Here is a 46834-nt window from a genome sequence, read left to right as displayed (position 1 = left end):
GGGCCCCCCCCCCGAGCCCTGCCCCGGCCGCCGCTCCGGCGCCGGTGACCGTCCACCGGCTGCCGGGCGCCCGTGCCCCACCACCCGCCCACCGCTCCACCCCACCCGGCCGGGCGGCGACGCGACGCCGCCCGCCTCCACCTCCGCCGGGACCGCTCGTCAGCCGTCCCCGGGCTCCCCTCCCGACCCTCGCCGCCGCGCGAACCTCGCACCGGCGGCCTCGTGGGCCCCACGCAGCAACCCCACGACCGTCTCCCTCGTCCTGGCGCCAGGGTTCACGACGGATATCCACCCGAGCCCCCCGTACACGGGGTGCGGCATCACCTCGTCGGACGCCGTGTGGTCCCGAGGCGTCACCAGACCGCGCGGCTCCTCACCCGTCACCTCACGGAACACCGCCCGATCGACATGGACGTTCACCCGCCACCGACCCGGCGGATCAAGGGCGGACGCCGTGTCACCCGGGTAGTCCTTCGTGACGATCGTGCCGTAGGGCTGGACGGTGCGTGGCATCACACCGTCGGGGGCGTAGTAGAAGAACGCGTCCCCCCATGCCAGTTCCGGGAAGTCACCACCCGGCCCGGGGGCCACCACGAGCGCCCCCTCGAACCGCCGGACAGCGGCGATGATCTGCTCCATACTCATGGTTCAAGCGTCACCTTCAAGTGCTGATGGAGGGTTCGGTCATGAGCGGACCGGCCGATGGACCGGCGAACGCGCCGCTGCGGACCGCCGATGTCGCCAGGGAGTCGGGCTACTCGCTCCAGCAGGTCCGCGATCTCGAACTGCTGGACGTCATTCCCCCCGCCGCCCGCTCGGAGACCGGCTACCGCATCTACTCGCCACTCCATGTGCGCGCACTGCACGCGTACAGAGGAGTCGCGGGCGCCGTCGGCCCCGTGGAGGCGCGGCGGCTGCTCATCGGACTGCATGCCGCGCCGATCGAGGAAGCGGCGTCGGTGATCAACGGCGTCCACGTCCGGCTCGCCCGGGAGAGAGAAGAAGCCCTGCGCGCCCAGGAAGCCCTGCGCGCGATCCGCGCCGAGACGGACACGCCCGGCACCCCGCAGGACAGCGACACGATGACGATCACCGCGCTGGCCGGAGCGCTGGGGGTGCGCACCTCCACCCTGCGGTTCTGGGAGGACGAAGGGCTGGTCTTCCCCGAGCGGGTGACGTCCTTGCGGGCACGCCGCTACGGGCCCGCCGCCATCGGCGCCGCCCGTATCGTCGCCGCCCTCCGCGCGAGCGGATACGGCATCGCGGCGGCCCGTGAGGTGATGGGCTCCCTGGACCGGCTCGACGGGCTGGAGGAGGCGGAGCGCATCCTCCGGAAGCGCCTCGACCGGCTCGCCTCGCGGTCCGTGGCACTGCTGCGGGCGGGCGCCGACCTCGCGGCCGTCGTCACGTCCGGCCAGGGACCGGCCGACCGACCCCAGGGCGGCGGCCGCCCCGCCCCCCGCCCGTCAGGGACGGCCACCGGCCGCCCCCCTGCCACCGACGCCAACCCCAATGCCGACGTCAACGCCGAGGGCGACGCCGGGGCCAAGGAGGACGTCGATCCCGCCCCCGACCGCGACGTGGGTGGCCGGGGTGTCGGGCGGGCGGGAGGTGAACCCGGCGCCCGGTTTGGTGACTCAGAGTGAGTGTTCATGGGTTCACCGTAAGCGGTCGGTAGTCGTTTGGGTATCGCTCGTGCGGGTGAACCAGGCTGCTGGGGGCGAGGGGTCAGGGCGCCGGGACGGGATCGACGTCGAGGACGACCTTGCCCGCGACGCGACGCGCCAGCAGCGCGTCGGCGGCCTCGGCGACGTTCTCCCAGGAGTCACGCCGGTCCACCTCGGCCGACAGCCGCCCGGCCGCGACGAACCCCAGCAGGGTCGCCAGGTCGGGCCCGACCTCACGGGCGTCGCCGAACGTGCTCAGCGTCCTGGAGGCGCCCAGCGAGAACAGCGAGTGCGGCGGGAACTCGGCCGGTTCGCCGGAGGCCCAGCCGATGTGCTGGATGTCCCCGCCGGGCGCGAGAAGCCCCCAGAGCGCGACGAGCTGCGCGCCGCCGACCGTGTCGAGGACCAGATCGACCGGCCGGTCGATGCCCTCCAGGCCGATCACGACCTCGTCGGCGCCCAGCCCGGCCAGCCCCTCGGCGCGCGCCCGCGACCCCACGGACGCGACCACGTGCGCACCCCCCAGCGCCGCGAGCTGGACCGCGTAACGGCCCACGCCCCCGGCCGCCCCGGTGATCAGGACGCGCCGCCCCAGGATCGGACGCGTCCGCAGCGTCCGCAGCGCGGTGAACCCGGCCATCGGCAGGGCGGCGGCGTCCGCGAGACCGACACCGGCGGGCACCTCGGCCACCGCCCCGGTGTCCACGGCCATCCGCTGGGCCCACGCGGCGGCGCCGAAGGCCGCGACCCTCGCGCCCGCCGGCGGTCCGCTGCCGTCCGCCGCCGCCCGCGACACGACACCCGCCGCGTCGTAACCGTGCACGGTCCCTGGCGGGAGCTGCCCGGCGAACTCCACCTCCCCCCGGTTGAGCGAGATGTGTCGGACGTCCAGCACCAGCTGGTGCGCCGCCGGTTCCGGCTCCCGCACCGTCCCCAGGCGCAGCGAGGCAGGGGCGGCGGGATCGGCGACGAGCGCGCGGATGTCCATCAGCGGTTCCTCCGGGGCATGAGATATCCGGACCGGCGGTCCGTATGGCGGGCACGGTAGTATCCGGACCGACAGTCCGTCCAGCCCGGAGATGCCGATGCCCGAGCAGCGCGCCGAACGTGCGGAGCGCGCCGACGCCGTCCGCAACCGGGGCGCCGTGCTCCGCGCCGCCGAACGGCTCCTGGCCGAGGGCGGCGGCGACCACGTCTCGCTCGACCGCGTCGCCGCCCTCGCCGGGGTCGGCAAGGGCACCGTCTTCCGCCGCTTCGGCAGCCGCGCCGGACTCCTCCAGGCACTCCTGGAGGAACGGTCCCTCGCGCTGCGCGAGGCCATCGCGACCGGCCCGCCGCCGCTCGGCCCCGGCGCGCCCGCCCCGGAACGGCTGCTCGCCTTCCTCGACCGGCTCGGCGCCATCGCCGAGGGCAACGCCGCCCTGCTCTCCGCCCACGAGGCCGCCTGCGCCGAGGAGAAGTACGACGACCCGAGCTACCGGCTCTGGCACGGCCACCTCACGGCCCTCCTCGCCGAGGCACGCCCCGACCTCGACGCCGGATTCCTCGCCCACACCCTGCTCGCGGTCTTCGACGGCGACCTGATCCGCCACCTCACGCCGCCCGACGACCCCCGCCGCTTCACCCGCTCCGTGCAGCGCACGGCCATGGCACTGCTCGACGGCGAACCCGACCCCGACCCCGCCCACGACCCCGACCCCTGACCACGGACGGGCGCCGCGGCCCGCCGGTCACACGCCGCCCCCCCAACAGGCCCGGATCATCCGGTCATTAAGCTCACGTCCCATGGACGTGGTCATCAACATCGTGGTCGCCCTCCACATCATCGGGATTGCCGCCCTGCTCGGCGGCTTCCTGACCCAGGTGAAGGCCCTGCGTGCCGGCGGCGCCCGGATGACCCCGGGAATGCTGCACGGCGCCCTGACCATGCTCGTGACGGGCGTGGCGCTCGTCGGCCTCAACCAGGCCGACGACCAGGAGGTCAACAACCTCAAGATCGGCATCAAACTGGCGATCCTGGTGGTCGTCCTCGTGCCCGTCTACCTCAAGCGGGACGACGAGAAGGTCCCCACCGGCCTGTTCGGCATGGTCGGCGCCCTGACGACCGCCAACCTCTTCATCGCCACCGTCTGGACCTGAGCCCACCCCCCCCGCCACCGGGCGGCCCTCACCCCGCGCCCTCCTCCCGCAGCGACCGGACGAAGGCCCGCCACGCCCCCGGCGTGAACACCAGCGGGGCGACGGCCGCGTTCTTCGAGTCGCGGACGGGCACGGCCCCCGGCACCCCGACCGCCATCTCCACACAGTCCCCGTTCTCCGCCCCGCTGCGACTCGACCCACGCCAGACGGGACGCGCCCCCGCGCCGAGCCCGCCGCCGTCAGCCGTCATCGCCGTACTCCTTCAGATACCCGCGGATCAGCTCCAGCGAGTCACGCACCGGCGACGCCAGCGACCTGGCCGTGTCGAACCGCTGCGCCAGACCGAGGACCCGCTCGGCCGACTCCGCCTCCTCACCGGACGTGAAACTCTCCACCAGCGCGGTGGTCCTGCCGTCCCGCAACGTCAGGAGCGTCAGGCTCCCCCCGAGCATCGGATGCAGCCCCTGCCCGAACGGAAGCACCTGCACCGACACCCGAGGGCCGGACGCCAGACGCAGGATGTGCTCCAGCTGCCCGCGCATCACGCCCGCGTCCCGCGCGGGCCGCATGAGCGCCGCCTCGTCGATGATCGCCCAGTAGTACGGCGGGTCAGGCCGCTCGAAGATCCGCTGTCGCTCCAGACGGGCGTCCACCCGCGCCCTCACCTGCTGCGGCGACGGCGCCGACAACCCCGCGCGGAACAACTCCGTCGCATACTCACGCGTCTGCAACAGCCCGGGGACCAGGCTGCTCGTGAACACCTGGACCCGCACCGCCTCCCGCTCCCTGCGGACGAAATCACGGCTGTACCCGGCGATCAGCGCGTCATGCGCCAGCCCCCGCTGCTCCGCGAGCGCCCCGCCCGTCGCGAAGTACGCGTCCAACGTCGCCACGAGCGCGGCGGACGCGGGCTGCTTCCCCAGCTCCACCCGCCCGAGGTAGCTGTGCGAATAGCCCGTCACGGCCGCGGACAGCCCACGCAACGACAGCCCCCGCGCCGTGCGGAAGCTCCTGATACGTCGCCCGAGGCGCGCGTCCGGGGTCAGCTCCCCGTCCTCGCCGGTCGGCTTCACGGCAGTCACCCGATCCCTTCGTGAACCGATCGTCACCTAGAGTGATGCGGTGACATCCGCCATGCGTACCCCACCCGGCCGCCGCGTCATGCCTGGGACATGTGAGCGGACGCCGCCCGGCGCTGTCAGCGGTGCATGGCACCATCGGGAGGGTGAGCAGCAGAACCGCCGACGCCCAGCGCCTGCGCGACCTCGCCCGGCTGCGGCGCGTACGTGACCGCATCGACCGGGAGTACGCGCAGCCGCTCGACGTCGAGGCGCTCGCGCGCGGCGTGAACATGTCCGCCGGGCACCTCAGCCGCCAGTTCAGGACCGCCTACGGCGAGTCGCCGTACTCCTACCTCATGACCCGGCGCATCGAACGCGCCATGGCGCTGCTGCGGCGCGGCGACATGAGCGTCACCGAGGTCTGCTTCGCCGTCGGCTGCGCCTCCCTCGGCACCTTCAGCACACGCTTCACCGAACTGGTCGGCATGCCCCCCAGCACCTACCGGCGCGAGGCCGCGCGCTCCACCTCGGGGATACCGCCGTGCGTGGCGAAACAGGTCACCAGACCGGTCAGGAATCGAGAAGCACCAGGCACCGGCCACGATTAGCGTGGCGGTCATGAACCTCACCATCCACACCACCGTCCTCCCGCACGACGACCCCGACGCGTCCGTCGCCTTCTACCGCGACGCGCTCGGCTTCGAGGTCCGCTCCGACGTCGGCCAGGGCACCATGCGCTGGATCACCGTCGGCCCCGCAGGACAGCCCGACACGTCGATCCTCCTGGCACCCCCGGCCGCCGACCCCGGCGTCACCGAGGACGAACGCCGCGTCATCGCCGAGATGATGGCCAAGGGCACCTACGGCTGGCTCCTCCTCGCCACCGAGGACCTCGACGGCACCTTCGAGAAGGTGCAGGCCACCGACGCCGAGGTCATCCAGGAACCGGTCGAGCAGCCCTACGGCATGCGGGACTGCGCCTTCCGCGACCCCGCGGGCAACCAGATCCGCATCCGCGAGGTCAGCTGAGACGATCAGCCGCAACCCCCCGCCGCCGACCTGAAACCCCGAGCGGGAAAACTCTGTTGAGCACTCGGCCGGTGCCGCGCCGCTCCACCGTCAGGTGAACGGCCGCCCCGCCCCGCCCCCGAGGGCGGGACCCGCACGCCCGACAAGAGAACCAAGGAACCCCGGTGCTCCTCTCCCGCATCCTCGTCGCCTGCGGCTGCGCCCTCATCGTCGGCGCCCCGCTCCTCGCCGCCGCCTCCTGCGCGCTCGCCCGCTGAGCACCGGCTGCGGGCGAGGCGCGGGGCAGGCGGGGTACGGGTCAGCGCGGCGCGAGGACGTCCTCGCGGATCGCGGCCCACCGCAGCGAGTCCCTGATGCCCTCGGCCAGCGTGTACCTGGCCTCCCAGCCGAGGAGTTCACGCGCCCGGTCCGTCCGCGTCCAGGCGCCCACGACGTCGCCGGGGCGCGCCGGGCCCTCGACGGCCTTCACCGGCGTGTCCAGCAGCCCGTTGAACGCGGCGAGCAGCTCACGGACGGTGGTGCCCTCGCCCGTCCCCAGATTGACGACGAGGTACGGCCGCTCGTCCGTCAGGTGCTCGTCGAACCTGCGCAGCGCCGCCACGTGCGCCGTCGCCAGGTCCCAGACGTGCACGTAGTCGCGGATGCCGGAACCGTCACGGGTCGGCCAGCCGGTGCCCGTGATCTCGAACGGGACACCTTCGTCCGCCGCCTGGATCATCTTGCCCAGCGCGTGGCTCGGGCGCGGCAACTGGAGGCCCGTGCGCAGCTCCGGGTCCGCGCCGATCGGATTGAAATAGCGCAGGGACAGCACGCGGAGCGGCTGGGAGGCCGCGATGTCGGCGAACATGCCCTCGCAGACCGCCTTCGTCCGCGCGTACGGGCTCTGCGGCGCCAGCTCCGAGTCCTCGTCCACCGTCAGGTCGTCGTTCGCGCGGTAGATCGAGGCGGACGAGCTGAAGACGAGACGGCCGCAGCCGTTGCGCAGCAGGTGACCGACCAGGTCCAGGCTCTTCACCACGTTCGCCCGGTAGTAGCCCACCGGGTCCGCCACCGACTCCGGGACGACGATCAGCGCGGCGCAGTGGATCGTCGCCTCGATGTCCGGATGCTCCGCGAAGATCCGGTCGATGAGGGCGCCGTCCGCGATGTCGCCCTCGTAGAACTCCCGGCCCGCCGTGAACTCGCGGCGGCCCGTCGCGAGGTTGTCCAGCACGACCGGGGTGATGCCCGCGTCCAGGCACGCCTGCCCGACCGTGCTCCCGATGTACCCCGCGCCGCCCGTGATCAGGACCTTCATGCCGCTCCTCCCGCGTGACCGGTCTGGCAGCCTACCCGTCGGCCCCGGCGGCCCACGGGGCGGCGACGGCGACGCGGACCCTCCGCCCCGGCCGCGGAGCAGCAGATCCGTCCGGGCACCCACCGAGCCCTGCTGTCGGGCGTCCCCGTCGGCGCGACGGTCCGTCCCTGCGCATTCCTGCCCCACGACCCGAGACGCGGGCACGGATACGGCCCGGGCCGCAGTCCGCCCGTGCGCCCTTGGCCGTTCACCGCGCGACGACCGGGCTACACCTCCTCGTCCGCCGACCCGGACGCGTCGCGGAGCAGTTCGGCGCGCCAGTGCGGGGAGGGATGCGCGGTGAGGACGTGGTCGGCCGCCTGGCGTGGCGGGAGGGCGGCGAGCGCGAGGAGTGCCCGCGCCGTCTCCGCGCGCCGCAGCCATGTCCGCCGCTCCGGCCAGCTCGGTATCCGGGGCAGCGCCGCGTCACCGGCACGGCGCGGCGCCGCCTCCTCCGCCAGCACGGTCCGCAGCCGCAGGCCGAGAGGGGAGTCGTCGTCCACGGGAGCCGCACGCCCCGCCCGCAGGTCCGCGAGCGCGCCCGCCACCACCGGGTCGGCGGCCAGACCCGTCGCCTCGGCCATCCGTGCGGTCGCCGCGACAAGTGCCGGGCCCAGCCGCTCGTCCGGTATGCCGACGACCACCTCGGCCACCGACTCCGACGGACGTGACCACGGAGGCACGTCGGGCAGCACCGGCAGCACCGGCACGAGCCGGGCCGCGCCCGCCACCCCGGCGACCTCCTCGGGCGTCAGCCCCACACCCACCGCGACGGACAGCCGCTCGCACACCTCGACAAGCTCAGGCGGCACACGGGGCTCCACCGGCTCCACCGGCTCGGCAACCGGGGCCGAGCCACCGATGCGCAGCGCGACGCCCTGCGCCGGGACGTCCTTCGGCCCGGCGGGTATCACCACGCCCGGCATCGAGCCGAGACCGCGCCCCTCCGCTCCGCCCCCAGCACCGGTACCTGCCCCGGCCGCCGGTATCCGGCGCGGCTCCCACCGCACGCCGTCCCGGTAGACCAGGACCGGCACCGGCCCCGTGAGCGTCGCCGTCGCCGCCACCGTGCCCCGGGACAGGCGCCGTAGCGCCTCGGGGCGCCCCGCCTCGTGCTGATCCCTCTCGACCACGAACGCCCACTCCCCGCTCCGGCCCACCCGCACGGACGGCAACGCCGCGTTCGGCTCGCGAGCGGCCCCCGGCGCGACCGGCGGCGCGCCCAGCCGCGTCAGCACCTCCTCCTGGCCCAGCCCCCGCACCACGGTCACGAAGAACCGGCCACCAGGCCACTCACGCGGTGGGACGCCCGCCCCCAGGGCCACCGACGACTCGGCATCCGCGCAGTGCTCCGGCACGGGCTCCCACAGCAGCCGCCCGGCGAACGTCACCGGCACCTCCGGCGGGAAACCGCCCGGCGCGTGGCCCTCCTCCAGCCCGTCGGCGACCGCCGTCAGCAGCGCCGTGAACGAAGGCCACCCGCCGAGGCGCGGCCCGACGCCCTTCGTATGGCTGCCGACCCTCCCGTGGCCCGCGCCGGGACGGCAGTCCAGCAGCAGCCCGTCCCCCGCGACGGTCAGCGTGAACCGCACGAACGACAGGTGCCAGTACGAGCCGTCCCTGAGATGTTCGCCGTCCTCCCCCTCCCGCCGCGCGAACGAACGCCACCCCTCGGCATGCCGCGCCATCCCGGCCACGTCCAGCAGCCGATGGCCACCCGGCAGCGGGAGACCCGCCCGCCCCCCGTCCGCCTGACCGTCGTGCCGCAGCAGCGACGCGACCAGGTCGGCGGGCAGCGCCACACCCACCTCCCGCTCCAGCGCCTCGACGTCCGCCCGCGCCGCGGGCGGCGGGAGCGCCGCCAGCGTCAGCGGCGCGTACGCCGCGAGCCACGCCTCCATCCGATCCCAGGCCCGCCCGACCCCGGCCGCCACCTCGGCCCCGACGCCGCCCCCGTTCCCACCCTCGTCCGCCTTCTCGACCATGCCCCCCAGTGGAGCAGACACCACTGACAGTCACACCCGACATGCCCCACGGCCCCCACCGTCAGGGGCGCCCGGCCTCCGCCAGCCACTCCGTCCACTCGTCCAACAACCCCAGCGCCGACCGCAGTTCCGACAGGAACTCCCGCACGTGCGCATACGCAGCCACCCGCTCCGCCGCCGTCACCCGCCGGTGCCCCAACGCCCGCCACAACATCCACGCCGCCCCACCCACCCGCTGGTTCAGCTCCCCGGCGAACGCCCCACCCGACGGCGCCACCGTCGCCCCGCCCGCCGCCCGGTACGCCCGCATCACCTCCACGAACCCGGCACGCCCCGGCCCCTCCGCCGTCCGCCCGAACGCCAACGCCGCCCGCACGGCCTCCCACGCCGCCAGATCCGCCCCCGCCCCGTCCCAGTCGAGCAGCACAGGCCCCGCCGCCGTCACCAGCACGTTGTCCGGCTTCACGTCCGCGTGCGTGAACACCGGCGCGACGCCCGGCCGGTCGAGCACCGCACCGATCAACCCGAGCGCCCGCCCCACGTCCGGCAGGAACTCCCGCACCTCCCCGACGAAGCCCCCCGGCACGTCACCCGGCGCCGAGTCCAGGCCCTCCCGCCACTCGGCGAGCGTGTGAGGCCGCCGCAACACCCCCGGCCCGCCGATCCCCGGCGGCGGGGGCAGCCCGTGGAGCCTCGCCACCGTCCGCCCCGCCCACCGCCGCACCTCCGGCGCCACATCCGTCTCCGGCACGCGCCCGCCCTCGCACCACTCGTGCACGAGGAAGCTGTACATCCCCCCGGACGCGTCGTCCCCGACGTCCGCCAACAGCGGCTCCGCCCCCGGCCGCAGCGGCGGCACCGGCCGCGGCATCGGCACACCGTGCGCGAACGCCCACTCCTGCACGGCCGCCGCCACCCCGTACTCGGCCGACCACCACGCCTCACGCGACCGGTTCAGGCGCTTGACCGCCCAGGTCCCCCCGTCCGTCCGCAGCCGCCACACCAGATGCGCCCGGCCGCCCGCCACCGGCACCGGCTCCTCCCGCACCCGGCCGAGACCGAAGACGGCGGCCACCTCCGCGCCGTCGATGCGCGGAGGTGGCCGCCGTCCGCCCGTCTCCCGTGTGGTGTTCGTCATAGCCGCACGGTAAGGCGGGGGTGCCCGTTCAGTCGCGCGGGATCTTGGCCGCCATGTCCAGGTAGAACGCGTCGATGCTGCGCACCGCGTCGGTGAAGTCGTCCAGGTTGACCGGCTTCGTGACGTACGCGTTCGCGTGCCGCCGGTACGCCGCCGACACGTCGTCCGGCGCCGCGGACGTCGTCAGGACCACGACGGGGATCATCTTCAGGTCGTCCTCCTGCTTGAGGACGGTCAGCAGCTCCCGGCCGTTCATCCGCGGCATGTTCAGATCGAGAACGATCAGATCAGGCCGCGGATTGGCCGGATTCTGGAGGTAGTCGAGGGCCGCGACGCCGTCCTCGACCTGTGCCAGCGCCCGCTCAGGGCCGCGCTGACGCAGCGCGTCCTCGATCAGCATGGCGTCGGCCGGGTCGTCCTCCACGAGCAGGATGTCGTACGGGGGCGCCGGTGAGGCGGCCATGGAAGCGGTCATACGGGATCAACTCCGGTTCCTGACGGGTCGATGTGGTGCGGGCCCGTGGGGTGTGCCCACGGGCTGCGGGGGGTCGCACACAACGGGCTCGCGCCGGAGTCCGCCGGACGCGGACGCGTGCGCGCTCGCCGCGCGCCCGTCCCGTCCGCCGTCCGGTCCACCGCGCACCGGGGCTGTGCCGGGTGTGCCGGCCCGTCGGTCATCGCACCCGTGCCGACCCCGCCGTCCCGCGAGGGAAGACGTGAGGCCGAACGGATACCGGGCATGGGTACGAGGTTAAGGTTCCCGGTCACGGACTGACAACCGCCGTCCCTACTTCCCCTGTATCGTGACCGGACGCGCCGGAACCGGAGGGTCGCTCCCGACTCCCGGACCGGCGCAGTGTCGTGGGGGGACAGGAGGACTCTCATGCCGGTCGTTGCCGGGAAACGGTCGGGCCGGTGGACCACCCGCCGCTGGCTCGCCGTCGGCGTCACCACCACCCTCGCGGTCTTCGCCGTCCTCGGCGCCATCGGCGCCTGGACCCTGGCGCGGACCTCGGAATCGACCCGGCAGCTCGCCGAGATCTCCTCGCCGTCGCTGGTCTCCGCCGTCTGGCTGGAGCGCGCCCTCATCGACCAGGAGACCGGGGTCCGCGGCTACGCGCTCTCCCGCCGCGACGACTTCCTCGACCCCTACCGCGAGGGCCGCGCCGACGAGGAGGCCGCCGCCCGCCGCCTCGGCGAACTCGTCGTCGGCGACGAACAGGCCCAGGAGGACCTGCGCACCGTCCTCGCCCGGGCCGACGACTGGCGCGAACAGCTCGCCGAGCCCATCGTCAACGCCCCGCAGGACGAGTTGGCCCAGCTGACCGCCGACTACACCGAGCGCGGCAAGACCACGTTCGACGCCGTCCGCGCCGCCGTCACCGAGCAGCAACGCCACCTCGCCGACGTCCGCGACACCGCCCGCGACAACCTGCGCGAGACCCAGGTCGTCCGCAACGTCGTCTTCACCGTGATCGCCGTCCTCATCGTGACCGTCACCCTCCTCGCCTACGCCGCCACCCGGCGCAGCGTCACACGCCCCCTCGAAGTCCTCTCCCGGGACGCCCGCCGCGTCGCCGAGGGTGATTTCGCCCACCCCATCACCGCCCCCACCGGGCCCGCCGACCTCGCGCAGCTCGGCGGGGACGTCGAGGACATGCGCCGCCGCCTGTCCGACGAGCTGGGCTTCGCCGAACGGGCCAGGGCGCGCCTGGACGAGCAGGCCATGGAGCTGCGCCGCTCCAACGACGAGCTGGAACAGTTCGCGTACGTCGCCTCGCACGACCTCCAGGAGCCGCTGCGGAAGGTCGCCAGCTTCTGCCAGCTGCTCCAGCGCCGCTACGGCGGGCAGCTCGACGACCGCGCCGACCAGTACATCGGCTTCGCCGTGGACGGCGCCAACCGCATGCAGGTCCTCATCAACGACCTGCTGCTCTTCTCCCGCGTCGGCCGCATGAACGCCGAATCGCGCCCCATCGACCTCGACGCGACGCTCACCTCCGTCCTGGACGCGCTCAGCGTCAGCGTCGAGGAGACCGGCACCGAGGTCACGCACGACCCGCTGCCCCACGTCACCGGCGACGCCAGCCAGCTCGTCATGCTCTTCCAGAACCTCGTCTCCAACGCCGTGAAGTTCCGCGCCCCCGACCGCGCCCCCCGCATCCACGTCGGCGCCGAACGCGACGGCGACCTGTGGCGCCTCTCCGTCACGGACAACGGCATAGGCATCGAACCCGAGTACGCCGAGCGCGTCTTCGTCATCTTCCAGCGCCTCCACACCCGCGACGCCTATCCAGGCAGCGGCATCGGCCTGGCGATGTGCAAGAAGATCGTCGAATACCTCGGCGGAACCATCTCCGTGGACCCCACGCACGGTGACGGCACCCGCATCGTCTTCACCCTGCCCGCCGCCCCGGGACACGACGCCCCCCCGGACTCCGCGCCCGCCGACGCCACGGCCGACCAGGCCGACGACGACCGGACGGCACCGGGCGGCGGCGCGGAACCTGGAAAGGTCTCTGTGAGATGACGACCCCCGGGCAGAGCGGCCCCGTGCCGCCCCCCGAGAACGCCGCCCCCCTGCGCCTCCTCCTCGTGGAGGACGACGACGGCGACGCCCTCCTCGTCGAGGAGATGCTGTACGACACCGGCCTGACCTACGACCTGCGCCGCAGCAAGACGCTGGCCGAGGCCCTGGACGACCTGGGCACGGGCGGCCCCCTCGCCCGCGACCGCGGCCCCGACTGCGTCCTCCTCGACCTGCACCTGCCGGACGCCTCCGGCGTGGACGCCGTCCGCTCGCTGCGCCAGGCCAGCCCGGGGACCGCCGTCATCGTCCTCACCGGCCTCGCCGAGTCCGACGCGGGCGCCGAGGCCGTCGCCGCCGGTGCGCAGGACTACCTCGTCAAGGGCAAGGTCGAGGCCGAGCTGCTGCGCCGCGCGCTGCGCTACGCCATCCACCGCAAGCAGGCCGAGCGCGCCAACGCCGAACTGCGCGAGAACCGCATCCTCGCCGCCGAGAACGCCCGCCTCGAACACAGCCTGCTGCCCACGCCGCTGCTTGAGGCCCCGTCCGTGGGCGTCCTCAGCCGCTACGTGCCCGGCCGGGAGCGCGCCCTCCTCAGCGGCGACTTCCTCGACGTCGTGCAGACCGGCGACGGCCTCATCCACGCCGTCATCGGCGACGTCAGCGGCCACGGCCCCGACCAGGCCGCCCTCGGCGTGTGCCTGCGCATCACCTGGCGCGCCCTCACCCTCGCCGGGCACGGCGGCATCGGCCTCCTCGACCTGCTGGAACGCATGCTCGTCGCCGAACGCACCGGCGGCGACCTCTTCGCCACCTGCACGCTCCTCACCGTGGACCCGGCCGCCCGCCGCGCCACGCTCCACCTCGCCGGACACCACGAGCCGCTGCTCCTCACCGGCGCAGGCCCCACCGAGGCCATCCGCGAGGTCAGCGGACAGCACGGCCTCGCGCTCGGCATCGTCCCCGGCCTCAGACGCTGGTACCCGACGACGTTCGAGCTGCCGGACGAGGGCACCCTGCTGCTCTACACCGACGGCCTCATCGAGGGCCACCGCGACGCGGGCGGCGACCGGCTCGGCACCGACGGCCTGATCGAGCTGATCCACGCCACGGGGACGGGCGACCCCGACGCCCGGCTGGACGCCCTGCTGACGACCGTCCGCCGCATGGACGCCGGGCGGCACACCGACGACATCGCCATCCTCCAGCTCAGCTGGCCGCACGGCGCGCCCCAGGCGATGACACCCACCGGAGTCATCGGGTCGCAGCGGGTCGTCGGCCCCGGGAGCCGCTGACCGGCGCGCGGCGCATGCCTCGCGCCGTCGGGGGTACTCCGAAAGGTCCGCGCCCGCATCCCGGCGGGCCGGGAACGGAGGAGGGCACCGGTGAGTCACGCGGCCAGGACCGGCACCCCTGACACGACGAGGGCGGCGGGCGCGGCACACGCCGTGGACGCCGGGACGACCGCCGACGTCTTCGTCATCGGCATGGACGAGGCGAACGAGGCGGCCCTGCGCGACGTGCCCGACGCGGCGGCCCACCGGCTGCACCCGCTGCTGACCCTCGCCGAACTCCAGCACGGCGAGGTGGACTTCCCCGCGCTCGTCCGCTCGGCGGAACGGCAGCTCGACGCCTTCGACGGCACGATCGACGCCATCGTCGGCTACTGGGACTTCCCGGTCTCCACCCTGGTGCCGATCCTCGCCCGCCGCTACGGGCTGCGCAGCACGAGCCTGGAGTCCGTCGCCAAGTGCGAGCACAAGTACTGGAGCCGCCTCGAACAGGCGGCGGTGACGGACGCCGTGCCGCGCTTCGGCCTGGTGGACCTGTCGGCGGACGACCCGGCGCCGCCGGAGGGGGTGCGGTTCCCCATGTGGCTGAAGCCCGTGACCGCCTACTCCTCCGAGCTGGCCTTCGGCGTGCACGACCGCAACGAGTTCCGCGCGGCCGTCGCCGAGATCCGCGCGGGAGTCGGCCGCGTCGGTCACCCGTTCGAGTTCGTGCTGGACCGGCTTGAGCTGCCGCCCGAGATCGCCGAGGCGGGCGGCGCGGCCTGCCTCGCGGAGGAGGCGATACGCGGCGAGCAGGTCGCCGTGGAGGGCTACGTCCGCGACGGCGAGGTGACGGTGTACGGGGCGCTCGACTCGCTGACGTACCCCGACAGCCCCTGCTTCCTGCGGCACCAGTACCCGTCCCGGCTGCCCGACGGCGTCGTGGCACGGCTGGAGGACATCGCCCGGCGGGTGATCACGCGGATCGGGATGAACGACGCCACGTTCAGCATCGAGTACTTCTACGACCAGGAAACCGACAGGATCAATCTCCTGGAGGTCAATCCGCGTCATTCCCAGTCGCACGCGGAACTCTTCGCCGCCGTGGACGGCGCCTCGAACCACCACGCCATGCTCGCCCTCGCCCTCGGCCGCGAGCCCGGCCTCCCGCACCGCGAGGGCGCCCACGCCGTCGCCGCCAAGTGGTACCACCGCCGCTTCACCGACGCCGTCGTCACCCGCGCGCCCACCGACGCCGCCCTGGCCGACCTCGCCCGCCGCGTCCCCGGCACGCTCGTCAACCACGTCCCGCCCGCGGGGACGCGCCTGTCGGAACTGCCCGAGCAGGACAGCTACAGCTTCGAGCTGGCCCACGTCTTCACCGCGGCCGACAGCGAGGAGGAGATGGTCGCCAAGTACGAGGAGTGCGTACGCTCCCTCGACTTCGCGTTCACCGTCCCCGACGGCGGCCCCGACGACGGCGACGGCGGCGGGCGCCCCGAGGAGGGCCCCGCCTGATGCGCGTCACGGACGACCTCCCGCACCCCGTCCTCCGCGAGGACCACGTCACCGTCCCCGTCTCGGACGGCATCCGCCTCTCCGCCCGCGTCTGGCGCCCGGAGAACTCCGGCACCGAGCCGGTCCCCGCCGTCCTGGAGTACATCCCCTACCGCAAGGGCGACCTCACGTCCGTCCGCGACTCGGTCCACCACCCCTACATCGCCGGGCACGGCTACGCCTGCGTCCGCGTCGATCTGCGCGGCACCGGCGAGTCCGAGGGCGTCCTGCTGGACGAGTACCTGGAGCGCGAGCAGACCGACGCCGAGGACGTCCTCGCCTGGCTCGCGACCCGCCCGTGGTGCGACGGACGCACCGGCATGATGGGCCTGTCCTGGGGCGCGTTCAGCGCCCTCCAGGTCGCCGCGCGCCGCCCGCCCAGCCTGCGCGCCATCGCCATCGCGTCCTTCACCGACGACCGGTACGCCGACGACATGCACTACATGAACGGCTGCATGCTCTCCGACAACCTGGCCGAGGCGGGCACCATGTTCGCCTACGCCACCTGCCCGCCCGACCCCCTGCTCGTCGGCGACGCCTGGCGCGCCATGTGGTTCGAACGCCTCGCCGCCGCCCGCCCCTGGGTCGAACGCTGGCTGCGCCACCAGCGCCGCGACGCCTACTGGCAGCACGCCTCCGTCTGCGAGGACTACGCCGCCGTCCGCGTCCCCGTCCTCGCCTCCAGTGGCTGGGCCGACGGCTACTCGAACGCCGTCACGCGCCTGCTCGAACACCTGGACGTGCCCCGCAAGGGCCTCATCGGCCCCTGGTCCCACAAGTTCCCCCACCAGGGCGAGCCGGGACCTGCCATCGGCTACCTCCAGGAGATCGTCCGCTGGTGGGACCACTGGCTGAAGGACGCCGACAACGGCGTCATGGACGGCCCCATGCTGCGCGCCTGGATGCAGGAGAGCGTCCCGCCCTCCACCGCCTACGAGGAACGCCCCGGCCGCTGGGTCGGCGAACCCTCCTGGCCGTCCCCGCACATCGAGGAGACCGCCTACCCGCTGCTCGGCCCGCGCCTCGGCAGCCCCGAGGAGAAACCGCTGCGCGCCTACCCCGAGGCGACGGTCCGCTCGCCCCTGTCGGTCGGCCAGTTCGCCGGGAAGTGGGCCTCCTACAACGCGCCGCCCGACCTGCCCTACGACCAGCGCGAGGAGGACGGCGGCTCGATCGTCCACGACAGCGACCCCCTGGCCGAACGGCTGGAGATCCTCGGCTCGCCCACGGTCGAGCTCGAAGTCTCCGTCAACCGGCCCGTCGCCATGATCGCCGCGCGCCTGTCCGACGTCGCCGAGGACGGCAGCGCCACCCGCGTCACCTACGGCCTGCTCAACCTCACCCGCCGCGACAGCCACGACGCGCCGCAGCCCCTGGAACCTGGCCGCCGCTACCGCGTCACCCTGCGGCTGAACGGCGTGGCGCAGGCGTTCCCGCCGGGCCACCGCGTCCGCCTGTCCCTGTCCACCTCCTACTGGCCGCTGGCCTGGCCCCCGCCCGAGCCCGTGCTGATGACGGTGCACGGCGGCGGCAGCCTCGTCCTGCCCGTGCGCCCGGCAGGGGAGCCGGACAACGTCGGTGCCCACCCCTTCGCCGAGCCCGAGGGCGCCCGCCCCCTCACGACGACCCGGCTCGAACCCGGCGAGCAGCGCTGGGAGGTCTCCCGCGACCTGGTGCACTACCGGTCGGCGCTGGAGATCGTGAAGGACATGGGCGTCGAGCGCTTCGAGGACAACGCCATGGAGGTGCGCCGCCGCGCCTACGAGCGCTACGACTCCGTCGCCGACCGCTTCTGCTCGGTGCGCGGCGAGTCGGCGTGGACCATGGGCTTCCGGCGCGGCGCCTTCGACACGCGCACGGAGACCAGGACCGTCCTGGAGTGCACGCCCACGGAATTCCTCATGCACGCGACCCTCGACGCGTACGAGGGCCCGCACCGCGTGTTCTCCCGCACCTGGACGGAGAACGTCCCCCGCGACCTGCTCTGACGCCGCCCGCGCTCAGGAGAAGTCGAGGACGAACCGGCCCCGCACCCCGCCCGCCTCCAACGTCGCGTGCGCCCGCGCCGCCTCCCCGGGCGGCACGACCTCGGCGACGCGCGGCGTGAGCCGTCCCGCCGCCAGCGCCCTCGCGATCTCGTCCATCAGATCGGCCCGCCCGAACCACTCGTGCACCCCGAACGTCCGGTACGAGATCCCGCGCGGCGCCGGTGAGGGCAGCAGCTGCGTACCGGCCTCGCCGAGCTTGCGCAGGCTCGCGTAGCGGCCCCCGTCCCGCACGGCGGGCAGCACGCGCGGGCCCAGCAGCGCGCCGTCCACGAGGGCGTCCACCCCCTGCGGCACCACCTCCCGCATCCGCTCCGCGACGTCCGCACCGCGCCGCACCACCCAGGTGGCGCCCAGCTCACGCAGCAGCGCGTCGTCCTTCGGCGCGGCGTCCGCGACGGTACGGATGCCGCGCACGGCGGCCAACTGCACGAAGGCGCCGCCGAACGCCCCGGCCGCGCCCGTGACCCCGGCGGTCTCGCCCCCGGCCAGGTCCATCGCCTCGAAGGCGCTCAGCACGGTCAGCGCGTTCATGGGCACGGTCGCGGCCTCGTGCGGCGAGATCCCCTCGGGCACGGCCACCGCCCACCCGGCCGGTACGACGACCCGCTCCGCGTACCCGCCGCCCTCCGGCCGCACCGGGAGCACGACCGCCATCACCCGATCGCCCAGGGAGAGCGACGTCTCCGTGCCGGGGCCGATCCCGTCCACGACGCCCGCGACGTCCATGCCGAGGACGTGCGGGCCCGGGAACGCCGTCACGGCGCTGCCCTCCGCCCGCAGCAGGGTGTCCGCCGGGTTCACGCCCGCGCCGTGCACCCGCACGCGGATCTCGCCAGGACCCGGCGTCGGCTCCGGCAGCTCCACGACGGTCAGCACCTCGGGTGCGCCGCCACGCTCGAAGGCCACGGCTCGCATGCGTCACTCCTCGTCTCCCCGGCCCCTCGGCCCGGGGGACAGGGAACAACCACGGTGGGCCCTCTCTTCCCCCGGCCGTCAGTCCCCGGGGGAGCCGAACCCTTCGGCGGCCGTACGGAACACCGCGCGCGCCAGCTCCGCCGGGTCCCGCCCGTCCTCGGCCGACTCGGCCAGCGCGCCGTCCAGCCACAGCCCGGCGAAGCCGTGCGCCAGCGACCAGGCGGCCAGCATCACCAGCCGCTCCCGCTCCGGCCGCCCCGCGGCGCCCCGCGCGCCGCTCACCAGGACCGCACGGGAACGGGCGCGCGCCGCCGCGACCGCCGGATCGTCCGCCCGGTACAGCTCGGGCCGGAACATCACCGTCCAGTACGCGGGCCGCGTCACGGCGAACCGCACGTAGGCCGCGCCCACCTCGCCGAAGTCCCCGTCCGCGCGCTCCAGTTCGTCGGAGAGCGCCGCGTACCCCTCGGCCGCCACGGCGGTCAGCAGCCCCGCCTTGTCGCCGAAGTGGTGCGCGGGCGCGGCGTGCGAGACACCGGCGCGGCGCGCCAGCTCGCGCAGGCTCCAGCCGGACGGCCCCGTCTCCCCGATCGCCTCCAGCGCGGCGTCCATGACGGCGCGGCGCAGATTCCCGTGGTGATAGCCCTGCTGGCTGATCGTCCCCACCTCCAGGTCGCTCCTGCGCACCCCATCTTGCCACTGGCAGGATGCCCGGTCACGTCCGTCACGGGGCACGCCCCCCACGCAGCCGCAGCCGCAGCCGCAACCGGGCGCGGGCGCCCCACGGGCTCACCGGATTCCGGTACCACAGCCACGGGATGACGCCGTAGCACAGGACGGCGGGCAGCAGCAGGGGGTTCGCCGAGTCCACGGCCAGCACCGCGAACTGCGCCACGCATACGGACACCCACACCCCCAGCCGCATCCACGGGTGCTTCACGGGACTCCCCGGCGGCATGCTCCAGTCGCGGTGGTTGGCCCACGCCAGCGCGCCGACCGCCGCCGTGTAGCAGCCCCACGCGACGGCCCTGCCGGTGTACCCGGACACGACGAACAGCACCGTCACGCCCAGCGACCAGGCCGTCCACAGGCCGGGGAGGACGAAGACGCGCGTCAGCGCGCGCCGGTCGAGCCGCGCGGGCGAGACCGGCGGCGGCTCCGGGACGTCGGACGGCCCGCCGTCCAGCCCGGCGCGCAGCTCCGCCCACTCCTCCCGCACCCGGTCGGCCTCCTCCGCGCGCTCCTGGAAGCGCAGCAGCTGGTACCGCGCGTCCAGCAGCGCCAGCCGCTCGTCCGGCATGGGGTGGGACCGCGTCAGGTCCAGCGCCTCGTCCAGCAGCGCGTCCACCCGCGCCGTCGCGCCCTCGTCGGCGCAGACGAACGCCTCCGCCGTGAGCGCGTACACGAGGCGCCGCACGTCCCCCGACCGCCTGGCCAGGTCGAGCCCGGCGCGCGCCGGCGGCCCGGCCCGCTCGGTGTCGCCGACCTCGCTCCACAGCAGCGCCGACCTGGCCAGCGCCTCCGAGGCCCCTCCCAGGTCCCCGCAGCCCTCCGCGACCGCCACGGCGCGCTCCCACGCGTCCAGCGCCTCCGCGGGCTGGTCCAGTTCCGCGTGACTCCTGCCGAGCCCGAGGAGCGCGCTCACCAGCCGCGCGTCGTCACGGCGCTGCGTCGCCTCCCGCGCGGCCCACCGGTAGTTCGTCACGGCCCCGGCCCACTCCTCCGACCGGAAGGCGATCGTGGCGTGCAGTTCCAGCGTGTGCAGCGGGAACGACCCCGCCCGCCGGTAGAGCGCCCCCGCGGAGTCGAGGCAGCGCACGGTGAACGCGGGGTGTTCGAGGTCGAGGTAGCGCGCGGCCAGGTCCACGAACAGCCCGGCCTCGCGCAGCCGTTCGCCCCGCTGCTGCGCGGCGGCGATCAGGTGGCGCAGCACCACGACCGACTCCCGCAGCCGCACCCGCCGGGTGAGATGCGCGTCCAGCGGCGGCCCCAGCGTCTCGACATGGCCGGTCGCGCCCGCCTCGGCCGCCGTCCCGAGGAGCGCGAGCAGCGTCCCCTCCTCCCGCGTGAGCCAGTCGGCGTCGCCCCGCGCGGCCAGCTCGCCCGCGCGGGTCAGCAGCCGGTCGAGGGCCGCGGCGCGTTCGTCCTCCCGCGTCCCGCCGAGAAGCTCCTCCGCGTACGCGCGCAGCAGGTCGTGCAGCCGGAACCGGCCCTCGCCGTCCGTCCGTTGCAGCAGCTCGGCACGGTGCAGACGGCGCAGCGCGTCGGCCGCGTCCGGCACGCCGAGCAGCGCGGCGGCCGACCAGCCGTCGATCGCGCCGCCCGGATGCAGGGCCAGCAGGCGGAACAGCCGGGCGTCCCGCTCGTCCAGCGCGCCGTACGTCGCCGCGTAGACCGCGCGCATGTCCAGCTCGGCCAGCCGCCCCCCGGGCTCCCGCAGGACGGTGAGCAGCGGCCCGGCGCCGTGCCCCGTGTCGTCCCGCAGCCGCCCGGCGGCGACGGCGAGCGCCAGCGGCAGGTCCTCGCACAGCGCGGCGATCTCGGCGAACTCCCCTTCGCTGATGCCCTCAAGCGGCACGCCGGTGCCGCGCAGCAGCTCGGCGAGCAGGGCGCGGGACTGCGCGCGCTCCAGCGGGCCGAGGCGCAGCAGCGGCAGCGTGGACCAGTCGCGTGCCGTCCGCGCGGTGAGCAGCAGCCGGTGCCGGGTGCCGCCGGGGAGGAACAGGCCCGCGGGGAAGTCGGGCGGCGCGTTGTCGAGCAGGACGAGCACGGGGCCGCGCGCGTCGCCGCGTTCGCGCAGCGCGTCGCGGAAGAGGGCCGCCAGGCCGTTGAGGTTGTACCGCTCCACGTCGCCGCCCGTGCCCGGCAGCAGGGCCCGCAGCAGCGTGCGCAGGATGGCCTCGGCCGTCAGCGCTCCCGGTCCTTGCGGGCGGTGCCCGAGCAGGTCGGCGTACAGGAATCCGCCGGGGAACCAGCCCTCGCGCCGCGCCACGGCCGCCGCCTGTGCGGCCAGCGACGTCTTGCCGACACCGGCCGGGCCCGTCACCGCCAGCGCGCGACCGCTCGGCACCGGGGCCGCCCCGGGCCGCAACGCGTCCAGCACGGCGGCCAGTTCGGCGTCCCGGTACCGGAACACGGCGGGCGGGGGCGGCGGGTCGGCGAGGGCGTCGGGCAGCGAGGGCGTCGCGGGCGTGCGGGCCAACCGGCCGCGTACGTCCGGCAGTCGGCCGGGCGCGAGGTCCGCGCCGAGGTGGGTGCCCAGCGTGGCGAGCGCCTCCGGCTCGGCGCGCAACCGGTCGGCCCAGCGGTCGATGCGGGTCGCCGTCAGGCGCTCCTCGCCGGGGGAGCGGTGCGCCGCGACGACCACGCCGATCAGCAGCCCGCGGCTGAACACGGGCGCGCCCGACATGCCCTCCCACGCGGAGCCGCCGCGCGCCAGGGCCTGCGCGACGGGCCTGGCCGCCAGGTCGAACGTGCCCTCGCGCCGGTTGGACAGCGGCAGGAAGGTGGCGGTGAGCTGATGCGTGTCGCGGTACCGGCCGCCGCCCGTGCCGTCCTCGCGCAGCGACAGCAGCGGGAATCCGAGCGTGGAGAACGGGACTTCGCCGTCGAACTCGCCGACCCGTCCGACGACGGCCGGGGCCACGCCGTCCTCCGCCCCGTCCGCGGGCCGGTACGTGAGGACGGCGATGTCGAGCGCCCGGTGCCGCCAGGCGACGGCGGCGGCGGCCGTCCGTTCGCCCGGCAGGTCGGCGTCGAACCGGACCGTGATCCCGGCCGCGTCCTCCGGGACGACGTGCGCGGCGGTCAGGACGCGGCCGGGCGCGATCAGGTAGCCGGAGCCCCGCGCAGAGCCGCCGCCCGCCCGCCGCGCGATGATCTCGGCGACACGCCCCGCGACCAGGCCGTTCCCCCCGCCGTCAGCGCTCGCCGTCAACGGAGTCGCCGCCGATCAGCGCCCTGTCGTAGGCCCCGTCGGGGCCGAGGACGCGGGGCTGGAGGGTGAGGGTGACGCGCTGGGTCTCCCCGTGCGCGGCGCGCGCGGCGCCGCCCGTCTCGACCACCCAGAAGCGGACCCTGCCGTCCGCCGTCGCCTCCCGGTCCACGGTCAGCGTCGCCTCCAGCTCGACGGAACCGATGTCGAACCGCAGGGGCTTGCCGTCGCCCTCGGCCACGGCGTCGGCCAGCTCGCGCCGCAACTGGGCGATCAGTTCGGACAGTTGAATCACGTTTCCCCCAGCCGCCGAGTCGTTCCGCGAGCGTATCAACGGCCCCGCGCGCCGGGCCTTCAGCGGAAGTCGGCCACGTGGTCGGCGGCCCACTGCGCGAACGTCCTGGCCGGGACGCCCGTGACGTCCCGCACGGTCGTCGTGATCTCCGGCGGCGTCCCGACCGACGCGCCGAGCGCGTCCAGCATCTCCTCGACGACCTGCGGCGGCATGTGCGCGTACAGCGCGGCGGCCTCGCGCCCGGAAAGCTCCGTGAAGCGCAGCGGGCGGCCGAGCGCCGCCCCGATGGTGAGGACCTGCTCGGCCGTCGTGACCGCCTCGGGGCCGGTGAGGCGGTGGGCACGGCCGTGGTGCCCGTCGTCCAGCAGCGCGCGGACGGCGACGGCGGCGATGTCCCGCTCGTGGACGGGCGCCTGCGCCGCGTCGCCGTGCGGGGCGCGGACCTCGTCCCCGGCGCGGATCTGCCCCGCGTACGCGAGGGTGTTGACGGCGAACATGTTCGGCCGCAGCATCGTCCACTCCACCCCGGCCGCCCGCACCGTCCGCTCGGCCGCGACGTGCCAGGTCGCGATCACGCCCCGGTCGTCCGCCTCGTCGTCGGTGACCGCGCCCGAGGAGAGCATCACGACGCGCGTCACGCCCGCTCGGACCGCCGCCGTCACGACCTCCTCGGTCGCGTCGCCGACCCCGGCGAGGTTGAGGAAGAGCGCGTCGGCCCCGGCGAACGCCGCCTTCAGCCCGGCGGGCCCGGAGAAGTCCGCCGGGGCGGCCTCCACCCCGGCGGGCAGCGTCGCGCGCGCCGGGTCGCGGGTCAGGCCGCGCACGGCGTGGCCCTCTGCCGCGAGCTGCGCCGCCAGCGCGTGCCCCACGTGTCCCGTCGCACCGGTGATGACGATCATCGAATCTCCCGATCCTTGCGCCGCTCGGGACCCGGACGGGCCCCGCGCCCCAGGCTGCGACCTCAACAGCGGTGGAAGTCAAACCCGGACGGGCGACGCCTCGCGGGGGCGCGGCTAGGGTGGACGCGTGACCACCCCGCAGGACCAGCCCACGCGACGGATCGGGGACGCCGACCGCGACGCCGCCGTCCGGCGCCTCCAGGACGCGTACGCCGAAGGGCTCCTCACCCACGAGGAGATGGACGAACGCGTCGGGCTGGCCCTCGCCGCAGCGACGCGCGGCGAGCTGGCGTCGGCCCTGGACGCCCTCCCCGACGAGGTGCCCGAGGCACCGTCCACCATCGCCGCGTACGGCGGGCGGATCGAACGGCGCGGCGCGTGGCGCGTGCCCCGGCACGTGAAGGTCGAGTCCGCGTTCGGACGCGTCCGCCTGGACCTGTCCCGCGCCGTCATCGAGCACCCGGTGGTGCACATCGAGCTGCACCTCGGCACCGGCAGGGCGAAGATCACCGTCCCGCGCGACGCGGTCGTGGACGTCGAAGGCCTGAACACCGGCTGGAAGGACTCCCGTTACACGCCCCGGGCGCGCCCAGGCCCCGCCGGTCCGACGATCCGGATCACCGGCACGATGGGCTTCGGCCGCCTCAAGATCCGCCACGCGCGCCGCTGACGCCCGGCCAGGCAAGGCAGGACACCCGACCCGTGGGCCACCCCCGGCACCCCGACCCCGCGCGCGTCCTGGCCTGGGCGACCGAGGACCACGACAGCGTCCTGCGGCTCACCCAGACCCTCGTCCGTATCCCCAGCCGCGGGGGCATCGACCCGTACGCGCCCGTCATCGAGGCCCTCACCGGCTGGATGAACACCCACGGCCTGACGCCCGCCGTGCTGCGCGACGCCACCGGCGCGCCGGTCGCCGTCACCGCCGACGTCCCCTGCGGGCGCCCCGGGCCGCGCCTCGTCCTCGACGCCTGCCTCGACACCGCGCCCTTCGGCGACGAGGCCGCCTGGACGCACCCGCCCACGTCCGGCCTGATCGAGGACGGCTGGCTGTGGGGCCGTGGCAGCTCCGACTCCAAGGCCGCCGTCGCCGTCTTCTGCCACCTCGCCGCCCGCCTCGCCACCCACGCCGACCAGCTGCGCGGCACCCTCACCCTGCTGTTCGACCTGGACGAGCACACCGGCGGATTCGGCGGCGCCACACGCTACTTCGAGGGCCAGGGCGCCCCCCGCGACGTCGCCGGGGTCATGATCGGCTACCCCGGCGCCGACGCCCTCGTCATCGGCGGCCGAGGCGTCCACCGCTCACGCCTCCGCGTGCACGGCGTCTCCTCCCACTCCGGCGGCAGACGGACCACCCCGGGCGCCATCGACAAGGCCGCCCACCTCGTCCGCGAACTCGGCGCCGCCGAACTCCCCGGCCCCTCGGCCGATTTCCCGCTGCCCGGGAAGCTGACCTTCACGGCCGTCACCGGCGGCGAGGGCTACTCCGTCACCCCCGACCTGTGCACGCTCCACATCGACATCCGCACCACCCCCACGTTCGACGGCACCGCCGCGGCCGAACTGCTCGCCGCCACCACCGCCCGCGTGGACCGCAGTTGGCCCGGCACCCCGCCCACCCACGTCCACACGCACACCCGCTGGCCCGCCTACGCCCTGCCCCCCGACGCGCCCCTGCGCCACGCCCTGCTCGACGCCGCCCGCCTCCACCGGCGGCACCTGGCGCCGAAGATCGCCGGACCGTCCAACATCGGCAACTACCTCGCCGGTCTCGGCATCCCCGCCACGGCCGGATTCGGCGTGGACCACCTCGGCCTGCACGCCACCGACGAACGCTTCCGCACCGACAGCGTCCCCACCGTGCAGGCCGTCCACCACACCGCCCTGCTCACGCTGCTGCGCTGAACCGTGCGGACCGGCCGCGCGCCGGTCAGGCCGGGTCCGCGTAGCGGGCGGCGAGGGCGGCGGCGCGCTCGCGCAGCGCGACGCGCAGCGACTGCGGGGCCAGCGCCTCCCCGTCCGTCCCGAGCTGCCACAGCGCCCAGGTGGCGTGGCGCCGGTCCTGGAACGTCACGTCGAGCCGCAGCCAGCCGTCGGCCTCCGGCTCCTCCGCGCGGACGGCCAGCGCGGTGTTCAGCAGCTCCTCCCGCCGCGTCGGGTTCAGCCGCAGCAGCACGGTCATGTGGTCGCCGCCCGCGAAGAACCGCGCCGAGCGTTCCCGCCAGATCCGGTCCAGGTCCACCTGGTCGGGGCGCTGGGCCGGTTCGGGAAGCTCCTCGGCAGCCAGGACGCGCGACAGCCGGTAGGTGCGGTCCTCGCCGGAGCGCGTGGCCAACAGATAGGCCCGGTCGCGCACGGTGACCAGACCGATCGGGTCCACCGTGCGCCAGCGCGGCGGCTGGCCCGTGGCGGCGTAGTGGAGGCGCAGCTTGTGCCCGGCGAGCACCGCGCGCCGCACCTCGACCATGGTGGAGCCGGGCACCTCCTCGGTCACCGTCCTGCGGGAGAGGAGATCGGTCTCCGGGTCGATGAGGAAGCGCTGAGCGGCGTCGCTCGCGGAGGTCTGGTGGCTGGCCGGAAGCGCGTCCACCACCTTCCGCATGGCGGAGGCGAGGGCGGAGCCGAGGCCGAACACCAGCTCGCCGCGGCCCGAGCCCGCGGTGAGCAGGGCAAGGGCCTCGTCGTGATTCAGCCCGGTCAGCTCGGTCCTGAAGCCGGGCAGCAACGCGAAGCCGCCGTGTCGGCCGCGTTCCGCGTAGACGGGGATGCCCGCCGCGGACAGCGCGTCGATGTCCCGCAGCACGGTGCGGGTGGACACCTCAAGCTCGCGGGCCAGCGTCTCCGCGGTCAGCCGACCGCGCTGGCGCAGCAGGAGCACCAGCGAGACCAGGCGGTCGGCGCGCATACGAGAACCCTAGCCGGAGCCCGATCGGAATACGTGACGATGGGTGTCGTGATTCATTGGGAGGCTCGTCACCGACGTCGAGGCCGGTGTTCGCCGAGCTGAGGGCGTCCGTATGTCCGATGAATCCGATGGAGTGATGTGGCGATGGAACGAACGGCGATCAACCCGGTGGCGTGGTCGGCTGAGTTGGGCTTCAACCAGGGTGAGGTCGTCTCCGGGCACACGCGGACCCTCTTCGTCTCGGGGCAGACCGCGATGGACGCCGAGGGCAAGCCACGGCACGAGGGCGACATGGCGGGGCAGCTGGCGCTGAGCCTCGACAACCTGGAGGCCGTGCTCGACCAGGCGGGGATGTCGCTGGCGAACCTGGTCCGGCTCAACGTCTACACGACCGACGTGGACGTGCTCTTCCAGCACTACGGCGTGCTGGCGGGGCGCCTCGGCGCCGCGCGGGTGGCGCCGACCACCACGATGCTCGGCGTGACGCGCCTGGCGATCCCGGGGCAGCTGGTCGAGCTGGAGGGCACCGCGGTCGCGTGACGCGGCCCCGTCACTCCGCGGGGGTGAGCGGGAAGCCCTGCCACCGCGTTCGCCGGGGGCGGGGCTTGTCCGCTGTTCAGCGCTTGAGGTGGTTGGTGAACGTCGTCCAGGCGTGTGTGCGGATGACGATCACGGGGCCTGGGTTCTTGCTGTCGCGTACGGGGACGGCGCCGGGGATGCCTTCCGTGACCTCGACGCAATCGCCATTGGCCTGACTCCGGCGTGGAGCGCGCCAAGTGAGCTGGTTGGGGAGGTGATTGTCAGGGGTGTTCATGCCCGCCCTCCGTCCCTGCCCGTGTCGGCATGCACCGGGCTGTCTTGATTGTCGGGCGTTCCGGGCAGCGTGCACAAGAAAGCAGCCCCACCCGCCGCGTTCGGCGTCGGTGGGGCTGCTTCGGAGTGACTGTCGCGCTCAGTGCTTGAGGTGGTCCGTGAACGTCGTCCAGGCGTGTGCGGGAACGATGATCACGGGACCGGGGTTCTTGCTGTCCCGCACGGGGACGAGGCCGGGGATGTTGTCCGCGACCTCGACGCAGGCCCCGTTGGCCTGACTCCGGCGCGGAGCGCGCCAAGCGGCGCGAGCGAGGTCGGCGTCCCCAGCCTCTTGCGTCTTCATAGTTCCTTCTTCACGCTCCGGATCATCGCCTGCGTCTGCGTGACACTGACGGCGCTGCCTCTGAGGTTATCGAACAGCAGCGTGTACCGCTGCGCCTCATCCGGGTACGGATCGTTGTTCGCCTCGACGTACACCACGTCGCTGTCTTCCATGTCCGGGAACCGCAGGACGATGAACGGCCCTGCCAGTGTCCCAGGATGCGCGCCCGCCGAGAAGGGAATGACCTGGAGCAGCACGTTCGGCAGCGAGGACAACTCCAGCAGCCGGTCGAGCTGTTCGCGCATCACCTCGGCCCCACCGACGCGCCTGCGCAGCGCGGACTCGTCGAGAACGGCTCGCATCATCAGCGGACTCGGACCGTCGAGTACGTCCTGCCGCTGCATCCGCACGTCCAGCCGCGTCTCCAGAGCCTCTTCGGAGAGACCGGGATCCGTCGCCCGGTTGATCTCTTCGGCGTACCGGCTGGTCTGGAACAGGCCGGGGATGACGGTCTCGAAGGTCAGCATCGACTCGGCTGCCGCCTCAAGGCCGATGTACGTGGAGTACGGGATGTCGCTGTAGAGCTGCCACCAGCCCTTCTTCCGCGCCTCGCGCGTCAGCTTCGCCAACTTGTCGCGCTGCTCCGGGTCGTGCACGCCGTACAGGTCGAGGAGCCGCGTCACGTCGGAGGGCACCGGGGCGGTCCGGCCCGCCTCGATGCGGGACAGCTTCGAGGGTGACCAGCTGAGGGCCCGCGATGCCTCGCCTCCCTTGAGGTCGGCGGCCTCCCGCAGCCGCCTCAGTTCGAGGCCGAGTCGGCGCCGCCGCACTACCGGGCTTGCAGTCGTCATGGTGCCAGTCTCCCATCCCCTGGCGCACTCCCGTGTGAATGCGCAATTGCATGCTGACGCTACATTGCATTCCGTGGCCGTATCGCTGCATGCTGGTCAACGAAGCAACCGCCCGCAAGTGACGGGGGGTTGCTTCGGCGCCGCCCGTACGTGTCGGCGCGCCACGGAGCCCAGGAGGTGCGATGACGGTCCTCACGCGGTCTGAGCAGGCCAAACAGCGGTTCGTGTGGGACTTACTGGCCGATGCGCCACTGTCGTTTGTCGGTACTGCCGGACGGTGGGCGGGTGACCGTGCGGGTGGAGGACCGCTCGCCGTTCCTGCCGGTCGTCGTGGAACCGGCCTGGGACTCGGTATCCGGCCGTGGCCTGTGGATGCTGCGCACCATGTGCCGGGACTTCGGCTGCGAGCCCGAGGCAGGCGGCAAGGCCGTGTGGTTCGTCCTGGACCTCGACCTCGGCCTCGACACCGGGGACGCGGACGGCGGGGCGGCGGGGTGACGACCGTGCTGCGCTGCGCCGGGACCGTGCTGGGAGCCGCCGCCCTGGTGGCCGCAGGCGTCCTGCTGGGTCTCGTCGTCCTGTTCCTCTACCTGGTACGCGTGTTGGGCGAGGACGAACGGTGAGCCCCGGCAGGTTGGTCCGCCAAGCGCTGACCGCCGGACTGCTCGGCGCCCTGGCAGGCGCGCTGTGCGCGGCGTACCGCCGCCGCACGGCGACCGCGCCACGGCACGGCAGCGCGCGGCGGACGGCCCGTGCGTCCGAGCCCGTCATCGCACACCCCGGCGAGATCGACCTCGCCTTCCGCATCTTCGCCACCCCCGACGACTGACCACCCCCTAACCGAAATCCCGGCGCCCAGGCCCGAGAAGAGACAATCCCCCCGTGTCCCGCGAACCCGACTTACGCGCCCCTGGCCCCCACGGCGCCCCCGTGCCCGACACCCCATCGGCGCCCCAGACCTGGCCCGGCCGCCCCACCGCCCTCGCGCTGCTGATAGCCCTCGCACTCGCCGTCGTCCTGCGCGCCCTGTGGCATCTGCCCGACCTCACGCCCGCCCCGGCCCCGCCCGCCGCCACCGAGCAGCGCACCGCGCCCTGACGAGTACGGTGTGACGGTGGAGAACGCGCCCGACCTCGCCCTCGCGCGGAAGGTGCTGGCGGCCCAGCCGTTCAGCGCCCTCCTCGGCACCCGCCTGACCGCCTTCGGCGACGGCGAGGCCACGCTCGAACTCGCCGTCCGCGACGACCTGCGCCAGCAGGACGGCCACCTGCACGGCGGCGTCCTCGCCTACGCGGCGGACAACGCCCTGACGTTCGCCGCAGGCACCGTCGCCGGGGCCCGGCTGCTCACCGCCGGGTTCACCATCGACTACCTCCGCCCCGCCAGGGGCACGCTGCTGCGCGCCCACGCCCGCGTCGTCCGCGCCGGGCGCTCCCGCGTGGTCTGCCGCTGCGACCTGTCGGCCGTGGACGACGCCGGTGAGGAGACGCTGTGCGCCGTCGCGCAGGGCACGATCGCCGTCCCCGAGCCGCCGGTCACGGCGGCTCGGGGACGAGTCCCGCCACCAGGAACGTGAGGCGCAGCGACATCAGGTCGGTCCCGGCCCTGGTGTAGTGGAGGTCGGCCTCCACGACGGCCCGCGCGTCGTCCGGCCCCCGGCCGTCCGCGCACAGCAGGGCGCCGCCGTCCTCGGCCGACGTCAACGCGTCCTCGATCAGGCCCTGTTCGCGCTCGGTGGGCAGCGGGCGCAGCGCGCGGCCGTCGCGGACGACGGCGCGGATCTCCGCGCAGTGGTCCGCCAGCAGCTCCGCCTCGTCGCCCTCGGGCGGCAGGGAGGTGAAGGTGAGCGCGGGGGCGATGCCGAGCGCCGCGTCCAGGCGGTCGAGCACGTCACGGCCGCCCGCCCGCTCCCACTCCGCGACCTCCGCCGGGGCGGGCGGGGGCGGGGGTTCGTGCCTGAACTCGGCTGGCAGGCTTTCGCGGTTGGCCATCGCGTCGGGCAGGCCCGTGCCGTCGAACGGCGACAGCGCCGCGTCCGCCGCGACGAGCAGGCAGAACGCCGCCACCAGGACGCCAAGCCGCCTGACGGGCCGCGTCCGCCCCCCGGCGCGCGCGCCCGCGCCGTCGAGCGAGACGGGCCTCGGCCGTTTGCGGGGCATCGACACCCCCGCCGCCGCGATCAGCGCGACCACGGCCGCGTAGAAGAGGAGACGGGCGGCCCGGCCCTCCGTCAGGTCCACGGTGAACAGCACGGTGAACAAGGCGCCGACGTACAGGGCCGATTGGAGGCCGGTGGCGCCGTGGTCCATCCGTCCCCTGCGCGTCAGGAAGGTGTGCCGCTCCTCCCAGCTCGGGTGCGCGCGCCACAGCCCGGCGAACCAGCGGCCCGCCGCCCGTGCCCAGCCCTCGCGGCGTGCCTCCGCCTCGGCCTCGGCCGCCGTCCTCCAGACGGCGCCTTCGGCGCCTGCGAGGTGCACGGCGTCGAAGTCCGCGACGAGTTCCCTGTGCCGCAGCACCTCGGCGCGGCTGAGGTAGCCCAGGAGCGCGGCGGCCAGGCCGGGCGCCAGCGTCCCGGCGGCGGGCGCCTGCTCCTGGGCGGGGAGCCAGGGCGAGAGCAGCAGGAAAGGCACCAGGACGGCCGCGCAGTACACGCGCCACAGCGCGACCGTGAAGTAGGTGATGCCGATGTCCCCGTTGCGGACGTGCGCCAACTCGTGCAGGACGACGGCCTCGAACGCCTTCTGACGCCTCGCGCGGCAGGACAGCAGGCCCGCGCCCAGGCAGACCGTCGGCCGCCTCGGATGCCCGAAGACGACCGCCCCGGCGGCGTGTTGACGCGGGTCCACGACGAACACGGGCGCGCGTCGGCCGAGTTCCGACCGGCTTACCAGCCGTTCCAGGTGCACCGTGAGCGGCAGCCACGTGGGGCGCCCGCCGTCGAACCGTTCCGCCGGGCGCAGACGTCGCCCCCGCCACACCGGGATGGCGAGGCACAGCAGCAGCGCGGCGACGACCACGCCGCCGGTGAACGCGAGCGCCATGCCGGAGGCCCACGCCTCCTCGCCCACACGGCAGTCGGTGAACGCGCCGCTGACGGCGAGCCTGTTCCCCACCTCCTCGGCCGGGAGCCCCAGGTCCACCCCCGCCCGGTCCGCGCACCGGCGGAACGACGCCTCCGAGGTGAACGCCCGCACGGCGCTCCGCGCGGTCTCCAGCACGGCCGCCACCAGCACGACGAGCGTCACCACGTACCGCCGCACCGTGCCCCGGTCCGCAAGGGCGCGGACGTCGTTCGCCCCCACCGTCGCGCCTACTCGCCGCCGTCCCTGGCCAGCCGCGACACCACCGCGTCGGCCAAGGCCTCGGCCTCCTTCGGCCCGATCCCGGCCGCCGCTCCGCGCTCCACGACCAGCTGGTGCACCACGACCAACTGCTCGCGCGTGAGCGCCGGAACCTCCGCGGCCTCCTCCGGCAGCCCGCGCCGCCCGAACCGGGACCGCAGCCGTCCGAGGACGCTGTCGGCCGCCGCCCCCACGCCCCGGTTGACGACCTCGTCCACCACCAGCCACACCACCGGCACGACGACGGCCGTCGCCTCGGCGATCCCGAACCCGAGCGTGTCCCCGCGCCGCGCACGGCCGCGCAACGCCCTGCCGACCTCCTCGTCGTCCAGGACGAGCAGCGTGTCGAGCAGGGCGAGTTCACCCGGCGCCCTGGCCGCCACCACGTCGCGGACGACATGACGCACCGTCGATCCCATGGCACCACAGCGTAGACGGCCGGGCGAAGTCCGCGCTCCGGCAGGACCGTTCACTCCGTAGAATGGCCGGTCCTCGGACGGGGGTGGGGATGTGGCCCGGGTGGTGGGCGTGCACGGGATCGGCAAGCAGGTGCTGGGGGAGGAGACGCTGAGGTCCGCGTGGGCCCCTGCCCTGGCGGACGGGCTGCGGCGGGCCGGGGCCGGTCAACAGGCCGACCTCGCAATGGCGTTCTACGGCGATCTGTTCCGCCCGGCCGGGCAACTGCTCGCGGTGGGCGACCCACGCGTGACGGCGGCCGACGTCGAACCCGGATTCGAGGAGGAGTTGCTGGCCGCGTGGTGGGCCGAGGCGGCGCGGAGCGACCCGGGCGTCGTGCCGCCGGGCGCCGACACCCTTGTCCCGACGCCGCGTTCGGTGCAGGCGGCGCTCCGGGCGCTGTCCGGCTCGCGGTTCTTCGCCGGGCTCGCGCTGCGGGCGATGGTGCTCGACCTGAAACAGGTGCGCCGCTACCTGACGGACCCCGCGCTGCGCGAGGCCGCGCGACAGCGGGTGCTGGACGCGCTCGGCGACGACACGCGCGTCGTCGTCGCGCACTCGCTGGGATCGGTGGTGGCGTACGAGGCGCTGTGCGCGCGGCCGGGGCACGGCGTGCGGGCGTTCGTCACCCTCGGCTCGCCCCTCGGCGTCCCGCACCTCATCCGCGACCGGCTCCTGCCGCCAGGCGGCGTCTGGCCAGGGGGAGACGGCCTCGTGTGGACGAACCTCGCCGACGAGGGCGACGTCGTGGCGCTCGTGAAGGACCTGCGGCCCGCCTTCGGGCAACGGCTGCGGCAGGGCATCGTGCGCAACGGGGCGCACGCGCACGACGCGTCCTCCTACCTCACGGACCGGCTGTGCGGCGCGGCGGTCGCGGCGGGCCTGTCGTGACCGGGCCCGGCAGGTACCTCATCGCGACGGCCGTGTCCCAGTACCAGAAGAACCCGGCGTGGGACCGGCCTGGGCTGGTCGCGGCGCGCGAGCGGACCATCGACGTCTTCACCGGCACCCTCGGCTACCGGCACGAGACCGCCCTCGGCCTCAACCCCACGCGCGACCAACTCTGCCGCCAGCTGCGGGATTTCTGCCGCTCCGACCAGCGGCGCGAGGACGACCTCGTGGCCGTCTACCTGTCCGGGCACGGCGACGTCCTGGACGACGGCGGCGACCACGTCCTGTACCTCGCCGACACCGACCCGGCCGACCTCGCCTACACCTCCCTGCGCACCGCCAACCTGGCCGCCGTCATCCTGCGGGACACGCCCGTGCGGCGGCTCCTGCTGATGGTGGACACCTGCTACTCGGGGCAGGGCGGCAACGAACTGGCCGTCGCCGCGCTGGAACGCATCACGCCACAGTGGCGGACGGCGGACGGCGCCGGGCTCGTCATCGTCTCCTCCGCGCAGCCCCACCAACAGGCGGACGCCGGGCTGTTCCCGCGCCTGCTCGGCGAGGCGGTCGGCAGCCTGTCCACCGCCGGGCACGGCCCGGACACCCTGTCCGCGACGGCCGTCGTGCAGCACATGAACAAGCCCGCACCCGATCGCCCCGGGTACCAGCAGACCACCCTGACGCAGATCGGACTCACGGGCGAGCCGCCCCCGTTCTTCCGCAACCCGCGCCGCGACCGGCGGCTCACGGGCGTGGACCTCGCCATCCAGGAGGCCGCCGGTTTCGGCGAGGAGGCGCGGCGCCGCGACACCGAGCTGACGACGCGCCTGCTGGTGCGGGCCATGGGGTATCCCAGCGGCGCGGCGCGGAGCTGGTGGTTCGCCGGGCGGCGGCAGGCACTCGCCGACCTGAGCCGCTGGCTCGCCGCGCCCGCCGGGGGGCCGGTGCGCGTGGTCACCGCAGGGCCCGGCTCCGGCAAGACCGCCGTCCTCGGGCTGATGGCCGCGCTGAGCCACCCCGAACGGCGCCGCAGCGTGCCGCTCGACAGCTTCGCGCTGGCCGCCGACCAACTCCCCGGGGCAGGCAGCGTCGATGTCGCCGTGTACGCGCAGAACCTCACGGACGACGACGTGTTGCGCGCCCTGTCGGCCGCCGCGAACGTACGGGCCGGGACGGTCGGGGAACTCCTCGAAGCGCTCGCCGGACGCACGCGCCCGTTCACCGCGCTGATCGACGCACTGGACGAGGCCGCCACCCCCGACACGCTGTGCGCCCGCATCCTGCGGCCCCTGATCACCCACGCGGACGGCCGTGTCCGCCTGCTGCTCGGCACGCGCCCCTACCTCCTCGACGGTCTCGGAATCCCGCCCGCCGAGCGTGAGTTCGGCCGCCAGGTCATCGACCTTGACCACTATCTCTACGCCGACCCCGCGGCGCTCCGGCTGTACGCCGCCCGCAACCTCCTCGAAGCGCACGCCACTTCGCCCTACCGCCGCGACCCCGACGCGCTGCGCCTCGTCGCCGACGCCGTCGCCGAGGCGGCGGGCAATTCGTTCCTCGTCGCCCGCATCACCGCCGGAACCCTCGCGGCGGCCGACCACGTGGCCCGTGACCCGGCTGACCCGGCGTGGCGGGCCGGTCTGCCGAAACTGCCGGGCGACGCCATGCGCCAGGACCTCGCCCGCCTCGGCGAGCACACCCGCCGCGCCGTCGATCTGCTGCGGCCCCTCGCGTACGCCGAGGGCCAGGGCCTGCCCTGGGAGGACATCTGGGCCCCGCTCGCCTCGGCGCTCTCGGGCCGCGCCTACACCGACGACGACCTGATGTGGCTGCGCGCCTCCGCCGGGGCCTACGTCGTCGAGGCGACGGAGAACGGCCGCTCCGCGTACCGCCTCTACCACCAGGCCCTCGCCGAACACCTCCGCGAGGGCACCGAGGAGCGGGCCGTCCACGAGGCGTTCACCGACGTGCTGACCAGCCGCGTCCCGTACCACGCCGACCTGACGCGCGACTGGTCGCGCGCCCACCCGTACACCCTTGACCACCTGGCCACGCACGCCGTGCGCGCCGACCGCCTCGACGCGCTCGTCACCGACACGGAATACCTCGTCCACGCGACCCCGCGCCGCCTCGCCCCGCACCTGCGCGCGACGCGGAGCGACGAGGCGCGCCTCGCGGCGGCGGTCTACCGCACGTCGGTGCACCTGCACGAGTCCGCCACCCCACCGGAGCGCCGCCAGAGCCTCGCCTTCGACGCGGCCCGCGCGGGCGCGCACGCCCTGCACCTAGACCTGACGGACCGCATCCCGCCGGGGGAGTGGGCCACGGTGTGGGCCACCGGCGGCGCCTTCACCCCGGCGCTACGCCACACGTTCACCGGCCATGTGGGCGACGTCTCGGTGACGTGCGGGGTGATGGACGGCCGCCCGGTGGCGGTCACCGCCGACTGGCGTGGGTTGGTGAAGGTGTGGGACCTCGCGGAGGGGCAGCAGGTCGCCGAGCTGCTGACCACCGATCGGCGCTGGACGCCCGAGGTGGCGCTCAGCGCGCTGGACGGCCGCCCGGTGGTGGTGACGCTGAGCGGTGGCGCACAGATAGAGGTGTGGGACCTCGCGACGAAGCGGCTGATCAGGGAGATCGACACAGCCTTTGACAACGGGATGCTGGCGTTGGAATGCACTGTGATGGAAGGACGCCCGGTAGCTGTCATTGGCGGGTGGAACGGGAAGGTCCAGGTGTGGGACTTGTCGGAGGGGCGGCAGGTCGGTGAGGCGTTCTACGGCGGCCTCGGGGGGCCGATGGGGTTCGCCTGCACGACGCTTGGCGGCCTTCCTGTGGTGGTGACCAATGGCACGGACGCCGTGGTCCGAGTGTGGGATCTCGTGTCAGGACGGCAGATCGGCGGGTGGTTCCGTGGACTGCGTCACGAGCGAGGAGTGTTGGCCGCCGGGGTGGTTGACGGGCGTCCTGTGGAAGTCGTCAACGATGACGACGGGAAGCTCCGGCTGTGGGATCTGTCCGGGGAGAGCTGGATCGGCGAGCCACTGGCGGCCCACGACGGCGGGACACACCGCCTCGCCTGCTCTGAGGTGGAGGGGCGATTCCTGCTGATCACCGGCGACTACGGGATGGCTCGGGCGTGGGATCTGACCGAGGAGCGACGGCTCGGTCAACCGCTGGCCGCTCACGCCGCGGGCGTGAACGCCGTCGCCTGCGCCGAGGTGGAGGGCCGTGCCGTGGCGGTCAGCGGCGACACGGTCGGGGTGATGCGGGTGTGGGATCTGGCGGAGGGGCGGCAGACGGGCAGGGCGCTGACCGACCGGGGCTACACGATCTACGCGGTTGCTTGCGGAGCGGTGGAGGGGCGCCCGATGGCGGTCGTCAGCGATTGGGGCGGCCTGGTGCGCGTGTGGGACATGCGGAAGGGGCGGTGGATCGGTGAACCGCTCCAGGTCTCCCCGACCGAGGTGCCCTTGGTCGCCTGCGGGGAGGCGGTGGGCCGCCCGGCGGTGCTGATCGCCGCTGCAAACGGGATCCTTTATGTCCGGGATCTCGCGCGGGGGATGCTGATCACCGAGTTCGCGCACGGCCACGAACACGGGCTGTCCTCACTGACCTGCGGGGTCATGAACGGCCGCCCGGTGGCGGTGACGGGGAGCGTTGACGGTTCCGTGCAGGTGTGGGATCTGGACGAGGGGCGGCCGGTCGGTCAACTGTCGGAGGCCGACGGCGTGGCGGCCACCGCGCTGGCCTGCGGGACGGTGGAGGGACGTCCGGTGGTGATCGCGGGATTCGGGGACGGGACGGTCCTGGTGTGGGACGCGGCGCGGTCGCGGCTGGTGGGCGAACCACTTCACGCCCACGACGGCGCCGTGACCGCCATCGTCTGCACTGTCCTCGACGGCCGCCCTGTCGCCGTCACGGCGGGTGGCGACGACGCGATCCGCGTCTGGGACCTGCGGACAGGGGAAGACAGCCTGGTCGCCTACCTGTCCGCCCCCGCCCACCTCGCCGTCACGGCCGACAACCGCCTCGTGGTCACCACGGGCCCCGACATCGCCGTCCTCACCCGGCGGTAGGCCGGGCGCCGCCTCAGCCCGGGCGGCGGGCGCTGTGGAAGGGCATGTAGTCGATCGACTCGTAGCGCACGTACGCGCCCGGCTTCGGCGCGTGGATCATCATCCCGTCGCCGATGTACAGGCCGACGTGGCTGATGTCCGCGTAGAAGAACACCAGGTCGCCGGGCCGCAGTTGGTCGCGCGGGACGGACGTGCCCGCGTTCACCTGGTCCCACGTCACGCGCGGCAGCTCCACGCCCGCCGCGCGCCACGCGGCCTGCGTCAGCCCCGAGCAGTCCCAGCTGTTCGGGCCCGTGCCGCCCATCACGTACGGCTTGCCGAGCTGCGTCTCGGCGAACGCGATGGCCTGCTCGGCCCGGCTCGACGTGTCGCTGTCGCTCCCGCCGTCGTCCGTGGCGGGCGGCGGGGTGTCGGCCGGTGCGTCCGCCTGCTCCTGCTCCGCCGCCTCCCGCGCGGCGGCCTCGCGCGCCGCCTCCTCACGCTCCGCCGCCTCGGCGGCGGCAGCGGCGGCCTGACGCTCCGCCTCCTCGCGCTCCAGCCGCTCCAACTCGGCGAGCTGCGCCTCCTCCTCGGCCGACAGCTCGTTCAGCAGCGCCTGCGCCTCCGCGAGGCGGCCCTGCACCTCCTCCTTCCGCGCCTGCGCGTCCACCTGCGACGCCTCAAGCCCGGCCAGCGCGTCCGCCGCCTCCGCCCGCCGGTCCTCGGCGGCGCGCTGCTCGGACGTGAAGTCGGTGAGTGCCTGCTGCTGCACCTCGCCGAGGCGGTTGAGCGTGTGGCGGTTGCTGAAGAAGCTCTGCGGGTCGTCGGAGAGCAGCAGGTGCGCCGTGTCGGAGAGCCCGGTGCCGTAGCGGTACTGGGCGGCGGCGTACGCGCCCAGGGTGCGGCGCGCCTCGTTCACGCGGTCCGTGGCGTCCGCAGCCTCGCCCAGCAGGTCGTCCACGGACCGTTCCTGACGCTCCACGGCCTCCTGCGCCTCGTTGTAGCGCTGCGTGGCCGCGCCCGCGTCGCGGTACAGGGCGTCCACCTGCTCGCGGACCTCCAGGGCCCGGCCGCGCGCGTCGTCCGCCCGGTCGCGCTGCTCCTCGACGGAGGGCGGGTCCGCGTCGTCGGCCGAGGCGGGCTGGGACAGCAGCGACGCGGAGGCGAGCGCGGCGGCGCCGACGCCGATCGCGCCACGGCGCGCCGCGGGGGAGTCGAGCACTCCGGTGCGCGGCTTGCGATGGGTACCCACGGCCGTGGCCTCCTAGCGTTCCGTGGCTCCCGGTCCGCGCGGGGCGGGTGGGGCGGGAGCGGCGGGCCTTCTGGCGCTGCACGCTAGCCACCCGGGGCCCGTCTTGTGAAGGCCGATGTGCGATATGACCGAAACCGATTTGTGATCTGCGCCGCGTCCGCGCCCCGGGGCGGTCAACCGGCGCGCGCCGCCCCGGCGGTCGCGGTCGCGGTCGTGGTCGCGGTCGCGTCGGCGGCCCGCCCGGCCGCGCCGCCGACGATGCGGGCGACGGCGTCGGCCGTCAGCGCGCGGTCGTGCGGCTCGGTGTCGAGCGCGCGGTGGATCGACATGCCCTCGATGAGCGCGTCGAGCTGGCGGGCCGTGGCCGCGTCGAAGTGCCGCTCCAGGATGCGGCGGCTGCGGTTCATCCAGGTGTGCGTCAGCTCGCGGTAGGCGGGTTCGCGGGCGGCCAGGGTGTACAGCTCGTGCGTCAGGACCAGTTCGCGCTGGTCGCCGGAGGAGAGGTGGTGGATGAGGCCGGTGACGGCCTCGGCCGCCTCCTCACAGGTCGCCGCCGCGCCGAGCCGTTCCTCGAAGACGGCGACGACCGTGCCGGAGAAGCAGGTGAACGCCTCCCGCAGCAGCGCGTCCATGCTGCGGAAGTGGTACGTCATCGAGCCGAGGGGGACGCCCGCGCGCGCCGCGATCTTGCGGTGCGACACCCCGGCGACGCCCTCCTCGGCGACGAGGTCGAGGGCGGCGCCGATGATGCGCTCCCGCCGTTCGGGATCGACATGGCCGGTCGCCACCTGGTGCCTCCTGGACTGGTCAGGGCGTCGGAACCTCAGAGCGTACGGATGACGCGCGCCGGGTTGCCGACCGCGACGACACCGGCCGGGACGTCCTTCGTGACGACCGACCCGGCGCCGATGACGCTGTCGTCGCCGATCGTCACGCCCGGCAGGACGATCACGCCGCCGCCGAGCCACACATTGTCGCCGATGGTGATGGGCAGCGCGGCCTCCAGCTTGTCGCGGCGCGGCTGCGGCTCGACCGGATGGGTGGGCGTGAGCAGTTGGACGTTGGGCCCGATCTGGCAGTCGCGGCCGATGGTGATGGCGGCGACGTCGAGGGCGGTCAGGTTGTAGTTGACGAACGTGTCCTCGCCGACGCTGAGGTGCGCGCCGTAGTCCACGTACAGCGGGGGCCTGATGTGCGCGCCCGGCGCGAGGTGCCCGAGGAGTTCGGCGAGGAGGGGACGGGCGGCGTCCGGGTCCGCCACGTACGCGGCCTGGTAGGCGGCGGCGAGGCGGATCGCGCGGCGCTGCTCCCGCTCGATCGCGGGGTCGTCGGCGATGTACAGGTCTCCGGCGAGCATCCGCTCGTGCTGGGTGCGGGGGTCTCCGGCGAAGTGGTCAGTGGTCACGCGTACGATCGTACACTTGAGGCGTACGAACGTACGCTCGTCGCACGGAACCGCACAGCGAGGCCCGCACACCGCCATGGACGTCCGCACCGCCACGATCCGCCGCCACCGCGCCGCGATCTGCCTGTACATGCTGGTCACCGGCATGAGCTTCGCCTCCTGGGTGGCCCGCACCCCGGCCGTCCGGGACGCCCTGGACGTCTCCACCGGCACCATGGGCCTCGTCCTCTTCGGGCTCTCCACCGGCTCGATGACGGGCGTCCTCGCGTCCGGCGGCGTCGTGCGCCGCCACGGAGGCCGGGCCGCCATCGGCGTCGGCGCCGCGCTGATGACGGCGGGCGTCGCCGCCGTCGCGGGCACCGCCGCCGCATCGCTGACGCCCGGGGTCTTCGTCGGCCTCGCGCTCTTCGGCGCAGGGGTCGGCCTGTCGGAGATCGCCGTCAACATCGAGGGCGCCGCCGTCGAACGGGCCCTCGCGCGGCCCGTCCTGCCCGTGCTGCACGGCTGCTTCAGCCTCGGCACGGTCGTCGGCGCGCTGCTCGGCATGGTGATGACGGCCGTCCCCGTCCCGGTCGGCCCGCACCTGCTGGCCGTCGCCGTGCTCACCGCCGCCGCGTCCGTCTGGGCCGTCCGCGCGATCCCGCCCGGCACGGGCGCCACCGAGGCGCCCGTCGAGGGCGCGCGGGGCCTGGGCGAGCGGCTGCGCGTGTGGCGGGACGGGCGGCTCGTCCTCATCGCGTTCGTCGTCCTCGCCATGGCCTTCGCCGAAGGCGCGGCCGGGGACTGGCTGCCGCTGCTGATGGTGGACGGACACGGCACGGGCGCGACCGCGGGCTCGCTCACCTACCTCGCGTTCGCCGTCGCCATGACCGCCGGGCGCTTCGCGGGCGGGCCGCTGCTGACGCGCTTCGGGCGCGTCCGCGTCGTGCGGGCCAGCGCGCTGGTCGCGGCGGCCGGGGTGGCGGTCGTCGTGCTCGCGCCGAGCCCGGCCGTCGCCGGGGCGGCGGTGGTGCTGTGGGGCCTCGGCGCCGCGCTCGGCTTCCCGGTCACGATCTCGGCGGCGGGCGAGCACCCGCGCGACGCGGCGGCGCGCGTCGGGGCCGTGGCGACGGCGGGCTACTGCGCGTTCCTCGTCGGCCCGCCGTCCCTCGGCTTCCTCGCCGACCACGTCGGGCTGCGCGCGGCCATGACCGTCGTGCTCGTCCTGCTGGCGGGCGCCTCCCTCGTCACCGGCGCGCTGCGCCCCGCGCGCCCCGAGGCGGCGCCGGACGCGGCGGGTGCGGTGCGGGACTAGCCTGGGCAGCCGATCGACAGGCGGAAGGGGGCTGGTCCCGTGCCGGAATCCGACCTGCACCTCGACCTGTCACCGACCGGCCCGCGCCGCGCCGCCCTCGCGGCGGCGCTGCGGGACGCCGTCAGGACGGGACGACTCGCCCCCGGCACCAGGCTGCCGCCGTACCGCGCGCTGGCCGCCGACCTGGGCGTCGCGCGCAACACCGTCGCCGACGCGTACGCCGCACTCGTCGCCGAAGGCTGGCTCACGGCGCGCCAGGGCTCCGGCACACGCGTCGCGGAACGCGTCGCCGCGCGGCCGACGAGCGCCCCCGGGAAGCCCCCGCCGCACGCGGCCCACGCCCCGCACGACCTGCGCCAAGGCCAGCCCGACGCCACCGCGTTCCCCCGTACCGCCTGGATCGCCGCCGTACGCCGCGCCGTGACCGCCGCCCCGCACGACGCCTACGCGCCAGGCGACCCGCAGGGGCGGCCCGAACTGCGCGCCGCGCTCGCCGACCACCTCGCACGCGTACGCGGCGTGCGCACGTCCCCCGACCACATCGTCATCTGCTCAGGCGTCGCCCACGGCCTGCGGCTGCTCCTCGGCGGCGGCGTCCTGGCCGGTCCGCTGGCCGTCGAGCCGTACGGCCTGCCGTTCCACCGCGGCATCCTGGACGCGGCCGGCGTCCGCACCGTCGCGCTCGGCCTCGACCCCGCCGGCGCCAGGACCGACCTGCTCGCCACCCACCCCGGCACCACGGGACGGCACGGCGCCCGCGCCGTACTCCTCACGCCGGCCCACCAGTTCCCCACCGGCGGCCCCCTGGCCCCCGCCCGCCGCACGGCCGCCGTGGACTGGGCGCGGGCCCGTGGCGGCGTCGTGCTGGAGGACGACTACGACGGCGAGTTCCGCTACGACCGCGAACCCGTCGGCGCCGTCCAAGGGCTCGACCCCGACCACGTCGTCCACCTCGGCTCGGTCAGCAAGAGCCTGTCCCCGGCGATCCGCCTCGGCTGGATGGTCCTGCCGCCGCGCCTGACCGACGCCGTCCTCGCCGCGAAGGGGCAGCGCGAGGCGTGGGCGGGCGTCACCGACCAGCTCGCGCTCGCCGACTTCCTCACCTCGGGGCAGTACGACCGGCACGTCAGGCGCATGCGGCAGCGCTACCGTACGCGCCGCGCCGCGCTCCTCGACGCGCTCGCGCGCACCGCCCCGCACGTCGAGGTCACCGGCATCGCCGCCGGGCTGCACGCCGTCCTGCGGCTCCCCGACGGCACCGAGGCGGCCACGGTCGCGGCGGCGGCCCGCGCGGGCCTGGCCCTCGACGGCCTCGCCGCCTTCCGCCACCCCGACAGCCCGCAACCGCACCGCGACGGCCTGGTCGTCGGCTACGCCACGCCCCCCGACCACCGCTTCCCCGCCGCCCTCGACGCGCTGCGCCGCGTCCTCCCCCCGCCGCCGCAGCACGGCGCGGGCGCCGCCTGAGCCAGGCGGCGCCCGCGTTCGTCCCTCCGCCGCCGGTCAGACGGGGACGACCTCACGGCCCTCCGCCGCGGGGGCGTGCCGCGCGACGTACGCCGCCCCCGGCCCGCGCAGCCCGAGCGCCACCAGCGCCGTGACCGCGATCCCGGCAGCCGCTACGAACACCGCCGTGCGCAGGCCCTCGGTGGTCGCGGAGCGGAGCGCTTCGCCGCCCAGGCCGTCGAGCCCCGCGTTGGCCACCGCCACCAGCAGCGCGAGCCCCACGGCGCCGCCGACCTGCTGACTCGTCGAGGCGACCCCCGAGGCGATGCCTTGGTCCTCCGCCGCGACCCCGAGCGCGGCGGCACCGAACATCAGCGTGTAGCCCGCCCCCTGCCCGATGCCCAGCACGACGAGGCCGGGCACCAGGGCCAAGTACGAGGCGTCCGTCGCCATCGCGGCCCCGGCGAGCACCGCGCCCGCGCCGCCGACGACCAGCGAGGCGACCAGGACCGGACGGATGCCGTGCCGGGTGGCCAGGCGCCCGGCCGTCTGCGAGCCCAGCGCGATGGCGGCCATGGGCACCAGGAACGCGAGACCGGTCGTCAGCGCGTCGTAGCCGTGCACGCCCTGGAAGTAGACCGTCAGGAAGTACAGCAGCGTCCCGAACGTGCCCATGTAGAGGAACGTCACGGCCGTGCCCACGCTCAGGTTCCGGTTGCGGAAGAGGCGCAGGGGCAGCAACGGGTCGGCGCTGCGCAGCTCGACGCCGACGAATCCGGCGAGCAGCACGGCGCCCCCGACGGCGGCGGCCAGCACCTGGGGCGAGAGCCAGCCGGACTCCGGGCCCTGGACCAGCGCGAACACCACCGCCGTGACCCCGAGCGTCGAGGTCAGCGCGCCGACGACGTCCACGGAGCGTCCGCCGCGCCGCGCCGCGTCGGGGGCGATCACCACGAACGCGAGCAGCGCGGCGGCCCCGGCCAGCGGGACGTTCACGAAGAACACCGACTCCCAGCCGAACGCGTCCGTCAGCACACCGCCGAGCAGCGAGCCGAGGATCATGCCGCTGCCCCCGGCCGTGCCCCACACGGCGAACGCCCGGTTGCGCTCCCGGCCCTCGGCGAAGCCCGTGGAGACGAGGGTCAGCGTCGCGGGGAAGAGGAAGGCGCCGCCGACGCCCTGGAGGGCGCGCGCCGCGATCAGGAGCGCCGGTGATCCGGCCAGGCCCCCGAGCAGCGAGGACGCGGCGTACAGGCCGAGGCCGAGGACGAACATCCGCCGGGGCCCGAACAGGTCGCTCGCCCGGCCGCCGAGCAGCAGGAAGCCGCCGAAGGCCACGGCGTACGCGCTGATGACCCACTGGAGGTTCTGCGCGGAGAAGCCGAGGCCCGAGCCGATCTCGGGCAGGGCGACATAGACGATGTTGTAGTCGATGGAGATGATCAGCTGGGCGAACGCCAGCAGCGCGAGGGTCGGTCCTGGACGGCGGCGGGGCGCCGTCTCCGGTGCGGTGACGGGCATGGCGAGGTCTGCTTTCCGGGGCGGGACGAGGGGGGCGGCGGCGGGCCGTCAGCGTGCGGCGAGCGCCTGCTGCCACACCGGGCTGTCGAAGTAGTGGTTGTCGTACTGCTCGGAGCTGTCGCGGATGTCCTGGACGGTGGCCTCGCCGCGGTGGACGCGCTCCAGGAGGCGGTAGTAGTCGAAGCGGTGCAGCCCCGGCGTGAACACGACGAGCAGCTCCGCCTCCGCGCCGGGGGCCGGGGCGAAGGCGTGCGGCACGGTCGGCGGCACCGTCAGGAAGTCGCCCTTGCCGAGGGTCAGGACCGTGTCGTCCACGAGGATGCGCATCGTGCCGTCCAGGACGAAGAACAGCTCGGTGGCCTTGGTGTGGAAGTGGGCCGGGGCGCCGGGGGAGCCCTTCGCGAAGGTCGCCTTGTTGGCGGTGAGCGCGCCGCCCGTGGCGCCCGCGTCGGCGAGGAGGGTGATCAGGCTCGTGGCGCCGTCCTGGAGGGTCTCGGCCTCCTCGGCGCGGACGAGCACGGGGCGGGTGCGGGGCGTGGTGCTGCTGGTGTCCATGACGTCTCCCCTGTCGGGTGGGTCCTTGCTGTCACCACCGACGTTACGGCCGCGGAAGACCCGTCATGAGGTGCATTGAAGGGCCACTTCCGTGGGTCAATTCCCGGCGGCACCCTGGCCGGGACGCACCGGTGCCCGGCACCCCGCGAACGGGGGGCCGGGCACCGGGACGAGCGCGCCGTGCGGCGTCAGAGGCGTTCGATCACGTAGTCCACGCAGCGCGTCAGCGCCTCGACGTCGTCCGGCTCGATCGCCGGGAACATCGCGATCCGCAGCTGGTTGCGGCCCAGCTTGCGGTACGGCTCGGTGTCCACGATCCCGTTGGCCCGCAGCGCCTTCGCGACGGCCGCCGCGTCCACGCCGTCCGCGAAGTCGATCGTCCCGATGACCTGCGAACGCTGCTCGGGGTCCGTCACGAACGGCGTCGCGTACTCCGACTTCTCCGCCCACGCGTACAGCCGCCCGGACGAGTCGGCCGTGCGCGCGGTCGCCCAGTCGAGGCCGCCCTGCCCGTTGATCCACTCCAGCTGGTCCGCGACGAGGAACAGTGTCGTCAGCGCCGGGGTGTTGTACGTCTGGTTCTTCTTCGAGTTGTCGATCGCCGTCGGCAGCGAGAAGAACTCGGGGATGTGCCGCCCGGACGCCGCGATGCGCTCCGCGCGGGCCAGGGCCGCCGGGGAGAACGCCGCGATCCACAGGCCGCCGTCCGCCGCCAGCACCTTCTGCGGCGCGAAGTAGTAGACGTCGGTCTCGGTGATGTCCACCGGCAGGGCGCCCGCGCCCGACGTCGCGTCCACCAGCACGAGCGACCCGTCGTCCGCCCCGGGGACGCGCGCGATGGGCGCGGCGACACCGGTGGACGTCTCGTTGTGCGTGAAGGCGTACGCGTCGGCGCCGCGCTCGGCGCGCGGCTGCGGGTGCGTGCCGGGGTTGGCGGTGATGATGGTCGGCTCGTCCAGCCAGGGCGCCTTGCTGGCGGCCTTGGCGAACTTCGAGGAGAACTCCCCGAACGACAGGTGCTGCGACTTCGCCTCGATCAGGCCGTGCGTCGCGACGTCCCAGAACGCGGTGGTCCCGCCGTTCCCGAGCACCACCTCGTAGTCCTCCGGCAGCGAGAACAGGGAGCGTACGCCGTCGCGCACCCGCCCGACGAGGTTCTTGACCGGCGCCTGCCGGTGGGAGGTGCCGAGCAGGGAGGTACCGGTCGCGGCCAGGGCGGCGAGCGCCTCGGTGCGCACCTTGGAGGGGCCCGCGCCGAACCGGCCGTCGGCGGGCTTGATGTCAGCGGGGATCTGGATATCGGCCACGGGCCGGAGCGTAGTCCCTCCGGCGCCCCTCCCGCACATCAGGACCAGGGGATGAACAGCGGCGCCGCCCCGCGGCCCGGTTCAGCGCCCGCCCGCCCCCCGTTCCGCCGTGGGCTGGAAGCGCACCGGGAGCGCCGCCAGGCCGCGCCGCCAAGGCGAGGGGCGGCGCGACGGGGCGCCGCCCTGGGTGTCGGGGGCGATGTCGGGCAGCCGGTCGAGAAGGACCTCGACGCCGGTGCGCGCGACGGTCTCGGCGATCTCCTGGGCGGGGAACGGGCAGCGGTGCGTGCCGTGGCCGAAGGAGAGGTAGGCGCGGTTGCCCGCCGTGCTGATGCCGGTGAGGCCCGTCACCCAGAACGCGGCCTCGGCGTCGGCGCCCGCCGCGCGGCGGATCTCGGGGTCGCCGTTGGCGCCCTGAAGGCCGAGGACGAGGAGGTCCCCGGCGGCGATGCTGCGTCCGCCGAGCTGGGTGGCGCGGGTGGCGCGGCGGCCGGGGGCGTTCTGCGTCGGGGTGTCGTCCCACAGCACCTCGTGCAGGGCGTCGCCCGCGTTGTGCCTGCCGCCGGAGACGGGCGCGGAGAAGCGGTCGTCCGTCAGCATCAGGCGCAGGGTG

Annotated in this window: 46 protein-coding genes and 1 pseudogene (1 of these 47 running past the window's edge); 21 read left to right on the top strand and 26 right to left on the bottom strand. The window is 74.6% G+C overall.

The genetic code is table 11. The features are described 5' to 3' along the window. Positions 1–159 precede the first annotated feature (159 nt). Positions 160–639, bottom strand: coding sequence for a DUF6194 family protein (locus IF27_RS13800; RefSeq protein ID WP_052849860.1), 480 nt, complete (start codon positions 637–639; stop codon positions 160–162). A gap of 47 nt (positions 640–686) precedes the next feature. On the opposite strand from IF27_RS13800, the pseudogene IF27_RS13795 reads away from it, so the two are divergent. Next, positions 687–1442 (top strand): annotated as a pseudogene (locus IF27_RS13795) (MerR family transcriptional regulator); the annotation flags it as partial. 286 nt (positions 1443–1728) lie between these two features. Here the strand turns inward: IF27_RS13795 and IF27_RS13790 are convergent. After that, on the bottom strand, positions 1729–2649 hold the full coding sequence (locus tag IF27_RS13790) for a zinc-binding dehydrogenase (RefSeq protein ID WP_420822008.1): 921 nt from the start codon (positions 2647–2649) through the stop codon (positions 1729–1731). A gap of 103 nt (positions 2650–2752) precedes the next feature. Here IF27_RS13790 and IF27_RS13785 point away from each other — a divergent pair, with 103 nt between their 5' ends. Beyond that, the gene (locus IF27_RS13785) at positions 2753–3370 is read left to right on the top strand and encodes a TetR/AcrR family transcriptional regulator (protein ID WP_110945852.1); all 618 of its coding nucleotides are present in this window, start codon (positions 2753–2755) and stop codon (positions 3368–3370) included. 82 nt (positions 3371–3452) lie between these two features. Continuing rightward, positions 3453–3806, top strand: a complete 354-nt coding sequence (locus IF27_RS13780) for a hypothetical protein (RefSeq protein ID WP_052849811.1) — start codon at positions 3453–3455, stop codon at positions 3804–3806. Between the two features lie 28 nt (positions 3807–3834). Here the strand turns inward: IF27_RS13780 and IF27_RS13775 are convergent, their stop codons facing one another. Together IF27_RS13775 and IF27_RS13770 are read right to left on the bottom strand one after the other, a co-directional pair. After that, positions 3835–4056: a DUF397 domain-containing protein gene (locus tag IF27_RS13775; RefSeq protein WP_052849810.1), complete on the bottom strand. Its 222-nt coding sequence runs from the start codon at positions 4054–4056 to the stop codon at positions 3835–3837. Continuing rightward, the gene (locus IF27_RS13770) at positions 4046–4888 is read right to left on the bottom strand and encodes a helix-turn-helix domain-containing protein (RefSeq protein ID WP_223291052.1); all 843 of its coding nucleotides are present in this window, start codon (positions 4886–4888) and stop codon (positions 4046–4048) included. Before IF27_RS13770 ends, IF27_RS13775 begins: the two co-directional genes overlap by 11 nt. Positions 4889–5031: 143 nt before the next feature. Between IF27_RS13770 and IF27_RS13765 the strand changes: the two genes are divergently transcribed. Together IF27_RS13765 and IF27_RS13760 are read left to right on the top strand one after the other, a co-directional pair. Then, entirely contained in the window at positions 5032–5475 is a 444-nt protein-coding gene (locus IF27_RS13765; RefSeq protein WP_052849809.1) for a helix-turn-helix transcriptional regulator, read from the top strand. Positions 5476–5485: 10 nt separating this feature from the next. Beyond that, on the top strand, positions 5486–5896 hold the full coding sequence (locus tag IF27_RS13760) for a VOC family protein (RefSeq protein ID WP_052849856.1): 411 nt from the start codon (positions 5486–5488) through the stop codon (positions 5894–5896). A 298-nt stretch (positions 5897–6194) separates the two neighbouring features. Here IF27_RS13760 and galE read toward each other — a convergent pair whose 3' ends face one another. From galE to IF27_RS13740, 4 genes are all read right to left on the bottom strand, one after another. After that, positions 6195–7193: a UDP-glucose 4-epimerase GalE gene (gene galE, locus IF27_RS13755; RefSeq protein WP_052849808.1), complete on the bottom strand. Its 999-nt coding sequence runs from the start codon at positions 7191–7193 to the stop codon at positions 6195–6197. A 266-nt stretch (positions 7194–7459) separates the two neighbouring features. After that, on the bottom strand, positions 7460–9217 hold the full coding sequence (locus IF27_RS13750; protein WP_052849807.1) for an SMI1/KNR4 family protein: 1758 nt from the start codon (positions 9215–9217) through the stop codon (positions 7460–7462). A 61-nt stretch (positions 9218–9278) separates the two neighbouring features. Then, positions 9279–10355 (bottom strand): aminoglycoside phosphotransferase family protein, encoded by a 1077-nt coding sequence (locus tag IF27_RS13745; protein ID WP_110945851.1) that lies wholly within the window; start codon positions 10353–10355, stop codon positions 9279–9281. A 28-nt stretch (positions 10356–10383) separates the two neighbouring features. After that, positions 10384–10818 carry a response regulator gene (locus IF27_RS13740; RefSeq protein ID WP_052849805.1) on the bottom strand — a complete coding sequence of 145 codons (435 nt, stop codon included), beginning with the start codon at positions 10816–10818 and terminating at the stop codon, positions 10384–10386. Between the two features lie 420 nt (positions 10819–11238). On the opposite strand from IF27_RS13740, the gene IF27_RS13735 reads away from it, so the two are divergent. The 4 genes from IF27_RS13735 to IF27_RS13720 all read left to right on the top strand — a co-directional run bounded on the left by IF27_RS13735 (position 11239) and on the right by IF27_RS13720 (position 17698). Next, positions 11239–12885: a sensor histidine kinase gene (locus tag IF27_RS13735; RefSeq protein WP_052849804.1), complete on the top strand. Its 1647-nt coding sequence runs from the start codon at positions 11239–11241 to the stop codon at positions 12883–12885. Next, complete coding sequence (locus IF27_RS13730; protein ID WP_052849803.1) at positions 12882–14177, top strand: PP2C family protein-serine/threonine phosphatase; 1296 nt, start codon at positions 12882–12884, stop codon at positions 14175–14177. Before IF27_RS13735 ends, IF27_RS13730 begins: the two co-directional genes overlap by 4 nt. A 192-nt stretch (positions 14178–14369) precedes the next feature. Then, positions 14370–15671: an ATP-grasp domain-containing protein gene (locus IF27_RS13725; protein ID WP_052849855.1), complete on the top strand. Its 1302-nt coding sequence runs from the start codon at positions 14370–14372 to the stop codon at positions 15669–15671. Further along, positions 15671–17698 carry a CocE/NonD family hydrolase gene (locus IF27_RS13720; RefSeq protein ID WP_052849802.1) on the top strand — a complete coding sequence of 676 codons (2028 nt, stop codon included), beginning with the start codon at positions 15671–15673 and terminating at the stop codon, positions 17696–17698. Before IF27_RS13725 ends, IF27_RS13720 begins: the two co-directional genes overlap by 1 nt. Positions 17699–17710: 12 nt before the next feature. On the opposite strand, the gene IF27_RS13715 is transcribed toward IF27_RS13720, so the two are convergent. From IF27_RS13715 to IF27_RS13695, 5 genes are all read right to left on the bottom strand, one after another. Continuing rightward, a complete protein-coding gene (locus tag IF27_RS13715; RefSeq protein ID WP_052849801.1) occupies positions 17711–18673 on the bottom strand; it encodes a quinone oxidoreductase family protein in 963 nt (320 codons plus the stop codon). A 78-nt stretch (positions 18674–18751) separates the two neighbouring features. Next, entirely contained in the window at positions 18752–19285 is a 534-nt protein-coding gene (locus IF27_RS13710) for a TetR/AcrR family transcriptional regulator (protein WP_052849854.1), read from the bottom strand. A gap of 112 nt (positions 19286–19397) precedes the next feature. Then, positions 19398–22610 (bottom strand): serine protease, encoded by a 3213-nt coding sequence (locus IF27_RS13705; protein WP_052849800.1) that lies wholly within the window; start codon positions 22608–22610, stop codon positions 19398–19400. Continuing rightward, positions 22594–22902, bottom strand: coding sequence for a trypco2 family protein (locus IF27_RS13700; protein ID WP_052849799.1), 309 nt, complete (start codon positions 22900–22902; stop codon positions 22594–22596). Before IF27_RS13700 ends, IF27_RS13705 begins: the two co-directional genes overlap by 17 nt. Before the next feature lie 59 nt (positions 22903–22961). Then, positions 22962–23801 carry an NAD(P)H-binding protein gene (locus tag IF27_RS13695; protein ID WP_052849798.1) on the bottom strand — a complete coding sequence of 280 codons (840 nt, stop codon included), beginning with the start codon at positions 23799–23801 and terminating at the stop codon, positions 22962–22964. A gap of 127 nt (positions 23802–23928) precedes the next feature. Here IF27_RS13695 and IF27_RS13690 point away from each other — a divergent pair, with 127 nt between their 5' ends. Together IF27_RS13690 and IF27_RS13685 are read left to right on the top strand one after the other, a co-directional pair. Further along, positions 23929–24471, top strand: coding sequence for a DUF1707 SHOCT-like domain-containing protein (locus IF27_RS13690; RefSeq protein WP_052849797.1), 543 nt, complete (start codon positions 23929–23931; stop codon positions 24469–24471). Positions 24472–24503: 32 nt separating this feature from the next. Next, a complete protein-coding gene (locus tag IF27_RS13685) occupies positions 24504–25709 on the top strand; it encodes a M20 family metallopeptidase (RefSeq protein WP_110945850.1) in 1206 nt (401 codons plus the stop codon). A 25-nt stretch (positions 25710–25734) separates the two neighbouring features. Here IF27_RS13685 and IF27_RS13680 read toward each other — a convergent pair whose 3' ends face one another. Beyond that, a complete protein-coding gene (locus IF27_RS13680; RefSeq protein ID WP_052849796.1) occupies positions 25735–26709 on the bottom strand; it encodes a helix-turn-helix transcriptional regulator in 975 nt (324 codons plus the stop codon). Positions 26710–26853: 144 nt separating this feature from the next. Here IF27_RS13680 and IF27_RS13675 point away from each other — a divergent pair, with 144 nt between their 5' ends. Beyond that, a complete protein-coding gene (locus IF27_RS13675) occupies positions 26854–27249 on the top strand; it encodes a RidA family protein (protein WP_052849795.1) in 396 nt (131 codons plus the stop codon). A gap of 76 nt (positions 27250–27325) precedes the next feature. Here IF27_RS13675 and IF27_RS30270 read toward each other — a convergent pair whose 3' ends face one another. The 3 genes from IF27_RS30270 to IF27_RS13665 form a co-directional block, all read right to left on the bottom strand. Continuing rightward, positions 27326–27523 (bottom strand): DUF397 domain-containing protein, encoded by a 198-nt coding sequence (locus IF27_RS30270; protein WP_110945849.1) that lies wholly within the window; start codon positions 27521–27523, stop codon positions 27326–27328. 138 nt (positions 27524–27661) lie between these two features. Beyond that, positions 27662–27865 (bottom strand): DUF397 domain-containing protein, encoded by a 204-nt coding sequence (locus tag IF27_RS13670; RefSeq protein ID WP_052849794.1) that lies wholly within the window; start codon positions 27863–27865, stop codon positions 27662–27664. Then, the gene (locus IF27_RS13665; protein ID WP_110945848.1) at positions 27862–28695 is read right to left on the bottom strand and encodes a helix-turn-helix domain-containing protein; all 834 of its coding nucleotides are present in this window, start codon (positions 28693–28695) and stop codon (positions 27862–27864) included. Before IF27_RS13665 ends, IF27_RS13670 begins: the two co-directional genes overlap by 4 nt. A 285-nt stretch (positions 28696–28980) precedes the next feature. Here IF27_RS13665 and IF27_RS13660 point away from each other — a divergent pair, with 285 nt between their 5' ends. From IF27_RS13660 to IF27_RS13650, 5 genes are read left to right on the top strand one after another with little or no spacing between them, the layout of a single operon-like run. Then, positions 28981–29193: an ATP-binding protein gene (locus IF27_RS13660; protein WP_052849793.1), complete on the top strand. Its 213-nt coding sequence runs from the start codon at positions 28981–28983 to the stop codon at positions 29191–29193. Continuing rightward, positions 29190–29318, top strand: a complete 129-nt coding sequence (locus IF27_RS31820; protein ID WP_263053840.1) for a hypothetical protein — start codon at positions 29190–29192, stop codon at positions 29316–29318. Before IF27_RS13660 ends, IF27_RS31820 begins: the two co-directional genes overlap by 4 nt. Continuing rightward, positions 29315–29524: a hypothetical protein gene (locus tag IF27_RS13655; protein WP_052849792.1), complete on the top strand. Its 210-nt coding sequence runs from the start codon at positions 29315–29317 to the stop codon at positions 29522–29524. The genes IF27_RS31820 and IF27_RS13655 overlap by 4 nt, the downstream gene beginning before the upstream one ends. Positions 29525–29577: 53 nt before the next feature. Then, positions 29578–29793, top strand: coding sequence for a hypothetical protein (locus tag IF27_RS31055; protein WP_190232937.1), 216 nt, complete (start codon positions 29578–29580; stop codon positions 29791–29793). A gap of 16 nt (positions 29794–29809) precedes the next feature. Further along, positions 29810–30271 (top strand): PaaI family thioesterase, encoded by a 462-nt coding sequence (locus tag IF27_RS13650; protein WP_052849851.1) that lies wholly within the window; start codon positions 29810–29812, stop codon positions 30269–30271. On the opposite strand, the gene IF27_RS13645 is transcribed toward IF27_RS13650, so the two are convergent. Both IF27_RS13645 and IF27_RS31050 read right to left on the bottom strand, forming a co-directional pair. Next, a complete protein-coding gene (locus IF27_RS13645) occupies positions 30231–31997 on the bottom strand; it encodes a M48 family metalloprotease (protein ID WP_052849791.1) in 1767 nt (588 codons plus the stop codon). The genes IF27_RS13650 and IF27_RS13645 overlap by 41 nt on opposite strands. An 8-nt stretch (positions 31998–32005) precedes the next feature. Next, the gene (locus IF27_RS31050; RefSeq protein ID WP_052849790.1) at positions 32006–32455 is read right to left on the bottom strand and encodes a hypothetical protein; all 450 of its coding nucleotides are present in this window, start codon (positions 32453–32455) and stop codon (positions 32006–32008) included. Between the two features lie 91 nt (positions 32456–32546). On the opposite strand from IF27_RS31050, the gene IF27_RS13635 reads away from it, so the two are divergent. Next, positions 32547–33383 carry an alpha/beta hydrolase family protein gene (locus tag IF27_RS13635; RefSeq protein WP_190232936.1) on the top strand — a complete coding sequence of 279 codons (837 nt, stop codon included), beginning with the start codon at positions 32547–32549 and terminating at the stop codon, positions 33381–33383. Continuing rightward, positions 33380–37462: a caspase family protein gene (locus IF27_RS13630; protein WP_190232935.1), complete on the top strand. Its 4083-nt coding sequence runs from the start codon at positions 33380–33382 to the stop codon at positions 37460–37462. Before IF27_RS13635 ends, IF27_RS13630 begins: the two co-directional genes overlap by 4 nt. Before the next feature lie 13 nt (positions 37463–37475). On the opposite strand, the gene IF27_RS13625 is transcribed toward IF27_RS13630, so the two are convergent. The 3 genes from IF27_RS13625 to IF27_RS13615 form a co-directional block, all read right to left on the bottom strand. Next, on the bottom strand, positions 37476–38693 hold the full coding sequence (locus IF27_RS13625) for a C40 family peptidase (RefSeq protein WP_052849788.1): 1218 nt from the start codon (positions 38691–38693) through the stop codon (positions 37476–37478). A gap of 173 nt (positions 38694–38866) precedes the next feature. Further along, a complete protein-coding gene (locus tag IF27_RS13620; protein WP_052849787.1) occupies positions 38867–39481 on the bottom strand; it encodes a TetR/AcrR family transcriptional regulator in 615 nt (204 codons plus the stop codon). Positions 39482–39516: 35 nt separating this feature from the next. Continuing rightward, positions 39517–40098, bottom strand: a complete 582-nt coding sequence (locus tag IF27_RS13615) for a sugar O-acetyltransferase (RefSeq protein ID WP_052849849.1) — start codon at positions 40096–40098, stop codon at positions 39517–39519. Positions 40099–40174: 76 nt separating this feature from the next. Here IF27_RS13615 and IF27_RS13610 point away from each other — a divergent pair, with 76 nt between their 5' ends. Beyond that, on the top strand, positions 40175–41392 hold the full coding sequence (locus IF27_RS13610) for an MFS transporter (protein ID WP_052849786.1): 1218 nt from the start codon (positions 40175–40177) through the stop codon (positions 41390–41392). 39 nt (positions 41393–41431) lie between these two features. Then, the gene (gene pdxR, locus IF27_RS13605) at positions 41432–42859 is read left to right on the top strand and encodes a MocR-like pyridoxine biosynthesis transcription factor PdxR (RefSeq protein WP_223291051.1); all 1428 of its coding nucleotides are present in this window, start codon (positions 41432–41434) and stop codon (positions 42857–42859) included. 36 nt (positions 42860–42895) lie between these two features. Here pdxR and IF27_RS13600 read toward each other — a convergent pair whose 3' ends face one another. The 4 genes from IF27_RS13600 to IF27_RS13585 all read right to left on the bottom strand — a co-directional run. Continuing rightward, positions 42896–44359, bottom strand: coding sequence for an MFS transporter (locus tag IF27_RS13600; protein WP_052849784.1), 1464 nt, complete (start codon positions 44357–44359; stop codon positions 42896–42898). Between the two features lie 48 nt (positions 44360–44407). Then, positions 44408–44914, bottom strand: coding sequence for a cupin domain-containing protein (locus IF27_RS13595; RefSeq protein ID WP_052849783.1), 507 nt, complete (start codon positions 44912–44914; stop codon positions 44408–44410). Positions 44915–45102: 188 nt separating this feature from the next. Further along, positions 45103–46221 (bottom strand): phosphoserine transaminase, encoded by a 1119-nt coding sequence (serC, locus tag IF27_RS13590; RefSeq protein ID WP_052849782.1) that lies wholly within the window; start codon positions 46219–46221, stop codon positions 45103–45105. An 81-nt stretch (positions 46222–46302) separates the two neighbouring features. Then, a protein-coding gene (locus IF27_RS13585; RefSeq protein WP_052849781.1) for a cytochrome P450 family protein crosses the window boundary here: on the bottom strand, positions 46303–46834 show its 3' portion. Its footprint extends 749 nt past the window's final position; only the last 532 of its 1281 coding nucleotides appear in the window; its start codon lies off the right edge, out of view; its stop codon occupies positions 46303–46305.

It is taken from the genome of Streptomyces avicenniae (assembly GCF_000719135.1).
Lineage (GTDB): Bacteria > Actinomycetota > Actinomycetes > Streptomycetales > Streptomycetaceae > Streptomyces > Streptomyces avicenniae.
The sequence above is the reverse complement of the archived record's forward strand: the minus strand, read 5'-3'. Positions and strand labels throughout refer to the sequence as shown.

Coding starts and splice junctions, on each gene's coding strand:
- IF27_RS13695 (WP_052849798.1), bottom strand. CDS start 23,801: ATGATCGTCATCACCGGTGCGACGGGACACGTGGGGCACGCGCTGGCG.
- IF27_RS31050 (WP_052849790.1), bottom strand. CDS start 32,455: ATGGGATCGACGGTGCGTCATGTCGTCCGCGACGTGGTGGCGGCCAGG.
- galE (WP_052849808.1), bottom strand. CDS start 7,193: ATGAAGGTCCTGATCACGGGCGGCGCGGGGTACATCGGGAGCACGGTC.
- IF27_RS13665 (WP_110945848.1), bottom strand. CDS start 28,695: ATGACGACTGCAAGCCCGGTAGTGCGGCGGCGCCGACTCGGCCTCGAA.
- IF27_RS13785 (WP_110945852.1), top strand. CDS start 2,753: ATGCCCGAGCAGCGCGCCGAACGTGCGGAGCGCGCCGACGCCGTCCGC.
- IF27_RS13740 (WP_052849805.1), bottom strand. CDS start 10,818: ATGGCCGCCTCACCGGCGCCCCCGTACGACATCCTGCTCGTGGAGGAC.
- IF27_RS13725 (WP_052849855.1), top strand. CDS start 14,370: ATGGACGAGGCGAACGAGGCGGCCCTGCGCGACGTGCCCGACGCGGCG.
- IF27_RS13760 (WP_052849856.1), top strand. CDS start 5,486: ATGAACCTCACCATCCACACCACCGTCCTCCCGCACGACGACCCCGAC.
- IF27_RS13675 (WP_052849795.1), top strand. CDS start 26,854: ATGGAACGAACGGCGATCAACCCGGTGGCGTGGTCGGCTGAGTTGGGC.
- IF27_RS13710 (WP_052849854.1), bottom strand. CDS start 19,285: ATGGACGCCGCGCTGGAGGCGATCGGGGAGACGGGGCCGTCCGGCTGG.
- IF27_RS13775 (WP_052849810.1), bottom strand. CDS start 4,056: ATGACGGCTGACGGCGGCGGGCTCGGCGCGGGGGCGCGTCCCGTCTGG.
- IF27_RS13720 (WP_052849802.1), top strand. CDS start 15,671: ATGCGCGTCACGGACGACCTCCCGCACCCCGTCCTCCGCGAGGACCAC.
- IF27_RS13670 (WP_052849794.1), bottom strand. CDS start 27,865: ATGAAGACGCAAGAGGCTGGGGACGCCGACCTCGCTCGCGCCGCTTGG.
- IF27_RS13745 (WP_110945851.1), bottom strand. CDS start 10,355: ATGACGAACACCACACGGGAGACGGGCGGACGGCGGCCACCTCCGCGC.
- IF27_RS13800 (WP_052849860.1), bottom strand. CDS start 639: ATGGAGCAGATCATCGCCGCTGTCCGGCGGTTCGAGGGGGCGCTCGTG.
- IF27_RS13595 (WP_052849783.1), bottom strand. CDS start 44,914: ATGGACACCAGCAGCACCACGCCCCGCACCCGCCCCGTGCTCGTCCGC.
- IF27_RS13600 (WP_052849784.1), bottom strand. CDS start 44,359: ATGCCCGTCACCGCACCGGAGACGGCGCCCCGCCGCCGTCCAGGACCG.
- IF27_RS13750 (WP_052849807.1), bottom strand. CDS start 9,217: ATGGTCGAGAAGGCGGACGAGGGTGGGAACGGGGGCGGCGTCGGGGCC.
- IF27_RS13610 (WP_052849786.1), top strand. CDS start 40,175: ATGGACGTCCGCACCGCCACGATCCGCCGCCACCGCGCCGCGATCTGC.
- IF27_RS13680 (WP_052849796.1), bottom strand. CDS start 26,709: ATGCGCGCCGACCGCCTGGTCTCGCTGGTGCTCCTGCTGCGCCAGCGC.
- IF27_RS13780 (WP_052849811.1), top strand. CDS start 3,453: ATGGACGTGGTCATCAACATCGTGGTCGCCCTCCACATCATCGGGATT.
- IF27_RS13715 (WP_052849801.1), bottom strand. CDS start 18,673: ATGCGAGCCGTGGCCTTCGAGCGTGGCGGCGCACCCGAGGTGCTGACC.
- IF27_RS13735 (WP_052849804.1), top strand. CDS start 11,239: ATGCCGGTCGTTGCCGGGAAACGGTCGGGCCGGTGGACCACCCGCCGC.
- IF27_RS13730 (WP_052849803.1), top strand. CDS start 12,882: ATGACGACCCCCGGGCAGAGCGGCCCCGTGCCGCCCCCCGAGAACGCC.
- IF27_RS30270 (WP_110945849.1), bottom strand. CDS start 27,523: ATGAACACCCCTGACAATCACCTCCCCAACCAGCTCACTTGGCGCGCT.